Raw genomic sequence first — 48,203 nt, 5'->3', positions numbered from 1 at the left:
TGTTAACTCACAATACTTTGAAATAATCTCTGACTTCTCTTTTTTACTTGATTTCAAATATTTTTCTATCAACCTTTTGGTTAGTTCCATATCGAATGCCTCCATTTTTTCCTTGCCTCCTTCCAAAAGAGTCAAGGATATGATATCATTTCAAAGACATCGAATTATGATCTAACCAATCTTTTTCACGGACATGTAATATTATCTAATGCGTAAATTTGACAAAATGAAGATATAATTGTATAATATGTTTAGTACCTTTAACTCAGTTTAGGGTGTAACCCCTTTTCTTGGTTAAAGGAATATTCTGCAGGAGGTTATAGAAAAGATGTCTAGAGGATTGGACCCCGAGAAGAAAGAAGAGCTTATCGAAGAATTTAAAATCAACGACAAAGATACTGGTTCTGTAGAAGTGCAAGTAGCTCTTCTTTCTGCTAGAATCAAACATTTAACGGAACATTTGAAACAACACCCAAAGGATTACCATAGTAGACGTGGATTGATGATGATGGTAGGAAAAAGACGAAAGATGCTCAAATATTTGAGAAAAAGTAAACCCTTAGTTTATCAAGAAATCATCAATAAATTAGGTATAAGAGGTTGATAACAAATTTTTTAAAAAGCGGGGCATAAGCTCCGTTTTGTTTTTATAGGAGGTGTGAGAATGAAAGTATTGGAAAAAGAACTTTTTGGCAGAAAATTACGTATTGAACATGGTAAAGTTGCCAAACAGTCTCTTGGTTCTGTGATGCTGACTTTTAACGAGTCAACTATACTAGTTACAGCAGACGCTTCGGAAGAAACAGTAAAAGGTCAGGACTTCTTTCCATTAACCGTAGAATTTCAAGAAAAATTCTATGCAGTTGGTAAAATTCCAGGAGGTTTTATAAAAAGGGAAGGGAAACCAAGCGATGAAGCCATATTAGCTGCAAGGCTTATCGATAGACCTATTAGACCTTTGTTTCCAGAGAATTTTTTCAATGAGGTCCAAGTAATAACTACGGTATTTTCAATGTTGAATGGCGATAGTATAGAAACATGGGGTATAACAGGTGCTTCGTTAGCCCTGAATCTTTCACCTATACCATTTAATGGTATTGTTGCGGGAGTAAGGATAGGATACGTGGATGGACAATTCATTGCCTTCCCAACCCAAGAACAACTAAAGAATTCTAAAATTGACATGGTCGTTGCAGGAACCAAAGATGCAGTTACAATGGTAGAAGGTGAATCACTGGAAGTTTCTGAAGAAGAAATGGTAGAGGCTCTGATGTTCGCACAGGAAAAGATAAAAGAAATTATAGCAATTGAAGAAGAGTTTCTTTCAGAATTAAACATTGAAAAATGGGAAGTTCAAAAAGAAATAGTTCCAGAGGAGTTTATTGAAGATTACCTATCTCTCATAGACGAAGAAGAGTTAAAAAAGGTACTACTCACAAAAGGTAAAAAAAACAGGGATAAAGTTATATCAGAGTATAAAAAGAACGTAATGAAAAAATTTGAAGAAATCTTCTTGGAAAAATGGAGTGTGGCTTTTTTTGAAGATAAAAAACGTTTCTTAGAAAATGCTTTTGAAGAAAAACTTCAAGATTCGATGAGAAAAATGATTATTAACGAGAACAAAAGAGTTGATGGAAGAACTTGTGATGAAATTAGAGATATCACCTGTGAAGTAGGGCTGATACCTAGAGTGCACGGTTCTGCACTTTTTACCAGAGGGGAAACTCAATCTCTAGGAACTGTTACTTTAGGTGCTCCTTTGGATGTTCAAGTTCTTGATACTATATTCAGCGACGAAGAAAAGAGATTCATGCTCCATTATAATTTTCCTCCTTTCTCAACCGGTGAAGTAAAAAGGCTCAGAGGAGTCAGCAGAAGAGAAATTGGCCATGGGCATTTAGCAGAAAGAGCACATAAAAACCTTATCCCAAGCGATGAAGAGTTCCCTTATACTATTAGAGTCGTTTCTGATATTTTAGAATCAAATGGTTCCTCATCTATGGCTAGCGTATGTTCTGCCTCCTTGGCTTTAATGGATGCAGGTGTACCAATCCAAAAACATGTTGCGGGTATTGCCATGGGTTTGATCTTTGAAAACGATAATTTCGTAGTTTTAACAGATATTTTAGGAATGGAGGACCACCTAGGAGACATGGATTTTAAAGTAGCAGGAACAAGAGATGGAATAACTGCTTTTCAAATGGATGTTAAAACCAGTCAGGTTAATAAAGAAGTTCTTCAAAAGGCTTTAGAAAAAGCAAAAATAGCACGGTTGAAAATTTTAGATAAGATGTATGAAACTATCCCTCAACCACGCAAAGAATTGTCTCCATACGTTCCAATAATGAAAGTATTTAAAATACCCGTCTCAAAAATAGGAGAAGTAATCGGACCCGGTGGGAAAAATATTAAAGAGATCAGCGAATTATACAATGTTGAAGTTTATATAGAAGATGATGGAAAAGTCAAGATAACTGGCCATAATGCAAACAAGGTTGATGAAGCTATTAATCACATTCAAAATTTAATCGCACAAGTAGAAAAAGGTGGAATTTTTGAAGGTACAGTGAAAAGAGTCGAAAAATACGGTATATTTGTAGAAGTGTTACCCGGTAAGGTTGGAATGTTACATGTATCCAATTTGAAAGACAAACTTGAATCCTTTAAAATTGGTGATAAGGTTAAAGTCGAAGTAATGAAGGTTGAAGACCAAGGAAAATTCCAATTAAAACAATTAAAAGAAGAAAATTAAAAAATCAAACGTGCGGCTTTTTAACCGCATGTTTTTATTAATATTAGTAATAGATATTGTTTTTAGAAGTTCTAAAATTTATATAAAGCAACCCTTTCTCCGCCCCATACCCCTAAGGATTAAAAAGTTCTTGCGTTTTTGCCTCGTCCCTTCCCTTATTTTATTCCTAAAATATCTTACGATTTCAATACTTGCTTTATAAACCACAATCAGAGAAAAATTTTACAGCCAATTTCGAAGTTCTTACTTAGGAAAATTATCCATCCAATTGTTTGTATTATATGTTAGATATAATTGATAATGTTATGGTATAATTAAATATCGTAAATTTGCTGTTTTTTCAAACAAAATATTTAAGAAAAATGATTTTAAACTCTTTAGCACATGGAGGGAAAACTAATTTTGTATACTCATGAAATATTAGACAATGGTTTAGATGTAATTCTTATCAACAGGGATTCTATGATGAGTGCTTCTGTACTTTTTTGTGTGAAAGCAGGTTCCTCAAAAGAGGCAAAAGAAAATGCAGGATTATCTCATCTCATTGAACACGTTTCTTTTCGAGCAACTAAAAGAAAAAACACCTTCGAAATTAAACAACCAATAGAAGAAGTAGGTGGTGTCTTAAATGCCTTCACTTCAAAGAATTTCACAGTTTTTTTTGCAAAGATACCTTCTCTAAAAGTGAATGAAACATTAGAAATCATGTCTGAGATTCTTTATGAACCTTTATTTAAGGAAGAAGATATAGAAAAAGAAAAAGGTATAATATTAGAAGAAATCTCTTCATATGAAGATGACCCCATAAACATAGTATTTGAAAACTTATACACTAATGTATATGATGACAATTTTTCAAGACCTATAATGGGATACAAAGATACAGTTATGAATATAAAAAAATCAACAATAGAAGAGTTCCACAACAAATACTATCAACCGGAAAACACTGTGGTCATAATATCAGGAAAGTTCGATGAGGATTCGGTATTGAAACAACTCAACAGAATAAAGAGCATTGAAAATTTGAACTATTTTAAAAATAACATCACCAGTCCTTCGATAGTTGACAAAGAAATCTTCATCAAAAAATACAAAAATGATTTAGCTAGCAATTATTTAGTTCAAGGATTTAAAGCACCTTCTAAATTAGATGAATACTATTACTCTACACTAGTACTCAATACCTTTCTGGGAAGTGGAATGAGTTCCCTGCTATTTTCAAAAATTAGAGAAGAAGAAGGTTTAGCTTACGAAGTCACATCAGATTATGAAACTTATCCGAAAGCTGGATTGTTATTATTTTATGCAGCAACAACTGATAAAAACCTAGAAAATCTACTCGGAAAAATAGAGGAAGTTGTAGATGATCTCAAGAATAATAAAGAAATCGAAAAATGGTTCAATTACGGGAAAAATAGATTAATCGGTAAATTAACGTTAGAGGTAGAAAACAATTTATCCATGGCTTTAAATATTTTAAATTTGTATGTAAATTATGGTAAAATCATGACGATAGAAGAATTTATAAAAAATATAGAAAAGGTTGAACTTTATAACGTTATTGAAACAGCAAGCAGTATTTTTTCTAACAATAAATATGTTTCGATACTTTCACCGAACAATCAATAAAATCCTGAAGGTGGGTGTTTTTTATGAAAAAAATCCCTTTTTATGAATTAAAACCCGGTCAAATAGTCGCAGAAGATGTTTTTAAAGAATCTCTTTTGTTAATTCCAAAAGGAACTGTCTTAAAATCAACTGACATTAACAGGTTAAGAAGCCACGGTATAAAGACCGTAAATGTTTATGATGAAAATGATTTTATTGAAAAAAAGATCGAAGAAAATATTTCCATAGAATTCGAAAATATTCCCCCTATTGTAGAAGAGGAAACATATAATGAATGGCATCAACATTTTGAATTTGTAAAAGATATTACGTATTTAAAAGATGATCCTTCAGAATTAGATTCTCTTGCAGAAGATATTTATAAGAAATTTTTAAAAACTGAAGACGTCGTATTAAATTTATTTCATGCCATAGGAAGCGAAGCTTTAAATTCTCATTCTATAAATACATCGATCATCGCCTCAATAATCGCTTCAAAATTGAATATGCCAGATGTATTCTTCGACTCTCTTGTAAAAACGTGTCTACTCCATGACATTGGATACAGCTTGATAGGAAAAAGAGTGATATTTGATTATATAGACCTAGAAGATGTAACGGTCAGATCTCATATTGTATCCGCTTATGAAACCTTAAAAAATATTCAAAAAAATATAGGGAAAGAAATTGTAGATGCTATTTCTACCCACCACGAACGATACGACGGAACTGGTATTTTTATGAGATTAAAAGAGAACGCTATAAGTCCTTTGGTAAGAATATTACAAATAGGAGACGCTTACGACTCCTACATAGAAATAGGGAACTCCCCATACGAGGCGATGAGTTTTCTCTTAAGATATTCGGGATTAATTTTTGATCCGTATTATGTAAGTGTTTTCTTTTCAATAGTTGGGTTGTACCCAACAGGAACCCAGGTAATTCTAAACAACGGCAAGAAGGCTACCGTAGTCAAAAAGGGAAAAACTTCATCTTTTCCAATAGTCGAATGTGATGGAAAAACTATAGAAACAGGAATGGAAACTGGCTTGTTTATCAGAGAAGTACTGAAAAAAGGAGAGTAAATATTGGCTGAAAATATCTCAGAAAGTTTGGAAAATTATTTGAGAGCGATTTATATTTTACATATCGACGGAAAAATACCAAGAGTAAGAGATATTTCAAGAATATTATCTGTAAAAGATGCTTCTTCAGTTGAAGCCATTAGAAAACTAGAAAAGCATGGATACGTTAAACATGAACGGTATGGTTATGTAAAACTTACGGAAAAAGGGTTGCTTAATGCCGAAAAGGTTTATAGAAGATACATAATTCTTATAGATTTTTTTGTCAACGTATTAGGACTTTCAAAAGAAGAGGCATATACCCTGTCTTGTGGTATTGAGCACCACATGAATGATAATTTTTATATTTCTTTAGATGGATTAATGTTATTCCTTAAAAGAAACCCCATAGAATTAACGGAAGCAAAGAAGTTTATTTCAAATTATAAGAAAAAAATGCCTCATGACTTCAAAACTTCTCTCTGGGATTTGAATATATCAGAATCTGCAAAAATATACGATATTTCAGGAGATTCTATATTACGGAAAAACATAATGGACAAAGGTATATATCCTGGTTTAACTCTAAAAGTAATAAAAAAAACCGATGACATGATCGAAATTTTGGTTAATGAAAAAGTAATCAATCTTACGTCACATGAATCAAAGCATATAATAATAGGAAATCTAAATTAAAGTTTAACTCTTTAAATTTATTTTTTGCCCTAAGGAGGTACATATTTACATATGACCACTAAAATCGAAAAAGCTTCTCAATATATTAAAGAAAGTACAGAAATAAAACCAATTTTAGGATTAATATTAGGCTCTGGCCTTGGATACATAGCGGACCAGGTAGAAAATCCAAAGGTGATTGAATACAAGGACATTCCTTTTTTTCCACAATCAACTGTAGTAGGACATGAAGGGTCTTTAGTCATAGGTACTATAGAAGGTATCCCTGTCATGATATTAAAAGGACGATTTCATGCTTATGAAGGAATTGAACTAAAAGATATTGTTTTTCCTATTTATGTGATGAAGGATTTAGGAGTTAAAGGTCTGATAATAACGAATGCAGCTGGTGGAATTAACAAAACATTTTCTCCAGGTGATATAGTGGTAGACGTCGATTTCATAAATTTTACATTTAAAAATCCTTTAAGAGGCCCTAATTTAGATGAGTTTGGCCCCAGATTCCCTTCTTTAGTTGAGCCTGTCGATAAAAATTGGGTAAAAAGCGTTATCGAGAAATGTAAAAAAGATAATATAGAGCTCAAAGAGGGGACTTATTTATGGACTTTGGGTCCATCCTATGAAACCCCTTCTGAAATTAGAATGTTCGACAAATATGAAGCAGACCTAGTAGGAATGTCAACCTTACCAGAAGTGATGGCGGCGAATCATGTAGGCTTAAAAGTTATCTCATTTTCTGCAGTTACCAATATGGCTGCTGGTATTCTCCCACAACCTCTAAAGCATGAAGATGTTCTTAGAATAACTGAAAAAATAAAGGGAAAGTTTGAAAAGGTCGTATACAACGCTATTAAATTATTTTAATATAAAACATCAAAAAGAACGGAGGACAAAAGTTGTCTGAAAATCTAAAAGAGATTGTAGAAGAGATAAGTAAAAATGATAATATTTTGATAGTAGGCCACATACTCCCAGATGGAGATGATGTAAGTAGTTTAGTATCGATGACTTTAGGATTAGAAAAATTAGGAAAAAAAGTGACGGCGGCGATCGACGATGAAATTCCGGAATATCTTTTACAATTTCCTTTGGTTAAATCGAAGATCAAAAAATTTGAAGATGTTGAAAAAATAATTTATAAAAATTACGATATTATGGTAATTTTAGACTGCTCATCACCGGACAGAATAGGAAGATTTGAAAAATATTTAAATGCTTTTCACGTTCTTTTAATCGATCATCACGTAACAAATACATATTTTGGAAATTTAAATTGGGTAGACCCTTCGATGGCTTCAACAGCTCAAATGGTTTACAGAATTTTGACTTCTTTAAATGTTGAATACGACAAAGAACTAGCAACAATGAATTTATTGGGAGTAGCAACCGATACCGGCTTCTTTAAATATCAAAATGCCAACGTTTTAGTTTTTAAAGATGTTACTGGATTGATTGAAAAAGGAGCAAATATTAGCGATATTTCAAATACTATATTAGATAACATACCATTAGAACAAATCTACTTGTATAAAGACGTCATTTCCAATCTTAAACTAGCCTTAAATGGCAAAATTGCTTATTCTTTATTATCCTTGGATATGTTCTCTAAACACAACGTTTTACCAAAAGATTCCCCTTCATTTGTGGAAAACCTTCGATCCATCAGAGGCGTGGAGATCGCCATCGTATTTCAAGAATATGAAAAAGGTTCTTATCATGTTTCGTTGAGATCCAAAAAATGGGCAGATGTATCAAAGATTGCTCTCAATTTTGGTGGGGGAGGTCATCCGCGCGCAGCAGGATTTTCAATTGAAACAAACGATATAAAACAAACAATGGAAGAAATTGTAGATTACATTGCTAAAACAATTCCAAATCACAATCCTAACCCAGCCTTTCAATAAGGGTAGTGTTTTTATATGGCATACATTTTTTTATTTACAATTTGGAGCGTTCTAATTAATGATTTTTCCGATCTTTCTCTAGTATTAGGATTTTTTGTTGTTATAAGTACAATTAGAATAACCAACTTGTTTTTTAAAAATACCACTTATGGGACGATACAAATATTGGTGTACAGTTTAGGAAGCCTTTTAAAAATGTATAAAAATGCATTTGCTTTTTTGCCCTTGATTCTCTTAAAAAAGTACTCCGGTTTATCTCACATAGACGTTAAAGGAAAATCCGATTTTGAAAAAGCTGCAATAGCAAATTCAATCTCACTAACCCCTAAAACACTTGTTTTATTTGAAGAGGATGATAAACTAATAGTTCATAAAGTTTCTTCAACCCCTGAAGAAGCTCATAGAGTAGATGATATTTGGAAGGACGATATAATCTGATACATATATTAGAAATTTTCATCCTTATATCTCTTTTTATGATTTTGATTAAATTAATATTGTCAAAATCAAAATGGGAAAAGGTACTTTCCTATTCTTCGTTTTCTTCAAAAGCGGTAATACTGATGTTAGTTTTTTCCCTTGCCTCTGATCAATTGTTTCTTTTAGATGTTATAATTATATTTTTAATTCTTAACATCTGGGGTGTTTTAATAGTATCCGCTTACCTTGAAAGAGGTGGTAATAAAAGATGATTGCCAACCTTTTAATGGGAATAGGAATTATATTTCTATTTGCAGGAACTTTAGGATTGTTTACTATGCAGGATTTCTATTCTAAAATTCAAGCTATCGGGATATCAGACACAGTAGGAATAATCTCAGTTATAATCTCACTGATGCTCAAATATCCAGAAAACATGGCAAGATTACTCATGTTATCTATCATCATTCTAGTTTTAAATCCAGCAATCTCCTCAATAATCGCTTATCACGCTGCAAAATCAGGTGAAAAGGTGGGCAGAAAAATCAAGTGAGTTATTCTATAATTTTTTTGTTTTTAAGTTTAATCGTTCTTTCATTATACATATTATCACAAAAAAGCTATGTTAACGTGATCATAGGCTACGGAGTTTTTTCTGTAGCTACTTCTGTACTATTTTTTCTTCTGAATGCGCGGGATGTGGCTTTTGTTGAAATAACCATTGGTGCTGCTTTTGTTATTTTTATATATCTAATTGCCATAAAAAAGGCCGCTGAGGTAAAGGTCTATTACATCGAAACACCTTATATGATAGAGGAAAAAGAAGGAAATTTATACGGATTTGAATACGAATTGATCAAGGAATTTTTAGAAAGAAAAGGTTTGGATGCTGATTTCATAAAAGTTGATGCTAAAGATCCTATGGAAAACATAAATGACCACGGAGAAATTCTGGCTGGAGGAATAATTTTAGAAGATAATAATTTTGAAAACATAATACCTTCCAAAGGTATCTTATTATCAAAATTATACGCTGTTGGCCAACCTAACAAAACTTGTTTAGGAATTTTTATTTCAAACTTAAACTCAAACAACTTTGAAAATTTGGATGATGATTTCATAATTGACGCCGTAAGATTCAGAAAAATGGTTATGGAAGAAGAAACGTTACTATCCAAAAAGATAGAAATTATTAAAGATACTAGTTACAAGATACTCTTTTATAGAAGAGATAAATCTTTAGCAAGGGACTTCGACAAATTTTTGGAAGAAATAAAAAGTGACACCGCATACTATGAAAACCTTGTTAGGAAGTATATAGGATGAAAAAATACCTTGTTTTAACCTTGACAATCATTATTTTCTTAGTTCTTGCATTAAATTTAAAAGTTGGAGATATGAAAAGTTCCTATGAACCTTCTGAAATCCTTGCCGAAAACGGATCAACTAATATGGTTTCTGCTATTGTTCTTGATTACAGGATATATGACACCTTTTTTGAAATATTAGTTTTTACGGTGGTAATCATTGGCATTTCTGAATTTATAGGGAAAATTCCAACGGTTGCTTCCGATGACCAGCAGATAATATACGATACACCGATCATAAAGGTTATAACACCAATAATTTTTCAAATAATAGTTTTAATCTCTCTTTATATTGCGATAACCGGACATATAGCCCCTGGTGGCGGATTTGCTGCAGGGACTATTTTAGGAACAGGTTTTCTAGCTGTTTCCTTGGTAAGACCAACAGATGAAATAGAAAACTTGTTTATAAAATCTAAAATCGAGAAGTTAAAAATGTTGGTTCCTTTATTCATAATTATATATGGTTTATTAGGATATACTTGGGGAGATTCTATTTTCTCTAATTTCCATCTAAACGGATATCCCGGGGAACTTGCTAGCGGAGGATCCGCCATTTTACTAAACTTTTTAATTTATTTCGAAGTTTTTGGTGGATCATGGACTATTCTGTATAGATTTTTAAAACATAAGGGGTTATTATGAATATTTTCTATATCCTCACCTTATCAGTAATACTTATTGGTTTATTTGGAATTATTGTAAAAAAAGATCTTATCTTAATATTTATTAACCTTGGAGTTTTCCAAGAAGGAATTGTTCTCTTCTTTGTTCTTTTGGCTTACGATGAAAATTCACCTATTATCACCACACATTTACAAGGTTACGCTGACCCCCTCATACATTCTTTTCTACTTACCGTTATAGTAATTGGATTTGCAAATTTGGCTCTGATGTTAGTTTTTGCAATGATTTTATCTTCCAAATTCAAGACCCTTGAAGTTGATGAAATTGAAAAGAAAGTCAAGAAACACTAAAAAATCTCATAAAAATAGGAGCAAAGCATGATTCTACTTGTATCCTTAATACCCATATCTTTTGGCATACTGACCTATTTTTTTAAAAAGAAAACATCTCTATTGGTAACAATCTCATATATACTCACTTTCTTGTTTCTTACTATTTTGCAAGAAGGCTCATTTGTAGTAGGGAATTATTCCGCACTTAAAGGTATCGAATTCACCTTTAACTTTACTATTAAATTCTTACTAATTTTATTCAATCTTTTCTCTTTAATAACCTTTTTTAGAATCTACAAAAATTATGATCATATATTTTTCACACTTTGGCTTCTATTGACAGGAAGTATAAATGGTTTCTTTATGAGTAGAGATTTTTTCAACATATACGTTCATTTAGAGCTTGCTTCTATATTAACCTTTCTTTTATTATCATACGATAAGAATGAAATAAGAATATGGGCAGCTTTGAAGTACATGATGATGAGCTTAGTATCCTTAAATTTCTATTTGATAGGGGTAGGGATTCTTTATTCAAACTCAGGAACTTTGAACCTCAATTACAACCTTTCAAATGGGATTAATACCTTTGCATTCAGTTTTATTCTTACAGGGTTGTTAACTAAAGGTGGACTATTTTTCCTTTCTGGTTGGTTACCCGATGCCCATACAGAGGCTGTAAAAGGAATCTCTCCTATATTGTCAGGTATGATCGTTAAACTTCCTTTATTTATAATTTTTTTACTCACACCCTCTTTGCCCATTGAACTTAAAAATTTTCTATACTATTTTGCAGGTATAACTGCTATTTGTGCCTCCATCTTTACACTGCTACAAAACGATATCAAAAAATTTATGGCTTATTCCACAATGACTCAGATGAGTTATGGGCTGATGGTTATTCTACTCCAACCTTCTCTTTTCCCACATTTTATAGTTTTTCACTTGTTCACCAAAGGATTCTTATTCATGATAGCCGAAGATATATACGAAAAAAACGGCACAAAAAATCTAAAAGAGCTACAAGGGTCACAAATATCCTTAGATACATTTTTTTTACTTTTGTTCTTGCTCATGAACCTGGGAGGATTGTTCCCCTTTAGCCTTTATATCCTCAAAGACAATTTATCTTTACCCTATTTTCTCGAGGTAAACATTTTCATCTTCGGGATGTACTTTTATAAATTATTAAACACTTTTAATGTAAATAAGAAAAAATTTGAATACCAATACTGGTATATGTTCATTTTCGTAATTTTAAATGTTGTATATATAACTTATTATTTCAAGATTACCCCTTTTGACTTACCTATCTTAAAAATTTTGACTGAATATTTACTGTTTGCTGCAGGTATTCTATCATTCTTATTTTTAAGAAAAAAGGTATCCTTGCCTTCAATAGACATATACAGTTTTGAAAACAGTTTTATATATCAAATATCATTTTTATTGTTTGCTTTGCTAATGGAAATTTAGACAAAAGTTTTCAAATATTTTGGAAATTTATGGTAAAATAATAAAGACAATATCAAAAAACAAATAGAAGGAGGTAATGTGCGTAGCATCGCACTATACGAATTATGAAAAAATTCTTATTTTCTTTTTTATTACTAATCTTCGTTTTTAGTATCACAATCTTTCCACAAGACGTTTTAAAATTAGTCCCTTCAGATTCCAAAGGGGTAGTCTTAATAAATGATTTAGAAGGCACATATACGGATTTAAAAACTGTGCCAACTATGAAAACTTTATTGTTAGAACCTTTTAACGCCGAACTAATGCTTTCTAACCTTGCTCAAATGTATTTTAATGCTTTAAAGATAGATTACGAAAGTTTTCTAAATAATCTCAGCGTTGATCTCTCGATTTTTGTTCAAGAACCTAAAGAAAATAATTATATTTTTGGCTTCTCCGTTGGTCCTTTAGAAAACCCCCAAACTTTTGCTACAGATTTAGATAAACTATTAGAACCTTTGAAAGATTACGGGATTCCGTTTACTCCTATCTATCAAAGTGTCGGAAATCAAAATTACCTTGTAATGGTTCAAAATAAAGATGTATATTCTTCTTCTGAAAAAGGAGTTACCGATTTTGAAGAAATCCTTCCAACAAAAAAAGGATTATATTACAGAATAAACACCTCTGACTATCAAGGAGACGGCTATTTTTACGTTAAAGATGGCTTCTTAATAGGTGGAGGCAATGGAACTGCAGAAACAGAATTCATCGATAAAAACTTTGTAAAAGGGGCTCAAGAATATCCCTTCCTGGGTAGTATATTTTTTACCTCTGGTTTAATCCCAAAAGATTTAACAAATTTTGCGGATTTCATAAATATAATAGTAGATTACAAAATTGTAGAAAATTTAATATCCCTTTCACAAGGAGTGGAAGCTAACGTTGATTTAACTACGAGTAACGATGCAATGCCGACAATTTCTAACGCGAGCTATTTAAAATTGAAAACTGACGCGAAAATAGACGAAATTATACCTATTTTGAATGAAAATAACATAAAATACAAAAAAACTAGTGAAAACATGATGGAATTTTATATAGAATCTGAAATTACAAATCAAAATAATCAAACAGAAATTTTAACTAATACTTTTTATGTTTGGAAAGACGAATACTTGATGGTCTCACAAATGAAATCCGATGAGCTTCAAAAACTTCTTAATGATAAACCAAAGCTTTCAGAGAATGAATTGTTCCAAAAATTAAGTGAACGAATTGGAACAGGGGATGTTACTTACGCCTTTGTAGATTTAACTCCTATTTTTCAGAATTATGTGCCAAATTTGAAAGGCCAGTATGGTTTATTACTAAATGTGAGTTCAATAGAAGAAAATAAATTAAAAATTGATTTTATTGTGCAATAAGAAATATCGATTAAAGTTAGGTAAGACTTCAATAAAAGATTAAAGGGCATGCTTACGCATGCCCTTTATTGGTGCCGAGGGCGGGAGTTGAACCCGCACGGGGTTCTCCACCCCAACGGATTTTGAGTCCGCCGCGTCTGCCAATTCCGCCACCTCGGCAATTCTAAGTTATTATACTATATTTATAAACTCTTGTCAATAGAAATTGAACCTTTGTAGGATAGCAAATGATTTAATGGGAGGGAGTTTTATGAAAAAGATAGCTATCATAGGTTTCGGCGCAGCTTCTATAGGTTTCTTAAAAGGGCTACAAGAAGAGCAAAAGATTGATAACTACAAGATAGATATTTATGAAAAAGGTGAGAATTTAGAAGGTGCAGGATTCGGTGGTTTGAAATACGATGGAAAATTATTTATTTCAAAAGAAATGGGGGGAGATTTAGTTATCCCGTTGAATATTCAAAAGAAAGTAGTAGAATATTATCTCACAAAATCTGGATTAGCAAAGCTGGATGAGGATAAAAAATTAGAGCTTTCCAATAAATTAGAAAAAGGCGATTCTTTTGAAAACGAAGAGCTATATAAAAAGTTCTACGATGCGGATTTTGAACCCGTAAGATCTCACTTTTTTCATCTGGGTACAGAACTACTAATAGAAACCGTAAAAAACATTTTCGAAGAATTTTCAAAATTCAATAACATAAATTTTATATTTGGTGAGGAAGTTATCAAAGTTATTCCTGGCCCAGAGGTTGCCGTAGTAACAAGTAGTGGAAGTGAAAAAACCTATGACAAGGTTGTTGTTGCCGTTGGGAGAAGAGGTCATAAATTAGTATCGGATATGGTCAAAGATCATCCGGATTTAGTCTTATCAAATGACAAGGTTGATCTTGGTGTCAGATTTGAACTTCCTAATCATATAGTGGACGACTTAAACAAAGAGATGTACGAATTCAAAATTAGATTAAAAACCAAAACAGGGTATATTGTGAGAACTTTTTGCAACAATCCTGGTGGAGAGGTTACTTTGGAAAGTTACGACGACTTTTTAACGGTTAATGGTCATGCAAATACTACTAAAAAGACTGCCAACACTAATTTTGCAATCTTGGTTACTCATTCGTTCACTCAGCCTTTCAACGACCCTGTAGGTTACGGTTCTTATATCGCAAAGCTTTCCAATATCCTTGCTGGCGGAGACAAGGTTATACTTCAATGCTATGAAGATTTTAAAGCTTCAAAAAGGACAAAAAAATTAGGGCGAGTTGAACCTACGTTAGATCCCAAACACTTCATTTTGGGAGATTTGAATCTGGCTCTTCCCAGACGTACTATAGAATCAATAATCGATTTTTTGGAACGATTAGAAACAGTTGTAAAAGGCGTTACTTACCCAGATAATCTCTTATATGGAGCAGAAGTTAAATTTTATGCAAATAAGATAAACAACGATTTCTTTGGAAATGTAAAAATAATTGGAGACTGTAGCGGATGGACTCGGTCGATAACCTATGCTACAAGTCATGGATACCTAATCGCAAAGGAGTTTTAAACGGTTGTATTGACAAAATAATATTGATATGTTATAATGATTTTTGTAGACTTAATGAATGGGACGTAGCCAAGCGGCAAGGCGACGGACTTTGACTCCGTTATTCGTAGGTTCGAATCCTACCGTCCCAGCCAAAAAAAGGGAGGTTATACCTCCCTTTCTTCATTCCGATTATTGAATATTCGACTGAGTTGCAATTTGAGATGTGTCTGTAGAAGTATCAGAAGTATTATTTGCTTCTTGTATTTCTCTTTGCAAACTTTCTATCATACTATCAATATTAGTATAATAGTTTGGATCGATCTCTTTTATTGTTTCCAAATAAGACAATTTAATTTCCTTTAGCCCTAACAAATCAGTTAAATCTAGTCCAACATCTAATGCTTCTAATTTAGTATCGGTTGCTGCTTGCGTAGAATCAACAACTGTTTGAACATTTACCAAAATCTCAGTGATTTGTTGTTGAAATAGAGTAAATAAATATTGAGATCCTAAATAATAGGAATATTGTTTCAACTGATCCAACTGTAACTTCGAATAGCTAACCTTTACTTTTGGATCTTGGGGGTTCAACTGATAATAAAGTTGAACTACTGAGTTAGAAGAAGGGTACTGTGCATATAGATCTGCTAAAACCTTTTTTAACTTTTCAGTGTAATCTTGTGATTTAGTTTGTAATTCTGATCTAACAACACTTGCATCTTCTGTAGTATTTACTCCAAAATTCTCAAGGGTTTCTTTGGAACTCAGATAACTTTGAGCATCCTGATATTTCGATATCTCGGCTAATAATGAGGTACTTTCGTCCGTATATGATTGAGCGTTCAATTCTTCGAGCCTAATATTTATGGCATCCAAACCCAGCGAAACAATATCTGGATCAACAAATTCAGATAAGCTAAGATATTGATTTATAGAAGTATTTCTATCACTGTATAAACCCAATAATTGGGTTACAACCATCGTATATACAGCCAAATAATCAGAATCAACTTCCATTGAAATTTCAGTACCCTCGAACACAATACCTTCTAGTTCTTTCGCTAATTCCTCTAATCTTTCTACATCTGTACCCGCCTTCGTTAATTCGTACATATACATCAATTTTGCATCGTAATAATTCCTTCCAAAGTTCTCACTTTCTTTGTAATTAGACAACCAATTATCATACTTTTGACCTTGAACTGTACTTTCTACTTCAGCATATACATCATCGTACAAAAATATATCTTCAGGCTTTTCAAATATTTTCTTATCAAGCACTCTTATCAAATGGAAGCCTTCAGAAGTTTGTACAGGCCCAATAATTTCGCCAACTTGTCCATTAAAAACTGCATCTTCAAAACTTTGTTCATAATTCCCATGTTTTATCCATCCAATTTCTCCAGAATTAGTAGCATTAGAAGTATCCAATGAATACAAGGAAGCAGCATCTTCAAAAGTTATCTCACCTGTTGCAATCATTTCCTTGATGCTATTGGCGGTTGCTTCATCTGAAAGTAGTATATGCTGTACTCTAACTTCTTCATAATCATTCTTTATACTTTCAAAGTTTTGTTCGATATAAGCTAGAGCATCTTCCCTAGAAACTGAAGCGACTGCGTCTTTAACCGCATTATTTATTAAATCTGTTTCCACTGTTTGTTGTAAACCCGAAATTAATATGTTTCGTATATTTTGTTCACTACCGTAGTACTGAAGCATATTATTCCAATTTGTTTCATCTGATTTGTATTGAGTTATATATTGATCAACTTGTGTATTTATCTGATTATTCACTTCCTCATTGGAGGGTAAAAGATCGCTTTGTTCCGCGTAATATCGTACAATTTTTTCGTCAAAGAGTAGATCTACCACCTGATTATCAAGTGATAAATAATCAAAAACAGGATCCAACTGTTGACCGTAATACTGTTGATAGATCTGGGCTTGCTGCTGAGTTATGTTATCTACTTCACTCTTCATAATCCAATAAGGATAATCCAATTCTATGCCTTCTTTAGTGATAACTAAAACAGAGTCTTCTTTCCTCAGGGTGTTTCCATTTTGTGAAGTAGTCACAGGGGTCCGAGATGATACATAAGTTGCCACAGACCACCAAACTATACCTGCTAAAAAACCTGCTATAACTATTATAGTGATCAGCCTTTCGTGTTTTTTAAACCAATTATTCATGAAAAATATCTGCAGGAGACTCACCATTTTAATGGTGAGAGGAATGCAGAATTTTCCCTCCTTTCCCATAATAGAGTTTTAGTTTTGCTTACTAAGATTAGATCTTTGCTTTTCGCACTTCTATGAATTACAGTGCCATCAACTTTTCTTATATCAAAATATCCAGTTGAACGTCTTCCAAATATGAAACATTCAATACCGTTGTATCTTATTTTATCAAACAATCTAAAACCATGTACTAGATAAGGTGCTTGGTTAAGTTTTCTTATTCCTCCCTTTAGAATGTTAGCTTTGTGTATTTGTCTATTGTGTCGTCTAACTTCTTTAATGTGATAATAATACTCTAATTGTTTTGCTTGAGGATGACCACTAATACATAGAGCGTCTATTCTATGTGTTTTAGGTAGGTTGTTCTGTATCCTTGTATTTTTAGTGATATATCCATAAGTTAAATGAATGTTAGAATACAAATCTTTCAATCTATTGTATAAAGTCCATCTCATAATACCCATAAATGTAGCATCTTTAAACTTTTGTCCCCTTTTAAAATTCAGTTTAATCTTTCCATCGTGGTAATCCTTATGGCATGTTTCACACAATGTAATTAAATTACTCGGTGCGTTTCCACCTATTTGTCTACTTTCGATGTGGTGAACATTGAGTCGTTTATCTTTGGTTTTGCCTTTGCAGTGTTGACAGGTGTAGTTATCTCTCCATAGAACATATTGCCTTACATTCCAAAAATCTAATTGTTCCCTTTGTTGGTATTGTTTGCCTTCAATATTAGGATTCTTAATCTTTTGTATATCGAAACTTGCAACTTCTACTACAATTTTTGTAACAGGAAGCAAACTGTGAACTAGATCAATCAGTTTAATGTGCGATTTTATTTTATGTTCTACCGACGGTGCAAGCCATCCTTTGTTCTTACTGTGGACACGATTTAAAAAGCGTAGTTTCCTATACCTTGTTTTTCTGAAACGTCTATCTCTACGATACTGTCCTTTCTGAGATATAAGTTTAGGTATATCGTCCCTTAGTTCAACCTCTGCTGCAAAAAGTTCCTTATTTTCAGTAGTAGCAGACAAGCCTACAGTTTTACTTCCCGCATCTACTCCTAAAGTAATAGGTTGTTTATAACCGCTACTACCATAGAGGAGCTGAATGGTAAAAGGTTCTTTTTTAACAACCTTGGCTTTCCCCTCTTTAAGTAATTTTCTTGCCTTTGAAGGTTTACAAGGCATAAGAGGTTTCCCATGTTTGTTTAAAACGTACACTAACATAAAGTGCATCTCCTTAATGGAGTTATTCTCCTTCCCCAATGTTATATAGGCTTTTTACGTTTAGCTCACTATCCCTACCCCTCAGGATTGTTTAAAGCTAAACAACAGAGCGACGGACTAGGAGAAACATCCGAAGGTGTTATGACCTATATAACGTAGCCCGATAACCTTCCTTAAGAGGCGAAAGCCCGTTTCCTCTAAGGACGTGAGCCTGTTTGATCCTGGCTGAGGGTAGTCAACTAAGGCTTGTTCATCACAAGCCCCCGTCTTTAGACGGTGGGTAGTTGACCCACTAATGCCTCCTAAACTCTTGAAATTTTACTATCTTTAAAAATGAAATGACTTTGATTCTAATTTTACCACATTTTTTGGATTTGCTCAATGTTTAATCTTTTATTATTTAAAAAAGGGGATAAATTAATATCCCCTTTAAAGTCTCTATATTTTTGTTCTAATAGGTTTATCTTTAGAAATTTCCTCCAAAGCCAACAATCTATCCCATTTAGCATCAACATAATTTTGTAGTTCTTCCAGTATTTCGTTAGCATCTGGCCTTTTCATAAGTTTGCTGTATCTACCTAATTTTGTTACGTAATCTTTTATTGGTTTGAATGTTTTAGGCTTCTTGGTAACTTTGTAAACACCCATATTGTATTCCCATAATGGCCAATACTTAGTTTCAATAGCTAACTTTGTTACTTCTGGACCTGAATCGTCAGGAATTCTCCAAAATCTTACACATGGTGCCAGCATAGCAATGAAAGAAGGCCCTTTGAACTCTAATGCTGTTTGCATTTTTCTCATGAAATCCCAAGGTTCAGCCGTTGCAGCCGTTGCAGCATAAACACCTTCATGACCGGCTACTATATCAACTATACTCTTTTTCAACTGTAACTTCCCTGATATAGATTTACCAACTGGAGCAGTGGTTGAATCGGCACCTGGAGGGGTAGATCCAGATCTTTGGTTACCTGTGTTCATGTATCCTTCGTTGTCATACAAGATGTAAACGAAATCGTGACCTCTTTCTATAGCTCCAGATAATGCTTGTAAGCCTATATCGTAAGTGCCACCATCACCAGCAAATGCGATAAATTTTATCTTATCGTTTTTTATTTTTCCTCTATTTAACAGAGATCTATAAGCAGACTCTGCACCGGATATTGTTGCAGCAACATTTTCAAAGGCGTTGTGTATATAAGGTACATTCCAAGAAGTAAATGGATATATTGTGGAAGAAACTTCCAAACAACCTGTGGCAGCTGCCACTACCGGTTCATAACCCATACTTTTTGCAGCCAAAGTAGCCCAATTTGCAACCATCGGAGCATTACAACCCGGACACAGTCTATGGCCTTGTGTAAAACCCCAATCATGTGTTTCAACGTATCCTACTATATCTCTAATATTAGGCACAATTATTCACCTCCGATTATTCTCTTAAACCCAAGTATCTTTGTTCATCAGCTATAAGATTACCTTGAAGAGCATCTTCAAATGCTTCTCTTATCATTTCAGGGGTTGTGTCTCTTCCTCCTAAACCATAAACATAAGAACCCAAAGAGGGTCGAGAAGCAACCTCATACAAAGAAGATTTTACTAAGGAATACAAGGGGGCTTCTTTCCCAAACGACATTGCTCTATCTAAAACAACTACACCCTTTCTTCCATTTAAAACTTGCTGAAACTCTTTCTTAGGAAAAGGAGTAAAGACTTGAGGTTTCACCAATCCAACTTTCTGTCCTTCTTCTCTAAGTTGATCTACAACATATTTTGCTGTAGATGCAGTAGAATTCATAACGATCATTATATAATCAGCATCATCTACTTTGTACAAATCGAGAAAATCGTATCTTCTTCCAGATATCTTTTCAAATTCCTCAAAAACTCCAGGAAGCTCTTTGTAAGCATTTTTCATAGCTTCCTCTTGTTGACGATGATGCTCGAAGTAATAATCAAAAAGATCCAACGGACCATAAGTAACAGGATTTTTTGTGTTTAAAAGAGAGTATTTAGGATTCCAGCTTCCTACAAACTCTTTTACAACTTCGTCATCTAGCATCTCGAAGCTTTCCACTCCATGAGAAGTAATGAAACCATCTAAATTCACCATCACAGGTAACAATACATTCTCTTTTTCCGCCAATTTGGTAGCCATTATTGTAAAATCATAGGCTTCTTGATGGTTTTCAGTAAAGAATTGGATCCATCCAGAATCTCTTACCATCATGGCATCAGAATGATCACAGTGTATATTAATGGGTCCGGATAATGCCCTATTTACAATAGGCATTACTATTGGAAGTCTATAAGAAGCTGCTATATATACTATTTCTGCCATTAATGCTAACCCATTTGCAGCAGTGGCTGTCATAGTTCTAGCACCAGATGCCGCCGAACCTACTACTGCACTCATTGCTGAGTGTTCGGATTCTACAGGAACCATTACAGTATCTACGATACCATCTGATACAAATCCTGCATAATATTCAACAATCGGTGTTTGAGGTGTTATTGGGTAAGCTGCTACCACATCAGGATTGATCTGCCTCATAGCATGTGCAACAGCAGCAGCTCCAGTAACCGTTAGTTTTACGGGCATATATTTTAACCTCCTTCACATTGTTTTTAAATAAATTCTGATTCAGGTTTCATTTCTATTGCGTTAACTGGGCATACAGCGGCACAAACACCGCAGCCTTTACAATAGTCCAGATTCACTTCTCCCAATTTCATCTTTTTACCATCAAGCCCACCACCTATGGCCATATCTGGACAATAAAGCCAACATTGCATACAGTTAGTACATTTTTCTCTATCTATTATTGGTCTTTGAATCCTCCATTCACCGGTTTTGTACTCCCTTGCGGTGGCAGGTTTATCAATTACACCACCAATAGGGATATCTTTCCATCCTTTCAGCTCACTCACTGAGTTTCACCTCCTGGTAACCTCTCTCTAGTGCTCTAATATTGGCTTTTACCACTTCATCGGAGAACTTTTTGGAGAAAGCAGCCTTGATTTTTTCTTTAACAGCATCTAAAGGTACTATATCGGTAGCTCTTATCAAAGCTCCTATCATAACGGTGTTAGGTATACCTCTTTTTATTTCTTCCAATGCTATGTTCGTCGCAGGTATTACACCGATTCTTCCTTTATACCCCGTTAAATTTCTGACCTCTTCTATGCTTCTAGTTGTGTTGACCAACAACAATTTGTCCTCAGCCAACCCAGATGTTACTTCAGGGTTTTTTAAAAGTGTGTCGTCTATGACAACTACCACATCGGGGGTCTCTATGTTACTTTTAATTCTTATAGGCACATCCGCAACCCTGTTAAAAGCTTTCATTGGAGCACCGGATCTTTCCGCTCCATATTCTGGAAATGAACTCGAAAATTTTCCTGATTCTTCTGCAGCTTCCGCTAAAAATTGAGAAGCACTTTTTGCTCCTTGTCCTGCTCTTGCATGCCATCTTATCTCAAAGTATTTTTCTGGCAAGGTTCTTATCCTCCCTTCATGTAATGATTTTAAATAAATTAGTTTGTTCTATAGTCACTCGAAAATATTGTGTAATCAATATTTCTAAAAATATTATCTATCCATTCATAAAATGAGAGCCTTTTATCGTTAATTTCTTGTTTTTCTAACATTTTCTCCAGATCCAAAAATCTGTTAATATGGCACTTAACCCGATTTTTTGCATATTCTATTGTGGTACCGGTAGTCATAATAAAAGGCCAATCACTAGCTTGTACAAGAAGAACCTCTCTCATCATCTGATTTAAAATCCTTTTCTGTAAATTTGTAGGATCCTTAAAAACATTTGCTTTTTCTATCATTCTTTCAGTTATCTCGTGAATATGTTTATAAATCCAATCGTTTTTTCCATTAAGCCAAACATCGTGGTATCCTCCGGCACCCCACGAAGTTTCGCCGGGATAAGTTATTTGAACTTTTTTAACTGTTTGTAAAATCTCAGAAGGTACAGAAAATTCTAACTCTTTATTTTCAAAAGATTGCCTAAAAAGCTCTTCCAAAAATTTCGGACCTTCATACCACCAATGGCCAAATAGTTCAGCATCAAAGGGAGCTACAATTATTGGTTCTTCTTCATCTAAAATTGCCGATAATTTCTTGATTTGCGAAGTTTTCTTACATAAAAAATCTCTGACATGCTCTTTTACAGCGTTTCTGGCTTCTCTAAGATCGTATATTTCTTTTTTGTCCAAGGATAATAATTTATCGGTGATACGATGATATTTTATTCCTGTATTACACCTTGTTCCACTTGGATCTATGTATGGCTTAATGTAATCTTCTTCTCTATCAAAACCAATATCTCTGTAAAATTCTCGATATCTTGGATCGCCAGGATAACCAACTTCAGAACTCCATATCTGCTCACTTGATTCAGGATCTCTGGCAAAAACAAAAACTTTATTTGGGGTGATGATAGGTCTATATACACCATACCTCGGCTTATTGTCTGCATAAGTAAAACCGTGTGTATTAACGAAAAAGTATCGTATATCTTCGTCTGATAAATATTTGTCAAGCCCTTTAAAATAAGCACATTCTGCCAACCACATCCCTTTAGGATGCTTACCAAAATATTTTTTGAAAGTTAACACGGCAGATTTTATTTGAGCCCTAATAGCCTCCGGATATTCCCGATAAAAAGGTAGATATCCATGAGTGCCATTAGATGTTATCACTTCAATGTAACCTTTATCTTTAAATTCCTTGAAAGCTTTTAATATATCTTGATTATATTCTTCAGAAAAAATATTTATATCTTCTATTAGCTCTCGCCTATAATGTTGGGCTAGTTGGTGCGTCCTAGGATCTTCATCTTTTGTCCTAATTATCTCTTTTTCGGTTAATTCTATCAATTTTAATAAATATTTGTGATATTTTTCTCTTAAATCTTTTAAGTTAAACATCGCCATCAACGTTGGAGAGAGGCTTATTGTAAGTTTAAAAGGGATGTTATCTTTTTCTAAAAATTTAAAAATTTTTATTAAAGGAATATATGTCTCAGTTATGGCCTCGAAAAGCCATCTTTCTTCCATAAAATATTCAAAGTCGGGATGGTGAATATAAGGCAAATGAGCATGTAATAAGAGCAAAATTTTTCCCTTTTTACTCTTCATAACTTCAATGGCTGCCAAAATTGGTATCGTTGAATTCTCTTTTGTTTATAAACATTGTTTCACTACTTCCAGAATGTTTTTCAATATTCCAAAGCGCCGGTTCTTCTTTTTTATCTTCTTTAACAATTTTCCCCTCTTTTATCAAAAACCATTCTTCTTTATCTGAACTTTTCACGGAAGAAGAAGGTGTTGTAATTTCATTTGATTCTATCAAAGGAGTAAACTCACCCTTTTTATCTTCTACTCCAAGGAAAGCAATATAAGTAGAATTATCTTTTGGGAGGTGGAAATAAGTATTGCCGTTTTGGTCTAATTTTAAATCTGTTTCAATAACTTTTTTTTCTGCTTCTTGATCCTCTTTTGATTTTTTTATGATCCTTATAGCAATATTAGAATTTTTTGATAATTTTTTTAGTTTTTTTCGGCTTTTTTCAGAAAAGTTCCAGTAAACATATACCCAGTGCGGATTTACGGGCATCAATTTGAATTTATCTTTTCCATACTTTTGAGGAAGTTCTTTTGATTCATTTGATTTTGGGGGCTTTTGTGGATTTTTTGGTAATTTTTTATAATCTGAAACTTCTTCAACTTGTTGATTTAAAGAGTCTTCTAACCTTTTAATCTCTTTTCTAACTGCTTTTAAAATCTCTTTTTTATTCATATTTCGTTTTAATTTAACACCTAAATTCTTTGCGATATTTCTCAATTCCTGTATTGTAGGTTCATCTGCCCTAAAAGTATCTAACAATTTTTTATCCAATTCCTTTACTTTCATAAAGCACCTCCAACCTTAAATTGCTGCAACCTTTAAGAACACCCTATTCCCTTTTTAGATTCATGTTTTTTATTTTTAAAGTGTTTAATAAATGTAATTTTAATGTTTAACCGTTTGATATAATTTTATCATAAAAAAATTGAATAGTTGAGAATGGATTTTTAGGAGAAATAAAAAAAAACTAAATATTGACAAAATAGATTCCTTGTGATATTATATATTTTGAAAAGTAAGGCAGCGGAGCGTAGCGCAGTTGGGAGCGCGCCGGTCTTGGGCACCGGAGGTCGCTGGTTCAAGCCCAGTCGCTCCGACCATTAATGATTTAATGCGGCCGTAGCTCAATTGGTAGAGTATTGGCCTTCCAAGCCAAGGGTTGCGGGTTCGACCCCCGTCGGCCGCTCCAGCGCCTGTAGCTCAAAGGATAGAGCATTGGATTTCTAATCCAAGGGTTGAGGGTTCGAGTCCCCCCAGGCGCACCAAACTCTTGGTGGCTGTAGTTCAGTGGAAGAACGCCTGACTGTGACTCAGGATGTCGTGGGTTCAAATCCCACCAGCCACCCCATTCAAAAACGTCATAATTTAAGATTCTTTTTCACTCTCCCCGTTATATACATAAACCTCCGTTCCTAAAGACGCCAAAAAGTCAATAACTTCAACATCAAAGTTGAACATCCTAATACATCCATGCGAGATTCTTTTGCCTATTTCCCATGGTTTAGTTGTACCATGAATCCCATATTGAGGGTTTGAGAGCTGTAGCCATCTTGTTCCCATTCCATTCATTAGAGAACCCGGAGGTATATATTCATCGTACCAATACAATGCTGGGTCTTTCTCTTTGTATGAAATTCGATAGTAACCGGGCGGCGTGTAATCACTCATACCAACAGCAACGATATAAGTTTTTAACAACTGATCATGAAAATATAAGTACATCTTATTTTTCGAAAGGTTTATTTCTAAGCGTAAAGGACTTTCTTCGTATTTAACCTTTCCTATCTTTAAAGCTTGTCCTGGATAAATTAAAGAAGGATCCTTTAGATCGTTCATATTAACTAAATCTCCAGGAAGAACCTTGTATTTCTCAGCAATTTTATATATACTCTCACCTTTTTGTACGATATGGTAACCGTATACTTCATATTTTTGTTTTGGTTTTAGTACATTCTCGGTAGCAACAACTTTTGCCAATTTCAAAAAGGTGATTTTTTGCTCAAAATGTATTCCATATCTATTCCTAAAAGTAAAAACAGATTCATAAAACCCATCTTCAAAGTTACTCAACAACCTTAAGAACTCATCTGGATCTTCAAAAACCGTATCCCCCACCTGTACTTTCACCAATTCCAAATCTTCTTCTGGATAATAATCCAAATAATATTGATACCCATTTTCCACAACAGAGGTAGTTATTTCAACTTCTATATTTGGAGCGAATAAGGCTTTTTCTAAAAAATTTGCAAAAAACTGTGAAACATTTTTCCCTACTTTATCTGTAGAGGTTACTAAGAATGAATAATAATCGCCTTTAAAAGCGTTTAAATTAACATAAAAGGAGAAATCACCGTTTTCTTTTTCATACAAGGTTAATTTCTTTCTATCTCCCCCATCATATATGTATACATTTGGTTTTTGCGCAGTATTTATATAACTTTCTAAATTAATTTTCACAATATTTTGAGTTTGATCATATTCAACGGGATACAAACGAAAATAATTTTCAGAAAAAAGTACTGAAAATAAAGTCACAAATATTATTAGCGATAATCCTTTTGTGATTTTTCTCAAGTCGAAGTTCCTCCTTACTAGTAAAAATGGTCACCTCGTTTTCCTCTTTTTCAAACCCTATATCTTCTCTTGAAACATCGTTTAAAACTATCATATCAATCTTTTTTTCTTTTAATTTCTTTATGGCATTCTCTTTTAAGTTCTCTGTTTCCGCAGCGAATCCAACAAGTATTTGACCAACTCTTTTTTTCCTTCCTAATTCTTTTATTATATCAGGATTTTTCTCAATTTCTAGATTAACTATTGTATCTTTTTTTAACTTTTGTTCCGAATAATTTTTTATTCTTACATCGCTTACTGCAGCTGTCATAACTATTATGTCATTATCTTCAAAATGCTCTAATACCCTTTCTCTTAATTCTTTAGCACTTTCTATTCTTATGATTTTTTTTATAATAGATGGTGGTTTTAAGTTGGTGGGTCCAGATATTAAAGTAACCTCAGCTCCTCTGTTTGCAAATTCTCTTGCTAATTCGTAACCCATTCTTCCACTGGACCTGTTTGACAAAAACCTTACAGGATCAATTCTTTCAACCGTAGGACCAGCTGTTACTAAAACTTTCTTATTCATGAAATCCTTTTTGGAAAGTAGGTATTCACTGTATTCTAATATCTCACTATTATCTGGATACCTTCCTTTACCAATTTCTCCGTCTGCTAAGTGTCCTTCTTCAGGCTCTATTATAGACCAACCATTTTGTTTCAATACTTCTAAATTCTTTTTATTAACGGGATTTTCATACATCCTAACGTTCATTGCAGGAACAATTAGTTTAGGATTTTTCGAATAAGCTAAAGCGGTACAAGAAAGTAGATCATCGGCAATTCCATGTGATATTTTAGCTATTATATTTGCTGTCGCAGGGGCGACGATAAACAGTTCTGCCCATCTAGAAAGCTCTGTATGGGGTATCCAACCGCTTTTAACATCGAAAGTTTCATAGTAAACCTCACAGTTACCTACTGCAGAAAAAATCTGGTCGGATATCCATCTTTGGGCATTTTTTGTCATGATAACTTTTGGATTACATTCAATCTGTCTCATCTTAGAAATTAGATCAACCGCTTTATAAATGGCGATTCCACTCGTTACACCGAGTAAAATGTTTTTCCCTTTTAAGTAAGGATACACAGAGAATTCACCTTCTTGGATTAATATCCAAAGTATTTGAGAATTCCAAAGCTCTTTTTAACCTTTTAATACTTTCATTTTTTCCTAAAATAATTATAGATTCGTACAACCCAGGAGTTACTAACCTCCCTAAAAGAGATCCTCTTATTGTCTGAAAAACATTTTTTCTACCAGTGATATTTAGAGCGGCTATTTCTTTTAAAGTATTTTCTACATTTGCAAGGTCGTACTCATCAATTTCTGAGAGTTTTCTTATCGTTATCTCGATAACTTCTTTAAACCAAGGTTTTTTCATGTATTTTTCGATAAATTCTTCTTCGTATTCGAATTCTTTAACAAAAAAATTTTTGGAAAATTCATAAAGTTGTTTTAATGTTTGAACTTTAGCTCTGGAAACTTCTATGATTTTTTTTACAAAAGAATCTTCATTGTCTATTTTGACGTTTGTATATTTAGCCCATTCATTAAAACTTTTGTGTACTTCTTCAATTGAATCATTTCTCAAATGCACTTCATTTGTCCATAGAAGTTTAGTGTAATCAAAAATGGAAGGATTTTTTGATACCTTTTTTAGATCAAATTCCTGGTATTTTTTTATGTAATCAAATATCTGTTCGTTAGCATTCCACCCTAACAAACTCAAGTAATTCAATATAGCTTTAGGAAGATATCCTTCTTTTCTAAAATAAGTAATCGAAACCTCCCCGTGTCTTTTAGACAAAGGAGACTTGTCTTCACCTAAAATCAAAGGCAAATGGGCAAATTTTGGAAGTTCAAAAGATAAAGCATTATATATCAAAATTTGTTTGGGTGTATTAGAGATGTGGTCTTCACCCCTTATAACATGGCTTATTTTCATCAGATAATCATCTATCACAACTGTGAAATTGTAAACCGGAATTCCGTTTGATCTTAGAATAACAAAATCATTTATATGAGACATATCGAATTGTATAGTTCCTCTAATTTCGTCCAAAAAAGATATTTTTTGATCATTATTAACCTTAAACTTTACAACCACAGAATAATCATTGTTTTTTTTATATTTGTCTAGAAGATTATTACCTTCAAAAATTATTTCATCGTTTTTAGTAACTGAAAAATAAGCCTTTTCTTCATTTAAAAGTTGATCTATATAATGTTTGTATATGTCTAGTCTTTCACTTTGTCTGTATGGCCCATATTCACCAGGTTTATCTACACCTTCATCGTAATCTAAGCCTACCCATTTCATTTCTTCTAAAATGGCATCCTCGTACTCTTTTTTGGAACGTTCCATATCGGTATCTTCAATTCTTAGAATAAACTTCCCATTATTTTTCTTGGCAAAGTACCAATTAAACAAGGCTGTTCTTAAACCCCCAACGTGTAGATGACCCGTGGGACTTGGAGCAAATCTTACTCTTATCATTAGTTGTTCACCTCTTCAATACCTTTCAAAATTCTTTCAAGTTCATCAATAGAAGATACTTGTTTTACCTCTACTAATTTTCTATTATCAAGAAACTTACCTTCTATCAAAACTTCAGTTATCCTATCTGTCCATCCGCCTGAATTTTTCATTAACAATATCGGTTTTTTGTACGAATAAGCCCCCAAAATTTCTATAGCCGTGCCGATTTCCCCTCCTATACTTACGACCACATCGACATTTTTTAACAAAACAAAAGAACGCATATTAAGATCAAGCCCTGTTTTTATAGGAAAGTCCAAATAACCGTTCCCTTCTTGTTCCCACGGTAAAAAACCAATAACATGCCCACCATTATTTTTTACGGCCTTTGAAACTAGTTGCATTATTCCATCACGTCCGCCGTTCACTAGAATCCAATTATTCTCTGCTATAATTCTACCGACATCATAACAAAGTGAAGCTAACGATTTAATTGGATCTTTAAAGATATTTCCAGAATACCCGATAACCCCTACATTCAAACCGATCACCAACCCAAATAACTTTCTTTGACCTTTGCGTTATTCAAAACATCTTTTGGAACACCACTAGCTATAACTTCACCTTTGTGTAAAACATAAAGTTCATCAACTACCTGAGCAATTTCATCGACACTGTGATCCGTAACAATTATTGAAATCCCACTTTTTGCAAGTTTTCTAATTATTTGTTGTATATCCTTAACTGTTATGGGATCTATACCAACAAAAGGCTCGTCCAAAAGGATTACTTTTGGATTCGTTATCAACGTTCTAGCAAACTCTAATTTTCTTTTTTCTCCACCGGATAAAGAATAAGACTTTTGGTGAATTAAAGTATCTAATCCAAAATCTTCCATTATACTCTTAATTTTTTGATTCGCATCTTCAATTTTAAGAAGATCGGCGATCATTTCAAGATTATCTCTTACAGATAAGTTCCTAAAAACAGACGGTTCTTGAGGTAGATAAGCCAATCCATTCAACGCTCTTTTGTGTATAGGAAGATGGGTTATATTTCTACCATCGAGGAAAACATCCCCAGAATTGGGAACAACTAACCCTAAAATTATCTTAAAAAGAGTTGTTTTCCCTGCACCATTTGGCCCAAGTAATCCTGTAATTAAACCGGCTTTTGATTGAAATTGAACATTATTCAATACCATCTTTTTTCCATATGTTTTGCTAATGTTTCTACAATCAATAATAACCCTTTCCATATTATTTATTTTTAATTCTCATTCAAATATTGAATAATTTTTTCCGTTAAATCTAATTCTGGATTGTAATAAACTACACCAATTTCATTTAAAATTAAATCGTACCCATTTTCTTTTGCATACTGAGCTATCTTCACTGTTACTTCCGAAGTGATATTTGCCATTTTCTGTTGATACTCATTTTGCAATTCCTGTTGATATTGATTTACACGAGTTTGTAATTGTTGAAGATTTTGTTGCAGGACTTCCTCAGTTGCCCCCGAACTCTGTAAATCCTTGAACTGTTGTTCCATTTCATTGATTTTTCCTTGATAATATTGTAGATCAATTTGATACATTGATTCCAAATCCTTCCATTTGTAATAACTTTCTACTGTCTTTTCAAAATTCACATAACCAATTTTGAGAGTTGAATCCGTTTGAGAAAATGAAATAACAGCAAACAGTATGCTAAATACCATCACAGTAAAAACTTTTCTTGTTGTATTACTCACAACATACACCTCCATAAAATTTTGAATTATAATTACATATTAAAAATTCTTTGTTTCTTCGCTTCAAAAAGTATAATTCCTGCACTAACCGATACATTTAAAGACTCAACGTTGTTAAACATCGGAATGCTTACTAATTCATCACAATGGTTTTTAACGTTTTTTCGAATGCCGTTTCCTTCATTTCCAAAAACCAAGCATATTTTTCCTTGCCAATCGATTTCATAATAAGGTTTACCCTCAACATCTGCTCCATAAACCCAAACATTTTCCTTCTTTAATGTCTCTATTGTATTTGAAAGATTGGTTACTTTAATTATCGGTATCTTAAATATTTGACCAGAAGATACTTTTATAACAACAGGGGTGACTTCAACAGCATTATCTTTTGGTATTATAATGGCGTCAACCCCCGCGGCCACCGAAGTCCTTACAATAGCTCCAAAATTATGCGGATCTTGAATCTGATCCAAGATTACTAAAAACAGTTTTTCCTTTCCTTCTATAATATCCAAATTTTCATATTTAAAATCGTTCCCCATATCAATTACGATTCCCTGATGTTTGTTTGTTAAAGCCATCTTTTCCAAAACTTCATTGGGGGAAAAACTGTAGGAATATCCTAAATTTGCAACATCTTCGACGATTTCTTTTAAAGATCCTCTTTCTGTTTTAGAACTACTGAAAAAAATATGCTTTACAGGGTAACGAGCTTCAATAATCTCTTTTAATATGTTTTTTCCGTATATATACAATTATCGATCACTCCCAATAATTCCTCGATTCTTGAGTAACTTTTAGTCAAAAAAAGATATCCAATGACCGCTTCAAATCCTGTAGATTTCCTATAATCATTATCGTTGCCTCTTTTCTTGGCACCGTTGGAATTTTCCGCACGCTTGTAATACTGCATTTCTATTGGAGTTAAATGATCTAACACAATATCAACAAACTTCGAATGAGCTTTTGCACTTAAAAAATCTTTTGTTTTTTCATAAAGGTCTCTTGTCTTTATCCTTCCATCCTTTAGCAATTTCACCTTGTAAATCAAACCTATAACAGCATCTCCAATATAGGAAAAGTTCTCGATAGGTATTTCACGCAGATCCGCAAGTTGGAGATTTATTATTTCCTCAAATTCTTTCATACACTTACTATCTCCCTTTTATATAGTTCCAAAATCATATCTACACACTTTTCGATGGAATAATTATCTTTCACAAAAATTTCAGCTTTCTTTTTTATTCCTTCGTATGACGATAAATCTCTTAATAGTTTAAGTATCTCATGAGAAAAATCATCTTCATTTAAATCTTTGATCATAATTCCACCTGCACCTTCTTGAGAAAGTATATCATAAACACCTAATTTACCCAAAGCCACTACCGGCGTACCAGCAGCCATAGATTCAAGAATAACTAATCCCTGTGTTTCCGTGTAAGAAGCAAAAATAAATAAATAAGCTTGTTTGTAGGCATCTATAACCTTTTCTCTTGGTTGTGGACCTGTAAAAATAACATTTTCAGTGATATTTAAGTCCATAGCTAACTTTTCCAACTCTTCTTTTTCAGGCCCTCCACCAACAATAACGAATTTTACCTTTGGTTCATCCAAAAGCACTTTCTTAAACACCTTCAAAAGAAAACTTATGTTCTTTTCCTTTCCCAACCTACCTACAAATAAAAGAATTCTGTCATCTTCTTTTATTTGTGGATATTCTTTTTTCAAATCCCAGTTAATAGGTTTATCAAAAGAAGCTAGGTCTATCCCAGTTGGGATAGTTACTATATGTTCGGAAGGTACACCATATTCAACAAGCGTCTCTTTTATATTCTCAGTAGGAGCGATTATTTTATCTGTTTTTAAACACCAATTTTTTATAAGTCTTTGAACAAATTCAGGTTGGGGTCTAACTATCAATGGTAGATAGTGCAAATAATAATCATACATGGTATGGTGTGTTGCTACGTATTTTAACTTCAACATGCGTGAAACAACCCTTGCAAGAATTCCCATAGAAAAAGGATCATGAGAATGTATTATATCCAAGTTTAACTCTTTAATTTTAAAAATTTCTGGAGAAAATGGTAGTGCAATCCTCTGCTCTTTCTCAAAGAGGAATTTAACAGCCGGAAATTCAAAAATTTTATCATCGTTCCTTTTGTAGTCAAATTTATATTTTGGAACAAATAGATATACATTGTGTCCCCTTTTTTCCATTTCATCCTTATAGAGTTTTATAGCTGTGGCAACTCCATTTTTTTGCGGTAAATAAGTATCGGAAAACATTCCTATATTCAATTGCATTTCCCCCTTATAAAATTCCTATACGTATTTATTATAACAAAAATTCGCTATTTTTTGAGGTTGAGTTTTTAAAGATGATATAATAATATATGAACTGTTATACTTTGAAGAGGTGTTTTTTTATGAGAATAAAAGTACTTAATCCTGAAGTGGTAATGAAAATAGCAGCTGGAGAAGTTGTATCCGGCCCAAACTCTGTAGTTAAAGAATTGGTAGAAAATTCTTTAGATGCCCAAGCAGATAGTATAACTGTTGAAATACTTGATGGCGGCAAATCGTTAATAAAAGTCGATGATAACGGAATTGGGATGGAAGAAGAAGAATTAGAATTATCTATACTTCCTCATACCACAAGCAAAATTTTCTCTATTGAGGATCTTTATCAACTAAAAACATTTGGTTTTAGAGGTGAGGCCCTATCTTCAATTTCAAGGGTTTCTAGAATGAAAATGACCTCCAAACCACCTGAAAAAGAAGTTGGAACAATGTTAGAAATATTAGGTGGAAAAATAATAGAAAAAAAGAGGGTTAATTCATCAAATGGAACGAAAATAGAAATTATGGATCTTTTTTTTAACATTCCTGCACGCAGAAAATTTCTTAAAAGTGATTCTGCTGAAGGAAGATACGTTACAGAGATTATAGAAAAGTTTGCCTTCACCAACAACATTAACTTAACATACATCAGAGAAAACAAAGAAATCTACAAATTTTCTTCGGATATGGATCTAATTACAAAATGTTTAAAAATATATCCCGAGTTAAAAAGAGATGCTCTCATAGAAATTGAACACAACGACTCATTATGCAAAATATCTGGAGTTATTTCACATCCCAAAGTTGGAAGAAATAACAGAACTGCCCAACATTTTTTTGTAAACAACAGATACATCAAGGCAGCCTCACTCTACTCCGTTTTAGAAACAGGTTACGGTGAAATGCTTGAAAAATCAGTTCATCCTTATGGAATAATATTCATAGAAATACCACCGGATATGGTTGATGTAAACGTTCATCCTCAAAAATTGGAAGTAAAATTCACTGACGAACAGATGATAGCTTCTTTACTTAAAAAAATTGTAAGAGAGACCCTGAAGAAAAACATTCACTTTACGATGGAATTTATAGGTAGTAACGATACAATTGATTCAAATAAAAAAACTTCTTCGTTTTCTGTTCAAAATTTATACAACAAGAACGAAAATTCTCAAAAAGTTGATTTTTCACAAAACAATACAAATAAAGATTATTTTGAAATTACAGACAAATTTTTTAATAACTCTGAAATAGAAGATCTTCAAGAAGAACATAATCATTTTGATAATAATTATAAACTTTATGAACCTTCAAAAACCTTTGATTTTAAAGGTTTTGAATATCAAAAGAGTCAGACGTTTACTCCTGTTGAAAAAATTAATTCTTTAGAAAAGTTAAGAATTTTGGGCATAGTTGCTGAAAGATATCTCGTAGTTGAAGATGAAGACAAATTACTCTTAGTAGATTTTCATGCCGCACATGAACGTTATATATACGAAATTTTAAAGGAGAACGTATACGAAAAAGGTGGACTTACTTCCGACCTTCTACTTACCCCTGTTAAAATAGCTCTAGATGAAGTAAGAAAAGGAATAATTTTAGAAAACAAAGATCACTTAGAAAAATTGGGTATAAAACTAGAAGAAGATGAAAAAGAAATTATTGTGAAAGGGCTCCCTTCACTTGTGAAAATTGATGATACCGAAAAATTGATATTCGAGATAGCCGATGATCTAAGAATATCAAATTTTGATCAGCAAACAAACATACTTGATAAGAACTTAGCTACTATGGCATGTAGAGCGGCTGTAAAAACTAAAGATAATCCTACGGGGATGGAAACACTTTTAAACAACATTTTTGAGAAAAAATTACTAACCTGTCCACATGGTAGACCGATAATGATCCAAATCACCTTTAAAACCTTAGATAAATACTTTGGAAGGACTTAAAAAGGGGTGTAGATTTTACTTACACCCCTTTTAGTATGATTACGTAATTAGATTACTCTTCTGAAACATTCTTTCCATTTATCTGGACGACTCATAAAGAAAACACAATTTATTTCATGAGCCTACTTGGTAATTATATTATGAAGTTAGGAGTTATAAAAATACTTCAATATCCTCTACTCTAACAGGTTCGTACGGGCTTACTTCCACGGTTCCTTCGTGGGATAATTCCTTAAGCTTATTATGCAATTCCTCACCCCAATCGGTACCCACTATTTTCCAATTTTCTTCATATTCTGGGGTAAGCATACCATTTTTTACTTCTATTATATACTTTTCTATGAGTTTTCTTAGATCTCCTCCGCTTATAGCTGAAAAGTCAGGATGATCTTCTGTTCTACCAAGAAGCTTTGGCAGTTGTTCTCCTTTTTCAAATATTGGACCATATGTCAAAAGTTGGGTATTTGCTCTATAATTGTTGACTGCCAACGTCAATACATCATTATCTTGAATAGGTGTACCATCTATTTTTCTTAAATTTACTATCCTCTGACCAACGGGTTTTGAAACATCGATCTCGTAATAAACCCCTTTAAACATATCATAATTATAACCCGGAATTTTTTGGTTGAAAGAAATAGTTAAATCTCCAGGTTGGTATTGATTGTAATAAGAAGCCGACCATTCCATATATTTCTTCAACTGCTTCCCCGTTATTTCTAGTACATACAAAGTATTGTCGTATCTATAAATTAAAGAAATATCCGATCTTTTTATAGGGCCTTCTTTTATATTTGCATCCGATCTAAAAGCTGCAGAAGCTGATACATCTATTTTTTCACCTATTAGTTGTTCTCCATAATACATTTGAACGGAATTTATCAAATCTATCATAGCGGTGGGCTGTATGTATACTTGTGGGATACCTTTTATTTCATCTGGAGGAACTAAAGATCCACCTTTTAATTCTCCTATTACCTCGTTAGCATAGTCTAAAGCCTTATAATGAAAAGGTTGAAGCTTTTTCTCCAATTCACTGTCTGGTGGTACTGTTCCAGTAGCAGTTTTTACATCGTAATTGGCGGAACTTTTATCAACTATTACGTACTTATCCCCTTCCTTCTGGAGTTCCAATACCACTTGTGATAACGTCTGCCCCCATTTTCCGGGTTCCACAATTAAAGTTCCGTTGAGCTTCACTTCTTGCGTAATGTCATTTTTTTGATCATCGATAATCTTACCATTAACAGCTTTATACAACTTTCCATTATAATAGTAAGTTTCAGCAATTTTTTCATGGAAATGACCCGCAATAACAACATCTAAATCAGGTGTCTTTTCTAGAATATCTATGATTCCAGAACCATAGGTCCCATATTCTTCTTCGATTCCCATATGAAAAGCTCCCACAATCACGTCAACTTGTCCTTTTAGTTGTGCAACTGCTACTCTTACCTCATCCACAGGATCAACAACAATGTAATCCTGCAAATTTGCAGCGTCCCATTTTACTATGTTAGGAGTAACCATACCTATTATTCCAACTTTTACTCCATTCCCTGTGGTAACTATTTTATAAGGGGCAGCTAACCTTGTTCCATCGGGATTATAAACATTGCCACACAAAACACTGTTAGGATTATCATCCACTGGCATGAATTGTCTCATAATCTTTTTAAGTGTTAGGACCCCATAGTTAAACTCATGATTACCTAAAATCCATGCATCATAACCCATTTCATTCATAGCAAAAATCATGGGATGTATGGCATCTTCTAAAAAAATGTTTGAAAGGTTTTCTTGGATTGTATCTCCATTGTCAATCAATATAGTTCCGTAAGGATTTTCGCTTCTCAACTCATTTATGATCGAATAGACTTGTGCAATACTTCCACTATAATTAGGTTGGTTTAAGGCATAATCATAAGGTAAAAAGCGTCCGTGCAAATCTGAAGTTGCTAAAATTTGGACTTCTATCGTCTCAGCAAAAAACAACGAGAACACACTCAAAAACAACACCAACGCTAAAATGCCTCTTTTTAACATAAAATCACCCCTTTACATTAAGTTTTTCACCAAAAAAGAAAAAAAACGAAATACCAAACAAGAGGTAAAAGTGCTACTTAAAATGAATCTAAAAGGGGTGTAGATTTTACTTACACCCCTTTTTTTGTTTACTTAACCTGATCTAATTCTACCAATCTCTCTTCGGAAGTATAATCTTCTATAGTTCCCAAATGAGCAATATATTCACGTAAAGAATCCGCATCTCTAAAGTATGTATCGTAACCAGGTTTACCTGCAAGCATTGTGTATCCGTCTCCACCTGCAGCTACATAGTTGTTGGTAACAACCTTATATGTTTTGTTCAAATCAATGGGTTTGCCGTTTATTTTTACGTTTGTAGCTTTTCCACCTTTTATTTCTGCAGTTAACCCCGCAACATGTAACTTAGCTCCCTGACCATCAGGAATTGTAGCAGCATAATTTAAAACATCCATTATGTCTTTCCCAGTCAACTCTAAAACGTACAATGTGTTTCCAAAAGGCAAAACAGTCAAAATGTCTCTGTAGGTTATCTCTCCTGCTTCAATAGAGGCTCTTATCCCGCCACCGTTCATTAAAGCAACATCTGCACCTGTTTTCCAAATCATACCATCCGCTATAAGGTTGCTTAGATTCGTTTCGTCACTTCTAACGTGGGCTCGTTCCCCATCGAGATATACTTTTGTCACTCCAACAACCTCATTCAAAGCCTCTGATCCAAGTTGATAAAAAGCATCTGTAAACATTTTTATGAAAGGATCTTCAGGGATATCAGATGTTAGTGGAATTACTTCTCCTCTCCAATCTACTATCCTACCATCATCAATCCATAAATCTATTCTTCCTATATTCTCTGCGTTTTCTCCAGCTTGTGCTACTATAACATTATTGATTACTACAGGTGTTTCTAACAATGTGTGAGAATGTCCGTCTATTATAATATCTACTCCAGATACATTTTCAGCCAACTCATCTGAGGTAGTGAACTCAACAGACAAGTTAGGCCTTCCTCCATCTGCATGATAACCTAAGTGTCCGAGGACGATAACTACATCGGCTTTTTCTTGAACAATTGGGAGATATTTCTTCAAAGTCTCTTCTGCATCTACAATCGTATTCTCACCCAAATAAATTGGTTCTAAAACTTTTGTTTGTTCAGTAACAAGACCTATAATTCCAACTGAGAAATCACCATAGTCTTTTATAACGTATGGTTCAAAAACTGGTCCACCACGTTTCTCGTTGACAAAATTTGCCCCTAAAAAAGGAAACTGTGCTACTTCATACTGTTTCTCAAGCACTTCAAAAGGTTTGTCAAATTCATGATTGCCCAAAGTCATAGCATCCAAACCCATGTAATGCAACGCCAAGAAGTCAGGAACTGCATCCAATTGGTCGGATTCTGGAATCCCTGTGTTTACATCGCCGGCATGTAGAAAAAGAACTTCTCCACCTTCCTTAGCTACTTCTTCTCTTGCTTGATTTATCAGAGTAGCTGCTCTGGCAAATCCTCCACCATCTTCTGTTCCCCACACATGTCCGTGAGTATCGTTCATGTGGAAAATCACTAAGTGATTAGGCTCTGCAAAAACCGATAAAACCAAAACGATAAAAACTAAAATACCTAAGAATCTTTTCATCTTGTTCCCCTCCTTTTGAGTTGGTTTTAATCACACATCAACTACCACTCATAACCCAGCTTCGCTTAAATATTAAATCTTCTTTGTTCACATCAAGATACTTCGCAATTTTTGAACACTTAACAATAAAAGAATAATAGATTGATTTTTTTGGATTTTCGTCAACCAAACTTTCAAAGTTAGATTGTCCTTTAGCTATTACAATATCTGCCTCATTGTAGATATTTTTGAATGATGGACTAACGAAGCTTAAATCGGTTCCTAAATATTTGGACCCGCTTTCAACAGGAATCGAAACTTCTTTTAAAAAAATTTGATCGGCATCTTTTTTAGTCGCACATTTGTAAACCGGACGAGATTTCAAAGCAGAGTGAACGATCAAGTTGGGGTATAATTCTTTTAATACTTTTATAAACAATTTATCAAAAACTATTTCACCAGCATAATTATGAATAAAAAGCAGGAGCCGGGCATTTTCTAGCTCTTTTTTAAATTTTTCTAAATCGTTTATTGCTTCTCCCTTTGTGTTAAAAAAATTTTGGATTTCTATCTCTAACTCACCAAAGGAATTTCCCGAATTGTGGCAAAAAAGCTCCCCCATCAGTGATAATTTGAAAGCAGTATAAAGAGGATCTTTGCTAGACAAACAAAAATCTAATAGATCATCGTAAACTTCTAAAAATAGTTGGTTTAGGTCAGCTTTTTCTGTATGAAAGTAATCATTTTCACCAAAAACATCATAAAAAGAATCATAAAATGTTTTTACTAAGTAATAAGGTGTGTGGGTTGAAGTCGTATCCCCGAATGTTTTTAGAATTACCTCTTTGTAATTATCAAAAATGTTCTGAGGAGAATCTGAAGAGTTAGTATTAACTTTAGACATTAACTCAGAAGAGTGGTTTAGAAGGCAATTAATACATTCATAATCTATATTCATCTTTGTTCACCCCACGAACTTATAAAATCCCTACAAAACTACTTTTAATTTTATCACTGTTTAATTAATTTAGTATTAGCTTTATTTAGTATTTTGTTAAGAAAAATTTGTCCAAAAAAATTGTTACTTCTCTTTCTTGACATTAAAACATTAAATCATTATAATATATTCGATAGTTTTAAAACCAATTATTTAGCTTCTATTGGTTGAATTTGTACTTAAAGAGGAATTAAGTAAGGAACAATCTTATTTTTAATAAAACCATTTAATTTATAAGGATTTGGAGGTGAAGAGATGAAAAGAACATATCAACCATCTAGGATAAAGAGAAAAAGAACTCATGGCTTTTTAGCTAGAAAAAGAACATCAACTGGAAGAAATGTTTTGAGAAGAAGAAGAGCAAAAGGCAGAGAACGTTTAACAGTATAATGGAAGGGCAAACTTTCAAGAAAAAAGAACGCTTACGATTAAAAAGGAATTTCAAAAATGTTTTTGAAAAGGGCGGGCGCTTAATCGACAATAATTTTGTTATAATATATTTTCGAAATACTAAGGATTATAACAGAATCGCTATAATTGTGAACAAAAAATTTGGCAACGCAGTTATTAGAAATTTAATCAAAAGATACATCAGAGAGATATATAGAACTAACAAACCTTTTTTCCCACTAGGATACGATTTCGTATTCATTCCAAGAAAAGAGTTATCGAAAAATTTCAAAGGAATAGATTATTCTCAAATTAAAAACCAAATTTTAAAATTGGTGAGGAAGTTAGAAGCATGAAAAAGCTTGTTCTCAAGTCTATTGATTTTTATAGAAAACATATATCGCCTGCAACTCCTCCCAAATGTATCTACCTACCGACCTGCTCATCTTACACCTATGAAGCGGTGGAAAAGTTCGGGGTATTTAAAGGTTTGTATTTGGGATTTAGACGTTTTATCAGATGCAATCCACTACACAAAGGGGGCTACGATCCTGTCCCTGAAAAGTTTTCTTTTTTTGTTCATAAGCAAGGAAAAAATAAACAACACAGAAGGAGTGTATGACTTGAAAAAAGGATTGTTTTTTTTGACGTTACTAATGTTTTTAAATGTTATCGCCTTTGCAATTCCTGAGATAACAGTATCAGAGAGTTCATTGAATCAAGAAATTACCATTGAAATGAAATTGTATAGATTGAAGTTAGACCAAAATGGGCACATTTTAAATTTCGAACTCTACGATAGCAGAACGAAAAAATACAACTTAGTCTATGAATATACAGGTGATAGTTACGACATTTTAGATACTCAAAACATGACAGAAATATTACCAAGCAACTATAATATCAGATTGGCGGAAGATCAAAGTTATATTGAAGTAAATTACTTTTTCCCCAACGGAGGGCAAAAGATTTATAAGTTTTACAACGATCCAAACTATCATTTTGATGTTCAATTTAAAAATTTATATGGATACGTTGTTTTACCTAGTATATCATTTTCTTCGGGAATAAGATACAGTGGTAATGTTTTTGTTTCATACATTGATAAATCCGTTTCAACAGGAGAAGCTTTAGATTCTACACTAGCCATCTATACGCCTGAAGAGATAGAATTCTCTCAAAACCAATACTTATTCCCATTAAATTATTCGGATCAAAAAATAATTTCTTATTTAGGTCCAACCAAAAAAATTTTTATAAAAGAAACGTTTGATGGTATAGAAGAAGGGATCGTTTACTCTACAGTAATCGATTTAATGCAGGATTTAGGAAAGTTTGGACCTTTCAATAATATTTTTTATTGGTTCGTTAACTTTTTCTGGTGGCTATTTAAAGTAACAGGGAATTTTGGTTGGGCTATAATACTCTTTACCCTCATTGTAAATGCAATATTATTCCCCGTATATGGCAGGCAAAAGAAATCCATGATCGAAATGAAACAGTTACAACCAGAACTTGAGAAAATAAGAAAAAAATATAAAAACCCTCAAAAACAGCAAGAAGAAACTCTGAAATTGTACAAGGAAAAAGGAGTGAACCCTGCCGGAGGATGTTTGACTTCTTTGATTCCTCTCCCCATTATGATCATACTGTGGCAAGTAATCTACTATTTTGAAGGTAGTTATGCATACAATCCCAGATTCCTTTTATGGACAGATCTTTCTCTAGGCGGTTTCCAAGCCAATTTTTTCCTACTATTACTAGCCATAATTGCTTCTTTAATCAATGCCCTTTTAATGTCGCAAGATGCCAGGAGCGCATGGACGTCGGTAATTATGTCTGTGGTGTTTCCTTTCATTTTGATTGGATTACCCGTCGGAGTATTCATTTATTATTCACTGAACACTGTAATACAAACCTTGTTGACATTTGTGTACAACAGGATTTACAATGTCAAAGGTATTACGTTTAGACAACTCGTTGGTTTGGGTCCAAAGCCTGTCAGGAGGTGAAATGATAAGTGTTTAAATTACAAGGTGAGACAAAATTTGAAGGAACTGATTTGGAATCGGTTTTAGAAAAAGCAAAATCAAATTTTAACGCATCATGTATCGATGAGATTTCTTATAAGATTATTCAAGAGCCTTCTAAGGGATTCCTTTTTGGAATAGGTAAAAAGCCCCTCATAATAGAAGCTTATCCCAACGAGAAATATCTTATCAATAAGGTAAAAAAGTTCTTGAAAAATATTCTTTCTTATTTTGAGGAAGATGTTGATATCAATATTAACTATTACAATAAGACCTTAAAAGTTTTTTTAGAAGGAGAGAACTTAGGTAAAGTAATTGGCAAACAAGGGCGGAACCTTGGAGCACTACAGCATTTAACCATGATTTATGTCAATAGAATGACGGATACTAAATGTGATGTTAAATTGGATGTTGGGGATTACAGAAGGAATAGAAAAAAAAACCTAGAACTAATTGCTGAAAATGCTGCTAAGAAGGCAATAACGACTAATGAAAAGGTTGAATTAGCCCCAATGTTTTCCTTTGAAAGAAAAATAATTCACAAGTATATAAATTATAATTATCCCAAATTACACACCGTTTCCATGGGATTAGAACCTTATAGAAAAGTTGTGATTTATCCCTCAAAAAATGGTCAGAATTAATTTAAAACTTACCTTAGCACTAAACACTGTATTCAAAACATCGTGGGGGGAAACATAATTGAAAACTGTTTACCAATATCAAGAGCAAGTTCTTTCCATAATTAGTAGAGAAAATCTTCCTGATATTGGTGTTTTGGGTGGCATAGAAATCGAACATATTATAAAAAAAATAAAAGATAATATCAAAATAACAACTGAGGTAGCGGGAGCTGGAGGAAGAGTTGTTATTTATTTGAACGATTATTTTCATCTCAAACCATCGATATTTGATTTTTTAAGTCCCGATGAGTATATTGAATTCTTACTTAAAACTTTTCAAACAAAAGAAATTCCTATTATATGGATTGAAAAACCTGGAGGAAATACGAGGAAAGTTAGAAATATAGAAGAAAATACTGAATACGTTGATTATCGTGATACAAACTTAAAAGTAGAACCAGAATTTATTACCGAATATCTGTACAATATAAAAAATCTTTTTATAGTGTACAACTCCTGGAACAAAAAGATAATTGACCTAACTAAGGTAAAAAGAAGACTATTTGTAGATCTACGGGAGTCCCATATAGATGAAGTTGATAAATTTACATGTGATTATCTTTTTTTAATTTCTAAAACGACATATAGAGAATTAGCAGAAAAAAGCAGTAATTTAAAAGTTGATAATAAGATAATTATATCTAAAGATGCAATCTCTTTTGATAAAAAAATATATGAAGTAAAAGTTAAAGAAAAAAAGTATTTCGAAGAGGCGGTATCTGCTTTCGAAGCTAATTTTATCAATAGTATCATAAAAGGTTACACGTTGAAATCAGCTTTTGATAGTTCTTTTAATCTTTTCAACCACGTGTTTGAATGTGGAACAATTCCCACTGAAAAATTGTGACTAAATTTTTCGATAAATCAAACTAGCTTTCCTTTAAAAAACAATAAAAATTTATCGGGTAGAAGATGGATGATAACTTTTATCTATCTTTTACCCGATTATTAATTCTGGCAGCCCCACAGGGAATCGAACCCTGACTCTTGGACTGAGAATCCAATGGACTAACCGTTATCCTATGGGGCCATTTTGTATAGTTTCATTTCCAATCCTTAGTTATTATATCAACCATAAATTACTTTGTCAATAGGTTTGAGAATTGAAAACTTTCCCTTTAATATTCCTGCATAATATTTTCTATCATCTTTTTTCTAGCCGGATGTTTTAACTTCCTGATAGATTTGGACTCTATCTGCCTGATTCTTTCTCTTGTTACATTAAAAAATTCTCCGACCTCTTCGAGAGTTTTTTGTTTCCCATCTACGAAACCGTATCTCATTTTTAGTATCATAGCTTCCTTAGGTGAGAGCGTATCAATAATCATTTCCATTTTTTGACGAATAATCATCTTCCTTCCCTCTTCATCAGGGGTAGGTGAATCAGAATCGACAAAATCTAGTACCTCACTTTCTCCTTCGGCATCTACATCGTTAGAAATCGGGGCATTTAAGGAGAATATATTTTTGGCACTAATTAATACCTCTTTCATCTTATCTACCGGCTTGTCCATCAAAACAGAGAGTTCTTCTAAATCAGGCACTTCTCCATTTTCTTGAATATACTTATTTACAACCCTATTCATTCTATTAATCGTTTCTACCAAATGTACCGGAATTCTTACAGTCCTTCCTTGATCAGCAATCGCCCTTGTTATAGCTTGGCGTATCCACCAATAAGAATAAGTAGAGAATTTATAGCCTTTTTTCCAATCAAATTTAGCTACGGCTTTCATTAAACCAATATTTCCTTCTTGTATGAGATCCAAAAAACCTAACCCATGACCAACATACCTTTTTGCGATGCTAATAACTAATCGAAGATTAGCTTTTATAAGTTCCTCTCTGGCTCTTTTATCTCCCATTTGCGCCCTTCTTGCTAGCTTTCTTTCTCTTGAAGGGGTTAATAATTTGCTCTTACTAATCTCTTTAAGATATATTTTAATCGGATCTTGCAACGAAATATTATCACACATCTCAACTTCAACATCAGCAAAATCTTCGAAAATCTCATCGTATTCTTCAGGATCTTTAAACACTTCGTTGGTCTCTAAATTCTTTTCTTCTTCCTCTTCTTCTTCATAAAAGTTATGTATTGTGCTATCCACTACAGAAATATTAGATTTTTTTAATTCATTGTAAAAATTTATTAAAAATTCTAATGTAAAATCCTCTCGCATTTGGCTAGGTATAGATTCGTCAATTTCTTCAAAAGTTACTGTTTTCTGATCCTTCGATAGCTTTTTTTTGATTTTTCTTAATATTTCATCGGTGATTGCATTAGGACTATTTTTAATAGTTAAAGACAAGGAATATTTTTTGACTTTTGAGCTTTTATCAGCTTGAGTGCAATCTGTGCTCTTCGATTCGAAGTCCAAATTTTTGTCTTTTTCTATCATGAAAACTCACCTTCTATTAAAAAATTAGAATAAAAAAAGAAGAAATTATATGATAAAATCGTAGAGAAGCTTTTAAAAAAAGTAGACTAATTTAAAACAAACAGTTATATCTCTGTTAAATATTATAGCGAGACAATATTAAATAAATATGAAAAAACAATTAATATACATAAATGTAATAATTTTTTTTAAAAACTTTAGAAGCCGTTGAAATTAGAACATTCTTTCGTGCTATAATAATTGTCGTAACGCTTTTGAACCCTAAAAAAGAACTATAGAACTTTATTTAAAATTTATATATACTTTCAATTCTTTGTTCCTTAAAAAACAAAAAGGAGGTTTCTTTGTGCCAACATTAACTTTTAAAGGTGGTGTACATCCGCCTCAGAAGAAGCATTTTACAAAGGACAAACCTTTTGAAAAGTTGCCTTTGCCAGACTTTGTGTACCTATTCACAACTAACCATATTGGAGCCCCTGCAAAGCCAATCGTAAAAGAGGGTGATCAGGTAAAAACAGGCCAATTAATAGCAGAGGCTACAGGCAATATTTCAGCAAACATACATGCTTCTGTTACAGGGGAAGTTCTTGGAATAGAATCATTTATAAATACCTCCACAGGAAGAAAGGATAACGCAATCGTAATAAAAAGAACTTCCGAAGATATCTGGGAATATATTGAACACGATGAAAACTTTAAGAAGTTTTCAAAGGAAGAATTAATAAACATTGTTAAAAAAGCAGGTATAGTGGGATTAGGTGGTGCTATGTTCCCATCTCATGTGAAATTAAGTATACCCGAAGGCAAAAAAGTCGATTACTTAATAATCAATGGAGCAGAATGTGAACCATACATAACTGTTGATGATATGATGATGAGAACATACACAGAAGAAATAATTAAAGGAATAAAAATAATAGAATATATAGTTAATCCAGGAAAAATTTATGTGGGCATCGAAGAAAACAAACCCGAAGCAATAAAAGCCATGAAAAACGCATTAAAAAATGAAAATATCGAAGTTGCAATTCTAAAAACAAAATATCCTCAAGGTGCAGAAAAACAATTAATAAAATCTATCACAAAAAGGGAAGTCCCTTCAGGAGGTTTGCCTATTGACGCAGGGGCTTTAGTTTTTAACATTTCCACTACCTATGCAATTTATGACGCGGTAATCAACGGGAAACCATTAGTTGAACGTGGTATCACATTGAGTGGGGGTGTAAAAAAACCTGGTAATTATTGGTTCCGTATTGGCACTAAGGTTTCGGACCTTTTAAATCAAGTGGAGCTCGTCGAAGAGGAAAAGATCGACAGAATCATCTATGGCGGACCAATGACTGGATTACCTTTACCAAATATTGATTTACCGACTTTCAAGGGGAACAATGCTATCACCGTCTTAACAAAAGAAGACATACCACAAAAGCATGAATATCCATGTATTAGATGTGCTTCTTGTGTTAGAGCATGCCCCATGGGACTTCAACCTTACTACCTAAAAAAACTTGCTGATGCTAGGAAAAACGACATCGCACAAGAAAATGGAATTATGGATTGTATAGAATGTGGTGCTTGTTCTTACATTTGTCCATCAAATATAGATCTAGTTAAAACATTCAAGACAACAAAAAAGGTTATAAAAGCCATTCAAAAAAGGAGGGTTTGAGGTGAATCTTAGCACTGAAGCTGCACCCCATTTTAGAACTAACAATACCACTCGTAAAATTATGATCGATGTTTTGATATCATTGATACCCGCGGTTATTGCTTCAACATGGATCTTTGGTTTTCGAGCACTTTTTATTATGTTATTTTCTATGGTTTTTGCAGAAATGCTGGATTTTTCGATTGTTCGTTTTGTAAGAAAACAAAAAGATCATATCCCTGATTTTTCCGCTTCTGTTACAGGGTTACTCTTAGGTATGAACCTTTCTTTAGCTGTTAACTGGTGGCAAATTATGTTAGGAGTGGTCATTGCGATAATTTTAGCGAAACAAGTATTTGGGGGGTTAGGTCAAAACTTTTTTAACCCTGCTTTAGTTGGAAGGGCTTTTATGTTGATATCTTTCCCTACAGCTATGACCACCTGGTATGTACCTTTTTATTACCAGAATCCTGATATTGTTACTTCTGCCTCCGTACTGGGAATAATTTCTGAAGAAGGAATGAGCACAGTACTCCAAAATTATACTTACTGGGATATGTTCATCGGAACAATTCCCGGTTCTATCGGAGAAGTTAGCGCTTTAGCTTTAATTATTGGTTTCATATACTTAGTCATTAAAGGTAGAATAAAATTGATGATCCCTGTATCCTATATAGGAACGGTTTTAATTTTTAGCTCTGTTTTTTACATGGTTGATCCTACCAAATTTGGAACTCCCTTGTTCCATCTTTTAGCAGGTGGCTTAATATTAGGTGCTTTGTTCATGGCAACGGATATGGTTACTTCTCCAATGACCAAAATGGGCCAGCTCGTTTTTGGTGTGGGAGCTGGTATTTTGACGATGATCATAAGATTTTTTGGTAGCTACCCCGAAGGTGTTTCCTTTTCAATTCTTATCATGAACGCTTTTGTCCCTTTGATAGATGATTGGCTAAAACCAAAAATTTATGGAACAACCAAAGGGGAGATAAAACATGCGTGAATATATAAAAACAGGTTTAATCTTAACCGCTTTTATGGTTGCTGCCGGTCTTTTAGTATCTATTGTGTATAATTTTGTCAATCCAATGATAGTACAATCAGAATTCAATAATACATTGTCAGCTATAGAAGAGGTATTAAAAGATGCAAATACTGGTGAATATTTAGTTTCTAATATTCCTACCAATGAAGAACAGTTAGAAAAAAATATATGGAAAGAAGATCAAGATGGTGTTTTATACGTAAGTCCAAAAAACGCAAAAGTTTTTTCCCCGGTTTATAAGTTCACGGAAAACAACACCGAAATTTATGTCATGACAGTTTCAGGAGTAGGTTACGGAGGAGATGTGGTTAGCGTTATTTCATTCATCAAAAAAGATGATGTCCAAATTACTTTGAATAAAATAGAAGTAATAAATTATTCACAAGAAACTC

General features: G+C 33.3%; 47 protein-coding genes and 7 tRNA genes (1 of these 54 cut by a window edge). 31 read left to right on the top strand and 23 right to left on the bottom strand.

Features of this window, described 5'->3' with window-relative positions; translation table 11 throughout:
* Positions 1-328: 328 nt before the first annotated feature.
* The 15 genes from rpsO (at position 329) to X926_RS03970 (ending at position 13,655) form a co-directional block, all read left to right on the top strand.
* Entirely contained in the window at positions 329-604 is a 276-nt protein-coding gene (gene rpsO / locus X926_RS04040) for a 30S ribosomal protein S15 (RefSeq protein ID WP_012208406.1), read from the top strand.
* 60 nt (positions 605-664) lie between these two features.
* Positions 665-2,752, top strand: coding sequence for a polyribonucleotide nucleotidyltransferase (locus tag X926_RS04035; RefSeq protein ID WP_103065104.1), 2,088 nt, complete (start codon positions 665-667; stop codon positions 2,750-2,752).
* A gap of 402 nt (positions 2,753-3,154) precedes the next feature.
* Positions 3,155-4,384, top strand: coding sequence for a pitrilysin family protein (locus X926_RS04030; protein ID WP_158245191.1), 1,230 nt, complete (start codon positions 3,155-3,157; stop codon positions 4,382-4,384).
* Positions 4,385-4,407: 23 nt separating this feature from the next.
* The gene (locus tag X926_RS04025) at positions 4,408-5,448 is read left to right on the top strand and encodes an HD-GYP domain-containing protein (protein WP_012208409.1); all 1,041 of its coding nucleotides are present in this window, start codon (positions 4,408-4,410) and stop codon (positions 5,446-5,448) included.
* A gap of 3 nt (positions 5,449-5,451) precedes the next feature.
* On the top strand, positions 5,452-6,123 hold the full coding sequence (locus tag X926_RS04020; RefSeq protein ID WP_012208410.1) for a metal-dependent transcriptional regulator: 672 nt from the start codon (positions 5,452-5,454) through the stop codon (positions 6,121-6,123).
* 51 nt (positions 6,124-6,174) lie between these two features.
* On the top strand, positions 6,175-6,987 hold the full coding sequence (locus X926_RS04015; RefSeq protein WP_012208411.1) for a purine-nucleoside phosphorylase: 813 nt from the start codon (positions 6,175-6,177) through the stop codon (positions 6,985-6,987).
* Between the two features lie 32 nt (positions 6,988-7,019).
* Positions 7,020-8,027 carry a bifunctional oligoribonuclease/PAP phosphatase NrnA gene (locus X926_RS04010; RefSeq protein WP_103065102.1) on the top strand — a complete coding sequence of 336 codons (1,008 nt, stop codon included), beginning with the start codon at positions 7,020-7,022 and terminating at the stop codon, positions 8,025-8,027.
* A 15-nt stretch (positions 8,028-8,042) separates the two neighbouring features.
* A complete protein-coding gene (locus tag X926_RS04005) occupies positions 8,043-8,465 on the top strand; it encodes a Na+/H+ antiporter subunit E (protein WP_103065101.1) in 423 nt (140 codons plus the stop codon).
* A 38-nt stretch (positions 8,466-8,503) separates the two neighbouring features.
* On the top strand, positions 8,504-8,719 hold the full coding sequence (locus X926_RS10400; protein ID WP_158584887.1) for a monovalent cation/H+ antiporter complex subunit F: 216 nt from the start codon (positions 8,504-8,506) through the stop codon (positions 8,717-8,719).
* Entirely contained in the window at positions 8,716-9,000 is a 285-nt protein-coding gene (locus X926_RS03995; protein ID WP_103065099.1) for a monovalent cation/H(+) antiporter subunit G, read from the top strand. The genes X926_RS10400 and X926_RS03995 overlap by 4 nt, the downstream gene beginning before the upstream one ends.
* Positions 8,997-9,773, top strand: coding sequence for a DUF4040 domain-containing protein (locus tag X926_RS03990; protein WP_103065098.1), 777 nt, complete (start codon positions 8,997-8,999; stop codon positions 9,771-9,773). Before X926_RS03995 ends, X926_RS03990 begins: the two co-directional genes overlap by 4 nt.
* Entirely contained in the window at positions 9,770-10,459 is a 690-nt protein-coding gene (locus X926_RS03985) for an MnhB domain-containing protein (RefSeq protein WP_012208416.1), read from the top strand. The genes X926_RS03990 and X926_RS03985 overlap by 4 nt, the downstream gene beginning before the upstream one ends.
* Positions 10,456-10,791 carry a cation:proton antiporter subunit C gene (locus X926_RS03980; RefSeq protein ID WP_103065097.1) on the top strand — a complete coding sequence of 112 codons (336 nt, stop codon included), beginning with the start codon at positions 10,456-10,458 and terminating at the stop codon, positions 10,789-10,791. The genes X926_RS03985 and X926_RS03980 overlap by 4 nt, the downstream gene beginning before the upstream one ends.
* 27 nt (positions 10,792-10,818) lie before the next feature.
* Positions 10,819-12,249: a complex I subunit 5 family protein gene (locus X926_RS03975; protein ID WP_103065096.1), complete on the top strand. Its 1,431-nt coding sequence runs from the start codon at positions 10,819-10,821 to the stop codon at positions 12,247-12,249.
* Positions 12,250-12,353: 104 nt separating this feature from the next.
* Positions 12,354-13,655, top strand: coding sequence for a hypothetical protein (locus X926_RS03970; protein WP_103065095.1), 1,302 nt, complete (start codon positions 12,354-12,356; stop codon positions 13,653-13,655).
* A 69-nt stretch (positions 13,656-13,724) separates the two neighbouring features.
* Here the strand turns inward: X926_RS03970 and X926_RS03965 are convergent.
* A tRNA-Leu gene (locus tag X926_RS03965) sits at positions 13,725-13,814 on the bottom strand.
* A gap of 91 nt (positions 13,815-13,905) precedes the next feature.
* On the opposite strand from X926_RS03965, the gene X926_RS03960 reads away from it, so the two are divergent.
* Complete coding sequence (locus X926_RS03960) at positions 13,906-15,207, top strand: NAD(P)/FAD-dependent oxidoreductase (protein WP_103065094.1); 1,302 nt, start codon at positions 13,906-13,908, stop codon at positions 15,205-15,207.
* 59 nt (positions 15,208-15,266) lie between these two features.
* Positions 15,267-15,341, top strand: a tRNA-Gln gene (locus X926_RS03955).
* A 37-nt stretch (positions 15,342-15,378) separates the two neighbouring features.
* Here the strand turns inward: X926_RS03955 and X926_RS03950 are convergent.
* The 8 genes from X926_RS03950 to X926_RS03915 form a co-directional block, all read right to left on the bottom strand.
* On the bottom strand, positions 15,379-17,382 hold the full coding sequence (locus X926_RS03950; protein ID WP_158245190.1) for a peptidylprolyl isomerase: 2,004 nt from the start codon (positions 17,380-17,382) through the stop codon (positions 15,379-15,381).
* A 20-nt stretch (positions 17,383-17,402) separates the two neighbouring features.
* Complete coding sequence (gene iscB / locus X926_RS03945) at positions 17,403-18,665, bottom strand: RNA-guided endonuclease IscB (RefSeq protein WP_103065092.1); 1,263 nt, start codon at positions 18,663-18,665, stop codon at positions 17,403-17,405.
* A gap of 438 nt (positions 18,666-19,103) precedes the next feature.
* Entirely contained in the window at positions 19,104-20,084 is a 981-nt protein-coding gene (locus tag X926_RS03940) for a thiamine pyrophosphate-dependent enzyme (protein WP_369973675.1), read from the bottom strand.
* A gap of 13 nt (positions 20,085-20,097) precedes the next feature.
* Positions 20,098-21,267: a pyruvate ferredoxin oxidoreductase gene (gene porA / locus X926_RS03935; RefSeq protein WP_103065090.1), complete on the bottom strand. Its 1,170-nt coding sequence runs from the start codon at positions 21,265-21,267 to the stop codon at positions 20,098-20,100.
* Positions 21,268-21,293: 26 nt separating this feature from the next.
* On the bottom strand, positions 21,294-21,596 hold the full coding sequence (locus X926_RS03930) for a 4Fe-4S binding protein (RefSeq protein WP_103065089.1): 303 nt from the start codon (positions 21,594-21,596) through the stop codon (positions 21,294-21,296).
* Positions 21,589-22,164 (bottom strand): 2-oxoacid:acceptor oxidoreductase family protein, encoded by a 576-nt coding sequence (locus X926_RS03925; RefSeq protein ID WP_103065088.1) that lies wholly within the window; start codon positions 22,162-22,164, stop codon positions 21,589-21,591. Before X926_RS03925 ends, X926_RS03930 begins: the two co-directional genes overlap by 8 nt.
* 38 nt (positions 22,165-22,202) lie before the next feature.
* Entirely contained in the window at positions 22,203-23,819 is a 1,617-nt protein-coding gene (locus tag X926_RS03920) for a glycoside hydrolase family 57 protein (RefSeq protein ID WP_103065108.1), read from the bottom strand.
* A 4-nt stretch (positions 23,820-23,823) separates the two neighbouring features.
* Positions 23,824-24,594, bottom strand: coding sequence for a DUF4912 domain-containing protein (locus tag X926_RS03915; protein WP_103065087.1), 771 nt, complete (start codon positions 24,592-24,594; stop codon positions 23,824-23,826).
* 238 nt (positions 24,595-24,832) lie between these two features.
* Here X926_RS03915 and X926_RS03910 point away from each other — a divergent pair.
* The 4 genes from X926_RS03910 to X926_RS03895 all read left to right on the top strand — a co-directional run bounded on the left by X926_RS03910 (position 24,833) and on the right by X926_RS03895 (position 25,156).
* Positions 24,833-24,908, top strand: a tRNA-Pro gene (locus tag X926_RS03910).
* Positions 24,909-24,921: 13 nt separating this feature from the next.
* A tRNA-Gly gene (locus X926_RS03905) sits at positions 24,922-24,997 on the top strand.
* A tRNA-Arg gene (locus X926_RS03900) sits at positions 24,998-25,073 on the top strand.
* 8 nt (positions 25,074-25,081) lie between these two features.
* Positions 25,082-25,156, top strand: a tRNA-His gene (locus X926_RS03895).
* 17 nt (positions 25,157-25,173) lie between these two features.
* Here X926_RS03895 and X926_RS03890 read toward each other — a convergent pair.
* From X926_RS03890 to X926_RS03850, 9 genes are read right to left on the bottom strand one after another with little or no spacing between them, the layout of a single operon-like run.
* Positions 25,174-26,382 carry a L,D-transpeptidase family protein gene (locus tag X926_RS03890; RefSeq protein WP_103065086.1) on the bottom strand — a complete coding sequence of 403 codons (1,209 nt, stop codon included), beginning with the start codon at positions 26,380-26,382 and terminating at the stop codon, positions 25,174-25,176.
* A complete protein-coding gene (gene coaBC / locus X926_RS03885) occupies positions 26,315-27,514 on the bottom strand; it encodes a bifunctional phosphopantothenoylcysteine decarboxylase/phosphopantothenate--cysteine ligase CoaBC (protein ID WP_103065085.1) in 1,200 nt (399 codons plus the stop codon). The genes X926_RS03890 and coaBC overlap by 68 nt, the downstream gene beginning before the upstream one ends.
* A 7-nt stretch (positions 27,515-27,521) precedes the next feature.
* Positions 27,522-28,925 (bottom strand): glutamate--tRNA ligase, encoded by a 1,404-nt coding sequence (gltX, locus tag X926_RS03880; protein ID WP_103065084.1) that lies wholly within the window; start codon positions 28,923-28,925, stop codon positions 27,522-27,524.
* Positions 28,925-29,449, bottom strand: a complete 525-nt coding sequence (locus X926_RS03875; RefSeq protein WP_012208431.1) for a TIGR00725 family protein — start codon at positions 29,447-29,449, stop codon at positions 28,925-28,927. The genes gltX and X926_RS03875 overlap by 1 nt, the downstream gene beginning before the upstream one ends.
* A gap of 5 nt (positions 29,450-29,454) precedes the next feature.
* The gene (gene lptB, locus X926_RS03870; protein ID WP_103065083.1) at positions 29,455-30,165 is read right to left on the bottom strand and encodes an LPS export ABC transporter ATP-binding protein; all 711 of its coding nucleotides are present in this window, start codon (positions 30,163-30,165) and stop codon (positions 29,455-29,457) included.
* Between the two features lie 11 nt (positions 30,166-30,176).
* Positions 30,177-30,659, bottom strand: a complete 483-nt coding sequence (locus tag X926_RS03865; protein WP_012208433.1) for an OmpH family outer membrane protein — start codon at positions 30,657-30,659, stop codon at positions 30,177-30,179.
* Between the two features lie 32 nt (positions 30,660-30,691).
* Positions 30,692-31,414: a 23S rRNA (guanosine(2251)-2'-O)-methyltransferase RlmB gene (rlmB, locus tag X926_RS03860; RefSeq protein ID WP_103065081.1), complete on the bottom strand. Its 723-nt coding sequence runs from the start codon at positions 31,412-31,414 to the stop codon at positions 30,692-30,694.
* Complete coding sequence (locus X926_RS03855) at positions 31,387-31,806, bottom strand: Mini-ribonuclease 3 (RefSeq protein WP_103065080.1); 420 nt, start codon at positions 31,804-31,806, stop codon at positions 31,387-31,389. Before X926_RS03855 ends, rlmB begins: the two co-directional genes overlap by 28 nt.
* A complete protein-coding gene (locus X926_RS03850; protein ID WP_233186673.1) occupies positions 31,803-32,966 on the bottom strand; it encodes a glycosyltransferase family 4 protein in 1,164 nt (387 codons plus the stop codon). The genes X926_RS03855 and X926_RS03850 overlap by 4 nt, the downstream gene beginning before the upstream one ends.
* Positions 32,967-33,088: 122 nt before the next feature.
* Here X926_RS03850 and mutL point away from each other — a divergent pair, with 122 nt between their 5' ends.
* Complete coding sequence (gene mutL, locus X926_RS03845) at positions 33,089-34,954, top strand: DNA mismatch repair endonuclease MutL (protein WP_158245189.1); 1,866 nt, start codon at positions 33,089-33,091, stop codon at positions 34,952-34,954.
* A 153-nt stretch (positions 34,955-35,107) separates the two neighbouring features.
* On the opposite strand, the gene X926_RS03840 is transcribed toward mutL, so the two are convergent.
* The 3 genes from X926_RS03840 to X926_RS03830 all read right to left on the bottom strand — a co-directional run bounded on the left by X926_RS03840 (position 35,108) and on the right by X926_RS03830 (position 39,577).
* Positions 35,108-37,000 carry a 5'-nucleotidase C-terminal domain-containing protein gene (locus X926_RS03840; protein WP_103065077.1) on the bottom strand — a complete coding sequence of 631 codons (1,893 nt, stop codon included), beginning with the start codon at positions 36,998-37,000 and terminating at the stop codon, positions 35,108-35,110.
* Positions 37,001-37,128: 128 nt separating this feature from the next.
* Entirely contained in the window at positions 37,129-38,640 is a 1,512-nt protein-coding gene (locus X926_RS03835; protein WP_103065076.1) for a bifunctional UDP-sugar hydrolase/5'-nucleotidase, read from the bottom strand.
* Positions 38,641-38,677: 37 nt separating this feature from the next.
* Positions 38,678-39,577, bottom strand: a complete 900-nt coding sequence (locus X926_RS03830) for a DUF89 domain-containing protein (protein WP_103065075.1) — start codon at positions 39,575-39,577, stop codon at positions 38,678-38,680.
* Positions 39,578-39,871: 294 nt separating this feature from the next.
* On the opposite strand from X926_RS03830, the gene rpmH reads away from it, so the two are divergent.
* The 6 genes from rpmH to X926_RS03800 are packed head-to-tail and all read left to right on the top strand — an operon-like array spanning position 39,872 to position 43,566.
* Positions 39,872-40,006: a 50S ribosomal protein L34 gene (gene rpmH, locus X926_RS03825; RefSeq protein WP_012208441.1), complete on the top strand. Its 135-nt coding sequence runs from the start codon at positions 39,872-39,874 to the stop codon at positions 40,004-40,006.
* Positions 40,006-40,362 carry a ribonuclease P protein component gene (gene rnpA / locus X926_RS03820; protein ID WP_103065074.1) on the top strand — a complete coding sequence of 119 codons (357 nt, stop codon included), beginning with the start codon at positions 40,006-40,008 and terminating at the stop codon, positions 40,360-40,362. The genes rpmH and rnpA overlap by 1 nt, the downstream gene beginning before the upstream one ends.
* The gene (yidD, locus tag X926_RS03815; protein WP_012208443.1) at positions 40,359-40,628 is read left to right on the top strand and encodes a membrane protein insertion efficiency factor YidD; all 270 of its coding nucleotides are present in this window, start codon (positions 40,359-40,361) and stop codon (positions 40,626-40,628) included. Before rnpA ends, yidD begins: the two co-directional genes overlap by 4 nt.
* 1 nt (position 40,629) lies before the next feature.
* Positions 40,630-42,018 carry a membrane protein insertase YidC gene (yidC, locus tag X926_RS03810; protein ID WP_103065073.1) on the top strand — a complete coding sequence of 463 codons (1,389 nt, stop codon included), beginning with the start codon at positions 40,630-40,632 and terminating at the stop codon, positions 42,016-42,018.
* An 8-nt stretch (positions 42,019-42,026) separates the two neighbouring features.
* Positions 42,027-42,680 (top strand): RNA-binding cell elongation regulator Jag/EloR, encoded by a 654-nt coding sequence (gene jag, locus X926_RS03805; protein WP_103065072.1) that lies wholly within the window; start codon positions 42,027-42,029, stop codon positions 42,678-42,680.
* A 58-nt stretch (positions 42,681-42,738) separates the two neighbouring features.
* A complete protein-coding gene (locus tag X926_RS03800) occupies positions 42,739-43,566 on the top strand; it encodes a hypothetical protein (RefSeq protein WP_103065071.1) in 828 nt (275 codons plus the stop codon).
* Between the two features lie 108 nt (positions 43,567-43,674).
* On the opposite strand, the gene X926_RS03795 is transcribed toward X926_RS03800, so the two are convergent.
* Together X926_RS03795 and X926_RS03790 are read right to left on the bottom strand one after the other, a co-directional pair.
* Positions 43,675-43,749, bottom strand: a tRNA-Glu gene (locus X926_RS03795).
* Positions 43,750-43,837: 88 nt separating this feature from the next.
* Entirely contained in the window at positions 43,838-45,118 is a 1,281-nt protein-coding gene (locus tag X926_RS03790) for a sigma-70 family RNA polymerase sigma factor (protein ID WP_103065070.1), read from the bottom strand.
* Between the two features lie 346 nt (positions 45,119-45,464).
* On the opposite strand from X926_RS03790, the gene rsxC reads away from it, so the two are divergent.
* The 3 genes in view from rsxC to X926_RS03775 are tightly spaced (at most 1 nt apart) and all read left to right on the top strand, a layout consistent with a single transcriptional unit that may run on beyond the window.
* A complete protein-coding gene (gene rsxC, locus X926_RS03785) occupies positions 45,465-46,787 on the top strand; it encodes an electron transport complex subunit RsxC (protein WP_103065069.1) in 1,323 nt (440 codons plus the stop codon).
* A gap of 1 nt (position 46,788) precedes the next feature.
* Positions 46,789-47,769: an RnfABCDGE type electron transport complex subunit D gene (locus X926_RS03780; protein ID WP_103065068.1), complete on the top strand. Its 981-nt coding sequence runs from the start codon at positions 46,789-46,791 to the stop codon at positions 47,767-47,769.
* Positions 47,762-48,203 carry the 5' portion of an RnfABCDGE type electron transport complex subunit G gene (locus tag X926_RS03775; RefSeq protein WP_103065067.1) on the top strand. Its footprint extends 257 nt past the window's final position, so only the first 442 of its 699 coding nucleotides appear in the window; its start codon is at positions 47,762-47,764; the stop codon falls past the right edge of the window. Before X926_RS03780 ends, X926_RS03775 begins: the two co-directional genes overlap by 8 nt.

Source organism: Petrotoga sp. HWHPT.55.6.3 (assembly GCF_002895495.1).
GTDB classification, from domain to species: domain Bacteria; phylum Thermotogota; class Thermotogae; order Petrotogales; family Petrotogaceae; genus Petrotoga; species Petrotoga mobilis.
Note: the sequence above shows the minus strand (reverse complement) of the source record. Positions and strands in the feature narration are given on the sequence as shown.

Coding starts and splice junctions, on each gene's coding strand:
- rpsO (WP_012208406.1), top strand. CDS start 329: ATGTCTAGAGGATTGGACCCCGAGAAGAAAGAAGAGCTTATCGAAGAA.
- X926_RS04035 (WP_103065104.1), top strand. CDS start 665: ATGAAAGTATTGGAAAAAGAACTTTTTGGCAGAAAATTACGTATTGAA.
- X926_RS04025 (WP_012208409.1), top strand. CDS start 4,408: ATGAAAAAAATCCCTTTTTATGAATTAAAACCCGGTCAAATAGTCGCA.
- X926_RS04015 (WP_012208411.1), top strand. CDS start 6,175: ATGACCACTAAAATCGAAAAAGCTTCTCAATATATTAAAGAAAGTACA.
- X926_RS04005 (WP_103065101.1), top strand. CDS start 8,043: ATGGCATACATTTTTTTATTTACAATTTGGAGCGTTCTAATTAATGAT.
- X926_RS10400 (WP_158584887.1), top strand. CDS start 8,504: ATGATTTTGATTAAATTAATATTGTCAAAATCAAAATGGGAAAAGGTA.
- X926_RS03995 (WP_103065099.1), top strand. CDS start 8,716: ATGATTGCCAACCTTTTAATGGGAATAGGAATTATATTTCTATTTGCA.
- X926_RS03985 (WP_012208416.1), top strand. CDS start 9,770: ATGAAAAAATACCTTGTTTTAACCTTGACAATCATTATTTTCTTAGTT.
- X926_RS03980 (WP_103065097.1), top strand. CDS start 10,456: ATGAATATTTTCTATATCCTCACCTTATCAGTAATACTTATTGGTTTA.
- X926_RS03975 (WP_103065096.1), top strand. CDS start 10,819: ATGATTCTACTTGTATCCTTAATACCCATATCTTTTGGCATACTGACC.
- X926_RS03970 (WP_103065095.1), top strand. CDS start 12,354: ATGAAAAAATTCTTATTTTCTTTTTTATTACTAATCTTCGTTTTTAGT.
- X926_RS03960 (WP_103065094.1), top strand. CDS start 13,906: ATGAAAAAGATAGCTATCATAGGTTTCGGCGCAGCTTCTATAGGTTTC.
- X926_RS03950 (WP_158245190.1), bottom strand. CDS start 17,382: ATGAATAATTGGTTTAAAAAACACGAAAGGCTGATCACTATAATAGTT.
- iscB (WP_103065092.1), bottom strand. CDS start 18,665: ATGTTAGTGTACGTTTTAAACAAACATGGGAAACCTCTTATGCCTTGT.
- porA (WP_103065090.1), bottom strand. CDS start 21,267: ATGCCCGTAAAACTAACGGTTACTGGAGCTGCTGCTGTTGCACATGCT.
- X926_RS03920 (WP_103065108.1), bottom strand. CDS start 23,819: ATGAAGAGTAAAAAGGGAAAAATTTTGCTCTTATTACATGCTCATTTG.
- X926_RS03915 (WP_103065087.1), bottom strand. CDS start 24,594: ATGAAAGTAAAGGAATTGGATAAAAAATTGTTAGATACTTTTAGGGCA.
- gltX (WP_103065084.1), bottom strand. CDS start 28,925: ATGATAAGAGTAAGATTTGCTCCAAGTCCCACGGGTCATCTACACGTT.
- lptB (WP_103065083.1), bottom strand. CDS start 30,165: ATGGAAAGGGTTATTATTGATTGTAGAAACATTAGCAAAACATATGGA.
- X926_RS03855 (WP_103065080.1), bottom strand. CDS start 31,806: ATGAAAGAATTTGAGGAAATAATAAATCTCCAACTTGCGGATCTGCGT.
- X926_RS03850 (WP_233186673.1), bottom strand. CDS start 32,966: ATGCAATTGAATATAGGAATGTTTTCCGATACTTATTTACCGCAAAAA.
- mutL (WP_158245189.1), top strand. CDS start 33,089: ATGAGAATAAAAGTACTTAATCCTGAAGTGGTAATGAAAATAGCAGCT.
- X926_RS03840 (WP_103065077.1), bottom strand. CDS start 37,000: ATGTTAAAAAGAGGCATTTTAGCGTTGGTGTTGTTTTTGAGTGTGTTC.
- X926_RS03835 (WP_103065076.1), bottom strand. CDS start 38,640: ATGAAAAGATTCTTAGGTATTTTAGTTTTTATCGTTTTGGTTTTATCG.
- X926_RS03830 (WP_103065075.1), bottom strand. CDS start 39,577: ATGAATATAGATTATGAATGTATTAATTGCCTTCTAAACCACTCTTCT.
- rpmH (WP_012208441.1), top strand. CDS start 39,872: ATGAAAAGAACATATCAACCATCTAGGATAAAGAGAAAAAGAACTCAT.
- rnpA (WP_103065074.1), top strand. CDS start 40,006: ATGGAAGGGCAAACTTTCAAGAAAAAAGAACGCTTACGATTAAAAAGG.
- yidD (WP_012208443.1), top strand. CDS start 40,359: ATGAAAAAGCTTGTTCTCAAGTCTATTGATTTTTATAGAAAACATATA.
- X926_RS03790 (WP_103065070.1), bottom strand. CDS start 45,118: ATGATAGAAAAAGACAAAAATTTGGACTTCGAATCGAAGAGCACAGAT.